Annotated in this window: 53 protein-coding genes, 1 pseudogene and 1 riboswitch (1 of these 55 running past the window's edge); of the genes and pseudogenes, 41 read left to right on the forward strand and 13 right to left on the reverse strand. The window is 71.3% G+C overall.

The window, feature by feature from the left end; translation table 11 throughout:
* Window positions 1-134 precede the first annotated feature (134 nt).
* The 21 genes and pseudogenes from ACGFRB_RS10270 to ACGFRB_RS10370 all read left to right on the forward strand — a co-directional run bounded on the left by ACGFRB_RS10270 (window position 135) and on the right by ACGFRB_RS10370 (window position 21,718).
* Window positions 135-1,604: a hypothetical protein gene (locus ACGFRB_RS10270; protein ID WP_363000897.1), complete on the forward strand. Its 1,470-nt coding sequence runs from the start codon at window positions 135-137 to the stop codon at window positions 1,602-1,604.
* Between the two features lie 382 nt (window positions 1,605-1,986).
* Window positions 1,987-3,483, forward strand: coding sequence for an ammonium transporter (locus tag ACGFRB_RS10275; protein WP_393241389.1), 1,497 nt, complete (start codon window positions 1,987-1,989; stop codon window positions 3,481-3,483).
* 144 nt (window positions 3,484-3,627) lie between these two features.
* Window positions 3,628-5,178: a signal recognition particle protein gene (ffh, locus tag ACGFRB_RS10280; protein ID WP_361224699.1), complete on the forward strand. Its 1,551-nt coding sequence runs from the start codon at window positions 3,628-3,630 to the stop codon at window positions 5,176-5,178.
* 394 nt (window positions 5,179-5,572) lie between these two features.
* Window positions 5,573-7,501: an ATP-dependent zinc metalloprotease FtsH gene (gene ftsH / locus ACGFRB_RS10285; RefSeq protein WP_393241392.1), complete on the forward strand. Its 1,929-nt coding sequence runs from the start codon at window positions 5,573-5,575 to the stop codon at window positions 7,499-7,501.
* Between the two features lie 377 nt (window positions 7,502-7,878).
* The gene (locus ACGFRB_RS10290) at window positions 7,879-8,472 is read left to right on the forward strand and encodes a hypothetical protein (protein ID WP_363000890.1); all 594 of its coding nucleotides are present in this window, start codon (window positions 7,879-7,881) and stop codon (window positions 8,470-8,472) included.
* A gap of 157 nt (window positions 8,473-8,629) precedes the next feature.
* The gene (gene rpsP, locus ACGFRB_RS10295; RefSeq protein ID WP_363000888.1) at window positions 8,630-9,076 is read left to right on the forward strand and encodes a 30S ribosomal protein S16; all 447 of its coding nucleotides are present in this window, start codon (window positions 8,630-8,632) and stop codon (window positions 9,074-9,076) included.
* Window positions 9,077-9,078: 2 nt separating this feature from the next.
* The gene (locus tag ACGFRB_RS10300; protein ID WP_361224686.1) at window positions 9,079-9,318 is read left to right on the forward strand and encodes an RNA-binding protein; all 240 of its coding nucleotides are present in this window, start codon (window positions 9,079-9,081) and stop codon (window positions 9,316-9,318) included.
* Window positions 9,319-9,395: 77 nt separating this feature from the next.
* Entirely contained in the window at window positions 9,396-10,046 is a 651-nt protein-coding gene (rimM, locus tag ACGFRB_RS10305; RefSeq protein WP_393241396.1) for a ribosome maturation factor RimM, read from the forward strand.
* The gene (trmD, locus tag ACGFRB_RS10310; protein ID WP_393241399.1) at window positions 10,046-10,867 is read left to right on the forward strand and encodes a tRNA (guanosine(37)-N1)-methyltransferase TrmD; all 822 of its coding nucleotides are present in this window, start codon (window positions 10,046-10,048) and stop codon (window positions 10,865-10,867) included. The genes rimM and trmD overlap by 1 nt, the downstream gene beginning before the upstream one ends.
* A gap of 127 nt (window positions 10,868-10,994) precedes the next feature.
* Window positions 10,995-11,345: a 50S ribosomal protein L19 gene (gene rplS, locus ACGFRB_RS10315; protein ID WP_361224677.1), complete on the forward strand. Its 351-nt coding sequence runs from the start codon at window positions 10,995-10,997 to the stop codon at window positions 11,343-11,345.
* A 39-nt stretch (window positions 11,346-11,384) separates the two neighbouring features.
* Complete coding sequence (gene lepB, locus ACGFRB_RS10320; RefSeq protein WP_393241403.1) at window positions 11,385-12,446, forward strand: signal peptidase I; 1,062 nt, start codon at window positions 11,385-11,387, stop codon at window positions 12,444-12,446.
* A pseudogene (lepB, locus tag ACGFRB_RS10325) lies at window positions 12,439-13,495 on the forward strand (signal peptidase I); the annotation flags it as partial. The gene lepB (ACGFRB_RS10320) and the pseudogene lepB (ACGFRB_RS10325), both read left to right, overlap by 8 nt.
* Entirely contained in the window at window positions 13,425-14,375 is a 951-nt protein-coding gene (gene lepB, locus ACGFRB_RS10330) for a signal peptidase I (RefSeq protein ID WP_393241577.1), read from the forward strand. The pseudogene lepB (ACGFRB_RS10325) and the gene lepB (ACGFRB_RS10330), both read left to right, overlap by 71 nt.
* A 72-nt stretch (window positions 14,376-14,447) precedes the next feature.
* Window positions 14,448-15,329 (forward strand): signal peptidase I, encoded by an 882-nt coding sequence (gene lepB, locus ACGFRB_RS10335; protein ID WP_393241406.1) that lies wholly within the window; start codon window positions 14,448-14,450, stop codon window positions 15,327-15,329.
* 128 nt (window positions 15,330-15,457) lie between these two features.
* Complete coding sequence (locus tag ACGFRB_RS10340; RefSeq protein WP_393241580.1) at window positions 15,458-15,970, forward strand: NUDIX hydrolase; 513 nt, start codon at window positions 15,458-15,460, stop codon at window positions 15,968-15,970.
* Window positions 15,971-16,025: 55 nt separating this feature from the next.
* Window positions 16,026-16,334, forward strand: coding sequence for a DUF2469 domain-containing protein (locus ACGFRB_RS10345; protein ID WP_359880697.1), 309 nt, complete (start codon window positions 16,026-16,028; stop codon window positions 16,332-16,334).
* A gap of 269 nt (window positions 16,335-16,603) precedes the next feature.
* Window positions 16,604-17,098, forward strand: a complete 495-nt coding sequence (locus ACGFRB_RS10350) for a YraN family protein (RefSeq protein ID WP_393241410.1) — start codon at window positions 16,604-16,606, stop codon at window positions 17,096-17,098.
* Window positions 17,098-18,705 carry a YifB family Mg chelatase-like AAA ATPase gene (locus tag ACGFRB_RS10355; protein WP_393241413.1) on the forward strand — a complete coding sequence of 536 codons (1,608 nt, stop codon included), beginning with the start codon at window positions 17,098-17,100 and terminating at the stop codon, window positions 18,703-18,705. The genes ACGFRB_RS10350 and ACGFRB_RS10355 overlap by 1 nt, the downstream gene beginning before the upstream one ends.
* Window positions 18,702-20,015 (forward strand): DNA-processing protein DprA, encoded by a 1,314-nt coding sequence (dprA, locus tag ACGFRB_RS10360; protein ID WP_393241416.1) that lies wholly within the window; start codon window positions 18,702-18,704, stop codon window positions 20,013-20,015. The genes ACGFRB_RS10355 and dprA overlap by 4 nt, the downstream gene beginning before the upstream one ends.
* A gap of 248 nt (window positions 20,016-20,263) precedes the next feature.
* The gene (gene whiG, locus ACGFRB_RS10365; protein ID WP_363000874.1) at window positions 20,264-21,100 is read left to right on the forward strand and encodes an RNA polymerase sigma factor WhiG; all 837 of its coding nucleotides are present in this window, start codon (window positions 20,264-20,266) and stop codon (window positions 21,098-21,100) included.
* A gap of 57 nt (window positions 21,101-21,157) precedes the next feature.
* Window positions 21,158-21,718 (forward strand): helix-turn-helix domain-containing protein, encoded by a 561-nt coding sequence (locus ACGFRB_RS10370; RefSeq protein WP_361225074.1) that lies wholly within the window; start codon window positions 21,158-21,160, stop codon window positions 21,716-21,718.
* A gap of 436 nt (window positions 21,719-22,154) precedes the next feature.
* Here ACGFRB_RS10370 and ACGFRB_RS10375 read toward each other — a convergent pair whose 3' ends face one another.
* Complete coding sequence (locus tag ACGFRB_RS10375) at window positions 22,155-22,547, reverse strand: M23 family metallopeptidase (protein ID WP_393241420.1); 393 nt, start codon at window positions 22,545-22,547, stop codon at window positions 22,155-22,157.
* 444 nt (window positions 22,548-22,991) lie between these two features.
* Between ACGFRB_RS10375 and rpsB the strand changes: the two genes are divergently transcribed.
* The 9 genes from rpsB to ACGFRB_RS10420 all read left to right on the forward strand — a co-directional run bounded on the left by rpsB (window position 22,992) and on the right by ACGFRB_RS10420 (window position 33,627).
* On the forward strand, window positions 22,992-23,900 hold the full coding sequence (gene rpsB / locus ACGFRB_RS10380) for a 30S ribosomal protein S2 (protein ID WP_393241423.1): 909 nt from the start codon (window positions 22,992-22,994) through the stop codon (window positions 23,898-23,900).
* Between the two features lie 113 nt (window positions 23,901-24,013).
* Window positions 24,014-24,850, forward strand: a complete 837-nt coding sequence (gene tsf / locus ACGFRB_RS10385; RefSeq protein ID WP_361224653.1) for a translation elongation factor Ts — start codon at window positions 24,014-24,016, stop codon at window positions 24,848-24,850.
* A 160-nt stretch (window positions 24,851-25,010) separates the two neighbouring features.
* On the forward strand, window positions 25,011-25,775 hold the full coding sequence (pyrH, locus tag ACGFRB_RS10390; protein WP_363000871.1) for a UMP kinase: 765 nt from the start codon (window positions 25,011-25,013) through the stop codon (window positions 25,773-25,775).
* A 133-nt stretch (window positions 25,776-25,908) separates the two neighbouring features.
* A complete protein-coding gene (gene frr, locus ACGFRB_RS10395; protein ID WP_393241427.1) occupies window positions 25,909-26,466 on the forward strand; it encodes a ribosome recycling factor in 558 nt (185 codons plus the stop codon).
* Between the two features lie 388 nt (window positions 26,467-26,854).
* Complete coding sequence (locus tag ACGFRB_RS10400; protein WP_393241430.1) at window positions 26,855-28,027, forward strand: phosphatidate cytidylyltransferase; 1,173 nt, start codon at window positions 26,855-26,857, stop codon at window positions 28,025-28,027.
* A 109-nt stretch (window positions 28,028-28,136) separates the two neighbouring features.
* Window positions 28,137-29,249, forward strand: coding sequence for a 23S rRNA (adenine(2503)-C(2))-methyltransferase RlmN (rlmN, locus tag ACGFRB_RS10405; protein ID WP_361224641.1), 1,113 nt, complete (start codon window positions 28,137-28,139; stop codon window positions 29,247-29,249).
* A 320-nt stretch (window positions 29,250-29,569) separates the two neighbouring features.
* A riboswitch (TPP riboswitch) is annotated at window positions 29,570-29,691 on the forward strand.
* A 92-nt stretch (window positions 29,692-29,783) separates the two neighbouring features.
* Window positions 29,784-30,881, forward strand: coding sequence for a thiamine ABC transporter substrate binding subunit (locus ACGFRB_RS10410; protein WP_393241584.1), 1,098 nt, complete (start codon window positions 29,784-29,786; stop codon window positions 30,879-30,881).
* Window positions 30,882-30,991: 110 nt separating this feature from the next.
* Window positions 30,992-32,608, forward strand: a complete 1,617-nt coding sequence (locus ACGFRB_RS10415) for an ABC transporter permease (RefSeq protein ID WP_393241434.1) — start codon at window positions 30,992-30,994, stop codon at window positions 32,606-32,608.
* Window positions 32,608-33,627: an ABC transporter ATP-binding protein gene (locus tag ACGFRB_RS10420; RefSeq protein ID WP_393241437.1), complete on the forward strand. Its 1,020-nt coding sequence runs from the start codon at window positions 32,608-32,610 to the stop codon at window positions 33,625-33,627. The genes ACGFRB_RS10415 and ACGFRB_RS10420 overlap by 1 nt, the downstream gene beginning before the upstream one ends.
* Window positions 33,628-33,644: 17 nt before the next feature.
* On the opposite strand, the gene ACGFRB_RS10425 is transcribed toward ACGFRB_RS10420, so the two are convergent.
* The 5 genes from ACGFRB_RS10425 to ACGFRB_RS10445 form a co-directional block, all read right to left on the reverse strand.
* Window positions 33,645-34,658, reverse strand: coding sequence for a hypothetical protein (locus ACGFRB_RS10425; protein ID WP_393241440.1), 1,014 nt, complete (start codon window positions 34,656-34,658; stop codon window positions 33,645-33,647).
* 45 nt (window positions 34,659-34,703) lie between these two features.
* Entirely contained in the window at window positions 34,704-35,795 is a 1,092-nt protein-coding gene (locus ACGFRB_RS10430; protein ID WP_393241443.1) for a hypothetical protein, read from the reverse strand.
* Entirely contained in the window at window positions 35,777-36,517 is a 741-nt protein-coding gene (locus ACGFRB_RS10435; RefSeq protein WP_393241446.1) for an ABC transporter ATP-binding protein, read from the reverse strand. The genes ACGFRB_RS10430 and ACGFRB_RS10435 overlap by 19 nt, the downstream gene beginning before the upstream one ends.
* 311 nt (window positions 36,518-36,828) lie before the next feature.
* Window positions 36,829-38,217, reverse strand: a complete 1,389-nt coding sequence (locus ACGFRB_RS10440; protein WP_363000858.1) for an aspartate aminotransferase family protein — start codon at window positions 38,215-38,217, stop codon at window positions 36,829-36,831.
* A complete protein-coding gene (locus ACGFRB_RS10445; RefSeq protein WP_361225065.1) occupies window positions 38,202-38,708 on the reverse strand; it encodes an Lrp/AsnC family transcriptional regulator in 507 nt (168 codons plus the stop codon). The genes ACGFRB_RS10440 and ACGFRB_RS10445 overlap by 16 nt, the downstream gene beginning before the upstream one ends.
* A gap of 192 nt (window positions 38,709-38,900) precedes the next feature.
* Between ACGFRB_RS10445 and ACGFRB_RS10450 the strand changes: the two genes are divergently transcribed.
* The 4 genes from ACGFRB_RS10450 (at window position 38,901) to ACGFRB_RS10465 (ending at window position 42,717) form a co-directional block, all read left to right on the forward strand.
* Window positions 38,901-40,337, forward strand: a complete 1,437-nt coding sequence (locus ACGFRB_RS10450) for a gamma-aminobutyraldehyde dehydrogenase (RefSeq protein WP_393241450.1) — start codon at window positions 38,901-38,903, stop codon at window positions 40,335-40,337.
* Between the two features lie 166 nt (window positions 40,338-40,503).
* Window positions 40,504-41,667, forward strand: a complete 1,164-nt coding sequence (locus tag ACGFRB_RS10455) for a spermidine/putrescine ABC transporter substrate-binding protein (RefSeq protein WP_393241587.1) — start codon at window positions 40,504-40,506, stop codon at window positions 41,665-41,667.
* Window positions 41,664-42,056, forward strand: a complete 393-nt coding sequence (locus ACGFRB_RS10460) for a hypothetical protein (protein WP_393241453.1) — start codon at window positions 41,664-41,666, stop codon at window positions 42,054-42,056. Before ACGFRB_RS10455 ends, ACGFRB_RS10460 begins: the two co-directional genes overlap by 4 nt.
* A gap of 109 nt (window positions 42,057-42,165) precedes the next feature.
* On the forward strand, window positions 42,166-42,717 hold the full coding sequence (locus ACGFRB_RS10465) for a hypothetical protein (RefSeq protein ID WP_393241456.1): 552 nt from the start codon (window positions 42,166-42,168) through the stop codon (window positions 42,715-42,717).
* Here the strand turns inward: ACGFRB_RS10465 and ACGFRB_RS10470 are convergent.
* The 6 genes from ACGFRB_RS10470 to ACGFRB_RS10495 all read right to left on the reverse strand — a co-directional run bounded on the left by ACGFRB_RS10470 (window position 42,683) and on the right by ACGFRB_RS10495 (window position 48,567).
* Window positions 42,683-43,873 (reverse strand): serine hydrolase domain-containing protein, encoded by a 1,191-nt coding sequence (locus ACGFRB_RS10470; RefSeq protein ID WP_393241459.1) that lies wholly within the window; start codon window positions 43,871-43,873, stop codon window positions 42,683-42,685. The two genes, ACGFRB_RS10465 and ACGFRB_RS10470, sit on opposite strands and share 35 nt — an antisense overlap.
* Before the next feature lie 99 nt (window positions 43,874-43,972).
* Entirely contained in the window at window positions 43,973-44,692 is a 720-nt protein-coding gene (locus ACGFRB_RS10475) for a response regulator (protein WP_393241462.1), read from the reverse strand.
* Window positions 44,689-45,828 carry a sensor histidine kinase gene (locus tag ACGFRB_RS10480; protein ID WP_393241464.1) on the reverse strand — a complete coding sequence of 380 codons (1,140 nt, stop codon included), beginning with the start codon at window positions 45,826-45,828 and terminating at the stop codon, window positions 44,689-44,691. Before ACGFRB_RS10480 ends, ACGFRB_RS10475 begins: the two co-directional genes overlap by 4 nt.
* A 143-nt stretch (window positions 45,829-45,971) precedes the next feature.
* The gene (locus ACGFRB_RS10485; RefSeq protein WP_393241467.1) at window positions 45,972-46,751 is read right to left on the reverse strand and encodes an SAM-dependent methyltransferase; all 780 of its coding nucleotides are present in this window, start codon (window positions 46,749-46,751) and stop codon (window positions 45,972-45,974) included.
* The gene (locus ACGFRB_RS10490; RefSeq protein ID WP_393241470.1) at window positions 46,748-47,437 is read right to left on the reverse strand and encodes a glycerophosphodiester phosphodiesterase; all 690 of its coding nucleotides are present in this window, start codon (window positions 47,435-47,437) and stop codon (window positions 46,748-46,750) included. Before ACGFRB_RS10490 ends, ACGFRB_RS10485 begins: the two co-directional genes overlap by 4 nt.
* 101 nt (window positions 47,438-47,538) lie before the next feature.
* The gene (locus ACGFRB_RS10495; RefSeq protein WP_393241473.1) at window positions 47,539-48,567 is read right to left on the reverse strand and encodes an adenosine deaminase; all 1,029 of its coding nucleotides are present in this window, start codon (window positions 48,565-48,567) and stop codon (window positions 47,539-47,541) included.
* Between the two features lie 334 nt (window positions 48,568-48,901).
* Here ACGFRB_RS10495 and ACGFRB_RS10500 point away from each other — a divergent pair, with 334 nt between their 5' ends.
* Complete coding sequence (locus ACGFRB_RS10500; protein WP_393241476.1) at window positions 48,902-49,609, forward strand: DUF4190 domain-containing protein; 708 nt, start codon at window positions 48,902-48,904, stop codon at window positions 49,607-49,609.
* Between the two features lie 142 nt (window positions 49,610-49,751).
* Here ACGFRB_RS10500 and ACGFRB_RS10505 read toward each other — a convergent pair whose 3' ends face one another.
* The gene (locus tag ACGFRB_RS10505) at window positions 49,752-50,306 is read right to left on the reverse strand and encodes an NADAR family protein (RefSeq protein WP_393241479.1); all 555 of its coding nucleotides are present in this window, start codon (window positions 50,304-50,306) and stop codon (window positions 49,752-49,754) included.
* A gap of 176 nt (window positions 50,307-50,482) precedes the next feature.
* Between ACGFRB_RS10505 and ACGFRB_RS10510 the strand changes: the two genes are divergently transcribed.
* The 6 genes from ACGFRB_RS10510 to ACGFRB_RS10535 form a co-directional block, all read left to right on the forward strand.
* Complete coding sequence (locus ACGFRB_RS10510; protein WP_393241482.1) at window positions 50,483-51,997, forward strand: gamma-aminobutyraldehyde dehydrogenase; 1,515 nt, start codon at window positions 50,483-50,485, stop codon at window positions 51,995-51,997.
* Between the two features lie 47 nt (window positions 51,998-52,044).
* Complete coding sequence (locus ACGFRB_RS10515) at window positions 52,045-53,292, forward strand: PotD/PotF family extracellular solute-binding protein (protein WP_393241485.1); 1,248 nt, start codon at window positions 52,045-52,047, stop codon at window positions 53,290-53,292.
* Between the two features lie 49 nt (window positions 53,293-53,341).
* A complete protein-coding gene (locus tag ACGFRB_RS10520; protein WP_393241488.1) occupies window positions 53,342-54,490 on the forward strand; it encodes an ABC transporter ATP-binding protein in 1,149 nt (382 codons plus the stop codon).
* Window positions 54,487-55,422 (forward strand): ABC transporter permease, encoded by a 936-nt coding sequence (locus ACGFRB_RS10525; protein WP_393241491.1) that lies wholly within the window; start codon window positions 54,487-54,489, stop codon window positions 55,420-55,422. The genes ACGFRB_RS10520 and ACGFRB_RS10525 overlap by 4 nt, the downstream gene beginning before the upstream one ends.
* Window positions 55,422-56,225, forward strand: coding sequence for an ABC transporter permease (locus tag ACGFRB_RS10530; RefSeq protein WP_363000825.1), 804 nt, complete (start codon window positions 55,422-55,424; stop codon window positions 56,223-56,225). The genes ACGFRB_RS10525 and ACGFRB_RS10530 overlap by 1 nt, the downstream gene beginning before the upstream one ends.
* Before the next feature lie 81 nt (window positions 56,226-56,306).
* Window positions 56,307-56,825 carry the 5' portion of an NAD(P)/FAD-dependent oxidoreductase gene (locus tag ACGFRB_RS10535; protein ID WP_393241495.1) on the forward strand. 933 nt of this gene lie beyond the right edge of the window, so the window shows 519 of its 1,452 coding nt (coding positions 1-519); its start codon is at window positions 56,307-56,309; the stop codon falls past the right edge of the window.

Here is a 56,825-nt window from a genome sequence, read left to right on the forward strand (position 1 = left end):
CCACGAGCGACCGCCCGCCCGCGCTAATCCTGCTTCTGTTCGAAGGAGGGCAAACGTCGGACGGGGCCCGGAAGACAAGGCATCCTGGCAGGGGATCCGAGCGTGACGGCAGGCGGGCAGATGGGGGCGTTCCAGTGAACGGCAACGGCGCGGACGGTACGGCTGCCGGCAAGCGCCCGAACGAGAGACTCGGCTCCTGGTTCGTGCGCAGCGGCTGGTCCAAGGGCGAGCTGGCACGCCAGGTGAACCGCCGGGCGCGTCAGATGGGCGCCCACCACATCTCCACCGACACCTCCCGCGTGCGCCGCTGGCTCGACGGCGAGCAGCCCCGCGAGCCCATCCCGCGGATCCTGTCCGAACTGCTCTCCGAACGCTTCGGCTCCGTCGTCGCCGTCGAGGACCTCGGCCTGCGCACCGCCCACCAGACCCCGTCCGTCTCCGGCGTCGACCTGCCCTGGGCCGGCCCCCAGACCGTCTCTCTGCTCAGCGAGTTCTCCCGCAGCGATCTCATGCTCGCCCGCCGCGGCTTCCTCGGCTCCTCGCTCCAGATCGCCGCCGGGCCCTTGCTCGTCGAACCCATGCAGCGCTGGCTGGTCCCCACCCCGCCCGGCGAGAGCCCGGCCGCCCCCACCGAGGAGCGGCGCGGCCACCGCCTGTCCGCGTCCGAAATCGACCTGCTGGAATCCACCACGGCGATGTTCCGCCAGTGGGACGCCCAGTGCGGCGGCGGACTGCGCCGCAAGGCCGTCGTCGGCCAGCTCCACGAGGTCACCGACCTCCTCCAGGAACCCCAGCGGCCCGAGCTCACCGAACGCCTCTTCCGCTGCGCCGCCGAACTCGCCGAACTCGCCGGCTGGATGAGCTACGACATCGGACTCCAGCCCACCGCCCAGAAGTACTTCGTGCTCGCCCTGCACGCCGCCAAGGAAGCCGGTGACAAGCCCCTCGGCTCGTACATCCTCTCCTCGATGAGCCGGCAGATGATCCACCTCGGCCGCCCCGACGACGCCCTCGAACTCATCCACCTCGCCCAGTACGGCAGCCGCGACTGCGCCACCCCGCGCACTCAGTCCATGCTGTACGCGATGGAGGCCCGCGCCTACGCCAACATGGGCCAGCCCGCCAAGTGCCGCCGCGCCGTGCGGATGGCCGAGGACACCTTCGCCGACGCCGGACTCGACGGCGAGCCCGACCCCGACTGGATCCGCTTCTTCTCCGAGGCCGAACTCAACGGCGAGAACTCCCACTCCTACCGCGACCTCGCCTATGTCGCCGGACGCTCCCCGACGTACGCCTCGCTCGCCGAACCCGTCATGGAACGGGCGGTCGAACTCTTCGGGAAGGACCCCGAGCGCCAGCGGTCCTACGCCCTCAACCTCGTCGGCATGGCGACCGTCCACCTCCTCAAGCGCGAGCCCGAACAGTCCGCCGTCTTCGCCGAACAGGCCCTCGGCATCGCCCGCAAGGTCCGCTCCGAGCGGCTCAACAACCGGCTGCGCAAGACCGTCGACACCGCGGCCCGCGACTTCGGGCACGTCGCCGAGGTCGTCCGGCTCACCGACCGGCTCACCTCCCTCCTCCCCGAGGCGGCGGAAGCCGTCTGAGGCCGCGGCGCCCCGCGCCGCCCTCCCCGAGAACACCGGCCGCGCCGGCCGTCCCGTAAGCCCGACTCGGCTCCCCCGCCGCACAGGACACACGGACGACCGGCGCGGCCGGCCCATGGCGGGGTGGTGGGAGGCCGCGCGGAGCACCCGATCCGGGCATATGACAGGCCACCCGCCCCCGATCCGGGCATATGCCCGGTCGTTCACGGTCGCGTAACACACTCGCCACCCCCGTCACCGCCGCGAAACACCGCACGGCACCGCCGGAAACCGGCCCGCGTCACGCTCGGGCGCAGTACCGCCACCGCCCTTGGCGCCGCCGCCCCGCCCGTACGTCCCGTACGCGCCCGGCCGTCATCGGCGACGAGACGAGGAGACGCCGATGACCGCAGCCCTCACACCCCTGGCCGCCGCCGACCCACCCGCGCTGTCCGCCGCCAACACCGGCTTCATGCTCCTGTGCACCGCCCTGGTCATGCTGATGACCCCGGGGCTCGCCTTCTTCTACGGCGGCATGGTCCGCGTGAAGTCGGTCGTCAACATGCTGATGATGAGCTTCGTCAGCCTCGGGATCGTCACCGTCCTGTGGGTGCTCTACGGCTTCAGCGTCGCCTTCGGCACCGACACCGCCTCCCTCGTCGGCTGGTCCTTCGACTACGTGGGCCTCGGCGGCATCGGTCTCACCGAGCTGTGGCACGGCTCCACCATCCCCGTGTACGTCTTCGCCGTCTTCCAGCTGATGTTCGCCGTCCTCACCCCCGCCCTGATCAGCGGCGCCCTCGCCGACCGGGTCAAGATCACCGCCTGGGCCCTCTTCGTCGCGCTGTGGGTCACCGCCGTCTACTTCCCCGTCGCCCACTGGGTCTGGAGCAGCGGCGGCTGGCTGTACGAACTCGGCGTCATCGACTTCGCCGGCGGCACCGCCGTCCACATCAACGCGGGCGCCGCCGCCCTCGGCGTGATCCTCGTCATCGGCAAACGGACCGGCTTCCCCCACAAGACGGCTCGCCCCCACAACCTCCCCCTCGTCATGCTCGGCGCCGGACTCCTCTGGTTCGGCTGGTTCGGCTTCAACGCCGGATCCTGGCTCGGCAACGACGACGGCGTCGGCGCCGTCATGTTCGTCAACACCCAGGTCGCCACCGCCGCCGCCATGCTCGCCTGGCTCGGCTACGAGAAGCTCCGCCACGGCGCCTTCACCAGCCTCGGCGCCGCCTCGGGCGCCGTCGCCGGCCTCGTCGCCATCACCCCCTCCGGCGGCTCCTGCTCCCCGCTCGGCGCCCTCGCGATCGGCGCGATCGCCGGAGTGCTGTGCGCCATGGCCGTCGGGCTCAAACACCGCTTCGGCTACGACGACTCCCTCGACGTCGTCGGCGTCCACCTCGTCGGCGGCATCGCCGGATCGCTCCTCGTCGGCCTCTTCGCCACCGGCGGCGTCCAGTCCGACGCCCGCGGCCTCCTCTACGGCGGCGGCCCCGGACTGCTCGGCGTCCAGGCCCTCGGCGTGTGCACCGTCCTCGCCTACTCGCTCCTCGTCTCCGCGCTGCTCGCCCTCGTCCTCCACCAGACGATCGGGATGCGGGTCCCCGAGGCGGACGAGATCAGCGGCATCGACCGGGCCGAGCACGCCGAGAGCGCGTACGTCCTCGACGAGACGGACCCGGCGGACCAAGCCGGTGCGGTCGGCGCGGTCGGCGGGACGGACGCGGTCGGTGGGATGGGTGGGGCGGATGGGGGCGCTGGGGGCCGTACCGTACGTCCCGCTCCGGCGCCCGCCGCCGGCGCCGCCCCTGCCTTCCCCGTGACCCCCGCGGCCCCGGGCGGGACGGCCCCGGACGGGGAAACGGCGAGGGAGAAAAGGGAGAAAGTCGACGCTTGAGACTCGCGCCCGCCGCCCCGGAGGGCGTTCCCGACCGGCCGGGGCGCACCGGATCCGGCGGGCGCGGACACGGACATCGAGCGGCCGGATACCCTGGAGGACAGTCCGTACGCCCGCCCACGACACCGAGGATCCGCGACCGCCGTGTTCGATACCCTCTCCGACCGCCTTGCAGCGACCTTCAAGAACCTCCGCGGCAAGGGTCGCCTGTCCGAGGCGGACATCGACGCCACCGCGCGTGAGATCCGTATCGCCCTGCTCGAAGCCGACGTGGCGCTGCCGGTCGTCCGGGCCTTCATCAAGAGCGTCAAGGAGCGCGCGCTCGGCGCCGAGGTCTCCAAGGCGCTCAACCCGGCCCAGCAGATCATCAAGATCGTCAACGAGGAACTGGTCTCCATCCTCGGTGGCGAGACCCGCCGGCTGCGGTTCGCCAAGAACCCGCCGACCGTGATCATGCTCGCCGGTCTCCAGGGTGCCGGTAAGACCACCCTCGCCGGAAAGCTCGGCGTCTGGCTCAAGAGCCAGGGCCACACCCCGCTGCTCGTCGCCTGCGACCTCCAGCGCCCCAACGCCGTCAACCAGCTCTCGGTCGTCGCCGACCGCGCGAACGTCGGCTTCTACGGCCCGCAGCCGGGCAACGGCGTCGGCGACCCGGTCCAGGTCGCCAAGGACTCCATCGAGTACGCCCGCTCGAAGATGCACGACGTCGTCATCGTCGACACCGCCGGCCGCCTGGGCATCGACCAGGAGCTGATGCGGCAGGCCGCGGACATCCGCGACGCCGTGTCGCCCGACGAGGTCCTCTTCGTCGTCGACGCCATGATCGGTCAGGACGCGGTCAACACCGCCGAGGCCTTCCGCGACGGCGTCGGCTTCGACGGCGTGGTGCTGTCCAAGCTCGACGGCGACGCCCGCGGTGGTGCCGCGCTGTCCATCGCGCACGTCACCGGCAAGCAGATCATGTTCGCCTCCAACGGCGAGAAGCTGGACGACTTCGACGCGTTCCACCCGGACCGCATGGCGTCCCGCATCCTCGGCATGGGCGACATCATGTCGCTCATCGAGAAGGCCGAGCAGACCTTCAGCCAGGAGGAGGCCGCCAAGGTCGCCGAGAAGCTGGCCTCCAAGAAGGGCCAGGACTTCACCCTCGACGACTTCCTGGCCCAGATGGAGCAGGTCCGCAAGATGGGCTCCATCTCCAAGCTCCTCGGCATGCTGCCCGGCATGGCCCAGATGAAGGAGCAGATCAACAACATCGACGAGCGCGAGGTCGACCGCGTCGGCGCCATCATCAAGTCGATGACCCCGGCCGAGCGCCAGGACCCGACGATCATCAACGGCTCGCGCCGTGCCCGTATCGCCAAGGGTTCCGGTGTCGAGGTCAGCGCCGTCAAGGGCCTGGTCGAGCGGTTCTTCGAGGCCCGCAAGATGATGTCCCGCATGGCGCAGGGCGGCGGCATGCCGGGGATGCCCGGGATGCCGGGCATGGGCGGCGGCGCCGGCCGGCAGAAGAAGCAGATCAAGCAGGCCAAGGGCAAGCGCAAGAGCGGCAACCCGATGAAGCGGAAGGCCGAGGAGCAGGCCGCCCAGGTCAAGCGCGAGCAGGCGCAGTCCGGCGGTGCCTTCGGGCTGCCGGCCGGCCAGGACGCCGGGGACTTCGAGCTGCCGGACGAGTTCAAGAAGTTCATGGGCTGACGCGCCCGGCGCCCGCGACGGGCGCGCGCGTCACCCGGCTCTCTTCGCGAAGGGGCCCGGAGCGGTACGAGACCGGACACGTCCGGTACGGCACCGCGCCGGGCCCCTTCGGCGTATCCGGGAGCTTCGCCCCCCCCGTGTCCCGGCAGCCCACCCGCCCGCTCGCACGGACGACCCGCACGGACGGCTCGGACCGTGTGGACCGCCCGAGCGCCGCCCGCCCGGCCGGCCCTTGTCGCCCGCGGCCCGTCCGCGCCGCCCGTCATGCCGGAAACGCCCGGTTCGCCGATACTGGGGCCACTGCCGGACCCCGGGCCCGTCCTCCGTACGAGGCGGGGCCCCGCGAGCCCGGTGCGACCCGAAGAGACCGGACCCAGGCCCCGAGGAGACACCCGTGGCCAACCCCGTACCCCCGCGCGACCGGACCGATCAGCCCTGGCGCTCGGAAGGGGCACCGCCGCCCCCGCCACCCCGGCGGAAGATGCCCGGCGGCTGGGGCGCCGTCATCCTCGTCGCCCTCATCGTCTACCTCGTCACCAACCTGGTCCTGTCCTTCTTCAACCACGGCGACGAGGCGACCATCTCGTACACCGAGTTCAGCAAACAGGTCGCCGCCGGCAACGTCTCCATGATCTATTCCAAGGGCGACGCCATCCAGGGCGAGCTGAAGAAGGCCCAGCCCGTCCCCGACGACGGCAAGGGCGACTACACCAAGTTCCAGACCCAGCGCCCGGCCTTCGCCGACGACAAGCTGTGGGACGAACTCACCCGGCAGCACGTCACCGTCACCGCCAAACCGGTCGTCGAGGAACGCAGCTTCCTCGCCAACCTGCTCCTCTCGCTCGCGCCGATGCTGCTCCTGGTTCTGCTGTGGGTGTTCATCGCCCGCCGGATGAGCACCGGATTCGGCGGCGCGGGTGGCGGCATGCTCGGCCGCAAGGCCCCGCCCAAACCCGTCGAGCTCGAAGGCGGCAAACGCACCACCTTCGACGACGTCGCCGGCATCGACGAGGTCGAAGGGGAACTCAACGACGTCGTCGACTTCCTGAAGAACCCCGCCGCCTACCGCGCGATGGGCGCCAAGATGCCCCGCGGCGTCCTGCTCGCCGGACCGCCCGGAACCGGCAAGACCCTCCTCGCCCGCGCCGTCGCGGGGGAGGCCGGCGTGCCGTTCTTCTCCGCCTCCGCCTCCGAGTTCATCGAGATGATCGTCGGCGTCGGCGCCTCCCGCGTCCGCGAGCTCTTCGCCGAGGCCCGCAAGGTCGCCCCCGCGATCGTCTTCATCGACGAGATCGACACCATCGGCCGCGCCCGCGGCGGCGGCGCCGGCATGGGCGGCCACGACGAACGCGAGCAGACCCTCAATCAGATCCTCACCGAGATGGACGGCTTCACCGGCTCCGAAGGCGTCATCGTGCTCGCCGCCACCAACCGCTCCGACGTCCTCGACCCGGCCCTCACCCGCCCCGGCCGCTTCGACCGGGTCGTCCACGTCAACCCGCCCGACCGGGGCGGCCGCGAGGCGATCCTGCGGATCCACACCCGCGAGATCCCCCTGGCGCGCGACGTCGACCTGGCCCATGTCGCCAAGACCACCCCCGGCATGACCGGCGCCGAGCTCGCCAACCTCGCCAACGAGGCCGCCCTGCTCGCCGTCAAGCGCCGCCAGCAGGTCGTCACCCAGTCCGATCTCTCCGACGCCCTGGAGAAAGTCCAGCTCGGGGCCGAACGCCCGCTCGTCATGCCCGACGAGGAACGCCGCCGCACCGCGTACCACGAGAGCGGCCACGCCCTGCTCGGCATGCTCCAGCCCGGCGCCGACCCCGTCCGCAAGATCACCATCGTGCCCCGCGGCCGCGCCCTCGGCGTCACCCTGTCCACCCCCGAGGGCGACAAGTACGCCTACACCGAGGAGTACCTGCGCGGCCGGATCATCGGCGCGCTGGGCGGCATGGCCGCCGAACAGGTCGTTTTCGGTGTCGTCACGACGGGCGCCGAGAGCGACCTGGAGCAGGTCACGAGCATCGCCCGGGGCATGGCCGGCCGCTGGGGCATGAGCGAGCGCGTCGGCCGCCTCACCGCCATCCCCGCCGATGCCCAGCAGGCGTACGGGCTCTCCGCCGCGCCCGCCACCCTCGACCGGGTCGACGCCGAGATGCGCCGCATCGTCGACGAGTGCTACGAGAGCGCCGTACGCCAGTTGCGCGAGCACCGCGACAAGCTCGACGCCCTCGCCGCGGCCCTGCTGGAGAACGAGACCCTGGAGGAGGCCGCGGCCTACCGGGCGGCCGGTATCCCCCGGCTCGCCAAGGACACTTCCTGAGGAGGCTCGTTCGTCGTCGGCCTTCTTCGGCGGCCGACCACGTTTCGTGGCCCCCGATCACGATTCCCGGGCGCGACTCCCGGTCGCCGGCCCCTGATCACGGTCGGCAGCGTCCGGAAATCGGACGTCCCAGGACGGTATCCGGCCAGCTTCGCGCGGAGACGCGGGGCCGGTGCCCGAAGTCGGGCAGGGAAGCGGTACTGTCCCTTCCACGTCTGCCCGGCGCGCGTGACATGCCCGCGCGCCAGGGTGTATGCGCCTGCCTATGCGTCGAACGCACCGGCCCCCACACATCCGTACCGACTGACGGGTACGTGCAAAATATTTGAGTTGCCCCGGAATGGAACCCGGAAGGCGTCCGGCTCGTTGTATCCGACGTGAGCACGACACCACCTGTTCTCGCCGCAGAGCTGGCACAGGCGTGGTCCGACATTCAACGGAACCACCCCGAGCTGCCGGACCTTGCCGCGCCCGAGTCCCTGATCGGAGAGTCGTCGTCCGCCTGTGGCGCCGAACTCTCCTTCGAACGACTGCTTCACGAGGCAGTCCACGGCATCGCCGCCGCCAGAGGTGTCCGCGACACCTCCCGCGCCGGCCGCTACCACAACCGCAGATTCCTCGCGATCGCCGAGGAGCTGGGCCTCGACCATCCCGAGGAGCCGCACGCCAGTAGCGGCTTCTCCCTGGTCACGCTCAACGCCGAGGCGCGCCGCCGCTACCGGCCCACCATCGAGCGGCTCCAGCGCGCGCTCAAGGCGCACACGGTCGCGACCGCCGCCGATACCAAGCGCTCCTTCCGCGGACCGGCCGCCCGGCACGGTTCCTCGGGCGGCGGCGTACGGGTCAAGGCCGTCTGCGACTGCGGGCGCAACGTACGCGTGGTGCCCTCGGTGCTCGCCCAGGCGCCGATCGTCTGCGGCGGCTGCGGCAAGCCCTTCCGAATTCCGGAGACCGTGGGCGCCGCGAGCTGACCCCGCCGCGTGTGGCACAATGGACAGCTGTACTCGACAGTCGCACAGGACCCCTCTCTCCTCCGGCTGACGCGTCCATCGGGCACTCGGGTACCACAACCCCACGTGGCATCCCGTCCGGTGCCCTACCACGTCAAGTTCAGGAGACACCACTCCAGTGGCAGTCAAGATCAAGCTCAAGCGCCTCGGCAAGATCCGCCAGCCGCACTACCGCATCGTCGTCGCCGACTCCCGCACCCGTCGTGACGGTCGCGCGATCGAGGAGATCGGCCTCTACCACCCGACGTACAACCCGTCGCGTATCGAGGTCGACTCCGAGCGTGCGCAGTACTGGCTGTCCGTCGGCGCCCAGCCGACCGAGCCGGTTCTCGCCATCCTGAAGCTCACCGGCGACTGGCAGAAGGCCAAGGGCCTCCCCGCCCCGGAGAAGCCGCTGCTCGCCCCGGCGACCAAGGAAGCCAAGCGCGCCACCTTCGACGAGTTCGCGAAGGCTCTCGAGGGCGACGAGGCCAAGGGTGAGGCCATCACCCCGAAGGCCAAGAAGGCCGACAAGAAGGCGGACGAGGCCTCCGAGGCCGAGTCCACCGAGTCGACCGAGGCCTGATCATGCTCGAGGAGGCTCTCGAGCACCTCGTCAAAGGCATCGTCGAAAACCCCGACGACGTGCAGGTAGCCTCGCGCAACCTGCGTCGCGGCCGCGTTCTCGAGGTCCGGGTTCACCCCGAAGACCTCGGCAAGGTGATCGGCCGCAACGGCCGCACCGCGCGTGCGCTGCGCACCGTCGTGGGTGCCATCGGCGGTCGTGGTATCCGAGTCGACCTCGTCGACGTGGACCAGGCCCGCTGAAGTTTTGACACCGGCACGGGCCGGGGAGGGCATGCCGCCCTCCCCGGCCCGTTGCCGTACGACAGGAGAGTTCACCAGTGCAGTTGGTAGTCGCTCGGATCGGCCGTGCCCACGGCATCAAGGGCGAGGTCACCGTCGAGGTGCGGACCGACGAGCCCGAGCTGCGGCTCGGACCCGGCGCCGTCCTGCACACGGACCCGGCCTCCGCCGGGCCGCTCACCATCGAGACCGGCCGGGTGCACAGCGGCCGGCTGCTGCTCCGTTTCGCGGGTGTGACCGACCGCAACGGGGCCGAGGCCCTGCGCAACATCCTTCTCATCGCCGACGTCGACCCCGACGAGCTGCCCGAGGAGGAGGACGAGTACTACGACCACCAGCTGGTCGACCTCGACGTCGTCCTCGCCGACGGCACCGAGATCGGTGTGATCACGGAGATCTCCCACCTGCCGTCCCAGGACCTCTTCATCGTCGAGCGGCCCGACGGCACCGAGGTGATGATCCCCTTCGTCTCGGAGATCGTCACCGAGATCGACCTGGAGAACCAGCGCGCCGTCATCGCCCCGCCGCCCGGACTCATCGACGAGCGTGAGGCCGTCGTCGCCTCGCAGCGCGACGCCGAGGCGGAGGCAAAGACCGCTTCCGAGGGTGACGCGGAGGCCGAAGCCGAAGCCGAGACCGGCAATGGAGACGGTGCCGAGGGGCGTACGTCCGGTGAGGACGCGTCCTGATGCGCCTCGACGTCGTCACGATCTTCCCCGAGTACCTCGAACCGCTGAACGTCTCGCTCGTCGGCAAGGCCCGCGCCCGCGGCCAGCTCGACGTCCATGTCCACAACCTGCGCGACTGGACGTACGACCGGCACAACACGGTCGACGACACCCCGTACGGCGGCGGCCCCGGTATGGTCATGAAGACCGGCCCCTGGGGCGACGCCCTCGACCAGACCCTCGCCGACGGCTACGAGTCCGGCGCCCGCGGTCCGGCCATCGTCGTCCCCACGCCCAGCGGCCGGCCCTTCACCCAGGAACTCGCCGTCGAGCTCTCCGAGCGGCCCTGGCTGATCTTCACGCCCGCCCGCTACGAGGGCATCGACCGCCGGGTCATCGACGAGTACGCCACCCGGATGCCGGTCTACGAGGTCTCCATCGGCGACTACGTCCTGGCCGGCGGCGAGGCCGCCGTCCTCGTCGTCACCGAGGCCGTCGCCCGGCTGCTGCCCGGTGTCCTCGGCAACGCCGAGTCGCACCAGGACGACTCCTTCGCCCCCGGCGCCATGGCGAACCTGCTCGAAGGCCCCGTCTACACCAAGCCGCCGGAGTGGCGCGGGCGCGAGATCCCGGACGTCCTGCTCAGCGGGCACCACGGGAAGATCGCCCGCTGGCGCCGCGACGAGGCGTTCCGCCGTACCGCCGCCAACCGTCCGGACCTCATCGAGCGCTGCGACCCCGCCGCCTTCGACAAGAAGGACCGCGAGACCCTCTCCATCCTCGGCTGGGCCCCCGAGCCCGGCGGCCGATTTTGGCGCAGGCCCGGGGCCGTGGAAGAATAGGGCGCTGTCGTACGTCCGGCGCGCGCCCCTGCCACAGGGGGAACGACGCCCGCCAGGGCCGCGGCATCTCCAAACCATTCGTACGTACCGCTGATGACCTGTGGCATCGGCGAGGAAAGAGACCTCCATGGCCTCCCTGCTCGACCAGATCAACGCCGGTTCCCTGCGTTCCGACGTCCCGGCCTTCCGTCCGGGTGACACCGTGAACGTCCACGTTCGCGTCATCGAGGGCAGCCGCTCCCGTATCCAGCAGTTCAAGGGTGTCGTCATCCGCCGTCAGGGCTCGGGCGTCTCCGAGACCTTCACGGTCCGCAAGGTCTCCTTCTCCGTCGGCGTCGAGCGCACCTTCCCGGTGAACAGCCCGATCTTCGAGAAGATCGAGCTCGTCTCCCGCGGTGACGTCCGTCGCGCCAAGCTCTACTACCTCCGTGAGCTGCGCGGCAAGGCCGCCAAGATCAAGGAGAAGCGCGACAACTGAGCCGGGATCCACAGGGTGGCGGGATAAGCTCTGCCCCCGATGGACACCGCAGCACAGCACACGGAGCGCGATCGCTCCTCCGACGAGGAGGAGCGATCGCGCTCCGCGCGCGTTCCGGGCCCGGAAGGGGCCGGTCGCGACGGTAAGGGAGTACCCGTCGGCAGCGAGAGGCACGACGCTTCGGGGGAGCGTGACGATACGGGCGAACACGACGGCGCGGCGGAGCGCGACGGTACGCCGGAGCGCGACGGTACGGACCCGGAGGAGCCCGACGAAGGCGGCGCCGGGACATCCGGGCCGCTGACCTGGCGGCGCACCGGACTCATCGGCATCGCCTACATGGTCCTCCTGCTGCTGTTCAGCCACTTCGTCCTCCAGCCCTTCCTGGTGCCCAGCGGCTCGATGGAGCCCACGTTCCAGGTCGGCGACCGGATCCTGGTCAACAAGCTGGCGTACCGTTTCGGCGACGAGCCGCGCCGAGGTGACGTCGTCGTCTTCGACGGCACCGGATCCTTCCTCCAGGAACAGCCCGCCGGAAACCCGGTCACGGGCGCCCTGCACGCCGCCGCGGCGGCCCTCGGCCTCGCCGGGCCGGACGAGACCGACTTCGTGAAGCGGGTCGTCGGCACCGGTGGAGACCGGGTGGTCTGCTGCGACAAGGACGGCCGGATCAGCGTCAACGGCGTACCCGTGCGCGAGACCGGATACGTGATGTTCGGCGACCAGCCGTCCCACGTGCCCTTCGACATCGTGGTCCCCGAGGGCACCCTGTGGGTGATGGGCGACCACCGCAGCCAGTCCAGCGACTCCCGTGACCACCTGGGTCAGCCGGGCGGCGGAATGGTCCCGGTCGACATGGTCGTGGGGCGCGCCGACTGGATCGGCTGGCCCTTCGGCCGCTGGTCCACCGTGCCCCGTACGGACGCGTTCGACGCCGTGCCCGCGTGGACGGCGAGCCGGCAGGGGCACGCGGGAAGCACGGACGTAAACGGGGACGTAAACGGCGACGTCAGCGGGAACGGGGACGCAAGCGGGAACGGGACCGCTGGATCCGGGAACACCGGGGCCGAGAGCGCCGGTGCCGGGGGTGGTCATGGGTAGCCGGGGCCGGCCCACGACCGGCCGGGGCCGGGGACACGACGGCGGAGCAGACGGTACGGACAGCGCCGAGGACGAGACCCGTACGCCACCGGGCCGCGCCGAGCGCCGGCGTGTCGCCCGCAAGGTCCAGCGGCGCCGGCAGCGCTCCACCGTCCGGGAGATCCCGGTCCTCGTCGGGGTCGCCGTCCTCATCGCCCTCGTCCTGAAGACTTTCCTGGTGCAGGCGTTCGTGATCCCCTCCGGCTCCATGGAGCAGACGATCCGGATCGGCGATCGGGTCCTGGTCGACAAACTGACCCCGTGGTTCGGCTCCACGCCGCAGCGCGGCGACGTCGTCGTCTTCCAGGACCCCGGCGACTGGCTCGGCCACGAGACCGCCCCGTCCGCCGATCCGGTCGGCGTCAAGCAGCTCAAGCAGGCCCTGACCTTCATCGGACTCATGCCGTCGGCCGACGAGCGCGACCTGATCAAAAGGGTCGTCGCGGTGGGCGGCGACACCGTGAAGTGCTGCGGCGACGACGGGCGGATCACCGTCAACGGCGTCCCGCTGGACGAGCCGTATCTGCACCCGGGCAACGCGCCCTCGAAGATTCCCTTCGAGGTCACGGTCCCGAAGGGCCGGATCTTCGTGATGGGCGACCACCGTGCCGACTCCGCCGACTCCCGCTACCACCTCGACGAGCCGGAACACGGCACCGTCTCCGAGGAACAGGTCGTCGGCCGGGCCGTCGTCATCGCCTGGCCGATCGGCCACTGGCGGCGACTGGAACGGCCCGTGGCCTTCGACTCCGTACCGCGGGCGGCGACCGCGCCGTCACCAGGGGTGTCGCATACTGTGTCCCCGGTGTCCCCGCGACATGTCAACGGAATACCCGGGCTCCCGACCCCGGCGGAACTTCTGCTCGTTATGGGAGTGGTGGGCCTGTCCCTGTCCTGGGGCAGGCGATCGCATGGACTGAGGAGTGGAATGTGGGGGATGTGGCCGTCGGCGCACGACCCGGACACGGCGAGCCCGAGGACAGGCCGGAGCGGCCCGACCCGGCGGTGGCGGCCATGACCTCCGACCCCGCGGGGCAGCCCGGCTCCGGAGCCGAGGGCGAGGACGGTGGGAGCGAGAAGGGCCAGGAGAACCGGGAGAACGAGGAGAGTGGCGGCGACCGGGACCGGAACCAGCCGCGCTCGTTCTGGAAGGAACTCCCGCTGCTCATCGGCATCGCGCTCGTTCTCGCGCTGCTGATCAAGACCTTCCTTGTGCAGGCGTTCTCCATCCCCTCCGACTCGATGATGAACACCCTCCAGCGCGGCGACCGGGTCCTCGTCGACAAGCTCACGCCATGGTTCGGCTCCAAGCCCGAACGCGGCGAGGTCGTCGTCTTCCACGACCCGGGAGGCTGGCTGGAGGGTGCCGACACCCCCGAGCCCAACGCCGTGCAGAAGGTCCTCAGCTTCATCGGACTCATGCCGTCCGCCGAGGAGAAGGACCTCATCAAGCGGGTCATCGCGGTCGGCGGCGACACCGTCTCCTGCAAGGAGGGCGGCAAGGTCGTCCTCAACGGCAAGGAGCTCGACGAGAGTTCCTACCTCCGCCCCGGCACCGTGCCCTGCGACCCCGCCTTCGGCCCGGTGCACGTCCCCAAGGACCGCATCTGGGTCATGGGCGACAACCGGCAGAACTCCCTCGACTCGCGCTTCCACACGGAACTCCCCGGTGGCGGCACCGTCTCCAACGACGAGGTCGTCGGCCGTGCCGTGGTCGTCGCCTGGCCGGTCAACCGCTGGTCCACGCTGCCCATCCCGGCCACCTACGACCAGCCCGGCCTCGACAAGGCACTGGCCGCCGCCACTCCGGGCGCCCTGGGCCTCGCCGGAGCGCTGCCGCTGGTGCTGTGGCGGCGCAAGAAGCGCGCCGCCGGCCATACCGCCGAGTAGTGACCCGCGGGTAGGGTGCCGTCCCGGACCGTCGCACGGACGGTCCGGCGGACCATCCGAGGTGCCATGCCCATGAGCGACACACCGCCCACGAGCGCCGGCGAGGGGCGCGCGAGTGCCCCTTCGCGTACGAGTGCCCCTCCGCGCGCCGACCGTACGAGCCCTGCGAACCGCACGAGCCCTGCGAACCGCACGAGCTCCGCGAACCGTGCGGGCAACGGCCACGGCCGTCTCGGCAGCGTGCTGTCCGGACTGGCCGTGGCCCTCGGCTGCGTGCTCTTCCTCGGCGGATTCGCCGTCGCGGCCTTCCTCTACCGGCCGTACTCCGTCCCCACGGACTCGATGGCCCCGACCCTCGACGTCGGCTCCAAGGTCCTGGCCCAGCGCGTCGACGGCACCGACATCCGACGCGGCGACGTCGTCGTCTTCGACGACCCGCTGTGGGCGAACGTCCCCATGGTGAAGCGGGTCGTCGCGGTCGGCGGCGACACCGTAGCCTGCTGCGGCAAGGCCGGCCGCCTCACCGTCAACGGCACCCCTGTCGACGAGCCGTACCTGGCTCCCGACACCCTGCCCTCGACCGGGCAGCCGTTCTCCGTGACCGTCCCCGCCGGGAAACTCTTCCTCCTCGGCGACGACCGGCGCACCTCCCTCGACTCCCGCGCGCACCTTGAGGAGGCGGGTCAGGGCACCGTGGCCGTCTCCGCCGTTACCGCGCGCGTGGACGCCGTCGTATGGCCCGCCAAGGGAGTCCTGGCCCCGCCCACCGGCTTCGAGGCCCTGCCCGGCGGCATCTCCCGGCCGGGACCCATCGCCTCGCTCTTCTACGCGGTCGTCGCAGGGTGTGTACTGATTCTGGCAGGGGCGGCGTACGGGCCGCTGGCCAAGCTCTTCGGCCCGAAGCAGAGGGCGACGGGGGAGGGGCGTCCCGGCGAGGGGGTGGTGAGGACATGACGGAGTCACCGGCGGACGACGTGCCTCCGGACGGTTCCGGTCCAGGCGCCGGAGGCGGCGCCGCGAGTGCCGCGAGTGCCCGAGTCTCGGGGACGGGCGCCGGTGCCGGCACCGGCCCGGGGGCGGCCGTGGGCGCGGACCCGGACACGGGTGGCGCCTCGGGCGCCCGCAGGGTCTCCCGGGTCATCCTCCTCGACCCCGCCGACCGCATCCTGCTCCTGCACGGCCACGAACCCGCCGACCCCACTGTGACCTGGTGGTTCACCCCCGGTGGCGGCCTGGAGGGCGACGAGAACCATGAGCAGGCCGCGCTGCGCGAACTCGCCGAGGAGACCGGGGTCACCGATGTCCGGCTCGGCCCCGTGCTCTGGCGCCGCCGCTGCTCCTTCCCCTTCGACGGCCGCCGCTGGGACCAGGACGAGTGGTACTACCTGGCCCGCACCACGCAGACCGCCACCGCCCTCGCCGCCCTCACCGAACTGGAGGTCCGCAGCGTCGACGGCCTGCGCTGGTGGACCTCCGCCGAACTGTCGGCGGCCCATGAGACGGTGTACCCCGACAGACTCGCCGAGCTGCTGCAGCGGCTGCTCGACGAAGGACCCCCGCGTACGCCGATCGTCCTCGCCCCGGAAATCGTTTAGGGACAGGGGAGACTGGCGCACAATAGGGGGACGCACGGCTGAAGGGGAACATGCCATGAGCGCCGAGGACCTCGAGAAGTACGAGACCGAGATGGAGCTGAAGCTCTACCGGGAGTACCGCGACGTCGTCGGCCTGTTCACCTACGTGATCGAGACCGAGCGCCGCTTCTACCTCACCAACGACTACGAGATGCAGGTGCACTCCGTCCAGGGAGAGGTGTTCTTCGAGGTCTCCATGGCCGACGCCTGGGTCTGGGACATGTACCGGCCGGCCCGCTTCGTGAAACAGGTCCGCGTCCTGACCTTCAAGGACGTGAACATCGAGGAACTCAACAAGAGCGACCTCGAACTCCCCGGCAGCTGAGCCCCGGTGGGGCCGCGCGAGCGGTGACCCGCCCGACCAGGCGACCTGGTGACCGGGTGAGCTGGTGGCCCGGGCGGCCCGGCGCCCCCGGGATGGACCCGGGCCGGAACCGGGCCGTCCGGCCTGTCCGTACGCCGTTCTCGCCGTCGCCGAGCACCGCCCCGGTCCACCCGTGTGAGTGACCAGGTTTTCCACAACCGGCCCCCTGTCCACAGCCGCGCACACGCATCGTCACGATGCGTCACAGTCGGTGCCGGAGGTGGTACCGCATGAACGCGACCCAAGCACTCGGGCGTTACGGAGAAGAACTCGCCGCCCGCACCCTCACCACGGCAGGCCTGCACGTCCTCGCCAGGAACTGGCGCTGCGGCCGGACCGGGGAGATCGACATCGTCGCCCGCGACGGGGACACCCTCGTCGTCTGCGAGGTCAAGACCCGCCGCGAAGGCCCATTCGAACACCCCATGGCGGCCGTCACGCCGCGCAAGGCCGAACGGCTGCGCCACCTGGCCGCCTGCTGGCTCCACCGGTACGGCGCGCCACCGGGCACACCGCCCGCACCCGGCACCACGCCTGGAACTCCCGCCGAAAATCCGGCCGGTGGGCTTTCGACCGGTGCCCGTGCCCGTGTGGGTGCCGGTGCCGGTGCCGGTGCCGGTGCGGGTGTGGGTGTGGGTGTGGGTTCCGTCCGTATCGACCTGGTCGGTGTCGTCTTGCCCCGCCGCGGCGCACCCGTCGTCACCCACGCCCGGGGGATCGCCTGATGGGATTCGCCCGCACCTGCTCCGTCGCCCTCGTCGGCGTCGAAGGCGTCGTCGTCGAGGTCCAGGCCGACCTCGAACCCGGTGTCGCCGCCTTCACCCTCGTCGGACTCCCCGACAAGAGCCTCAGCGAGAGCCGCGACCGCGTCCGCGCCGCCATCGTCAACTCCGAGGCCGAATGGCCGCAGAAGAAGATCACCGTAGGGCTCAGCCCCGCCTCCGTGCCCAAGGCGGGTTCCGGCTTCGACCTCGCCGTGGCCACGGCCCTGCTCGCGGCCGCCGAACGCATCGACCCCGATGCCATCGCCGACCTCGTCCTCATCGGCGAACTCGGCCTCGACGGCCGGGTCCGCCCGGTCCGAGGCATCCTGCCCGCCGTCCTCGCCGCCGCCGAGGCCGGCTACCGCCAGGTCGTCGTCCCCGAACAGACCGCCGGCGAAGCCGCCCTGGTCCCCGGTGTCTCCGTCCTCGGCATCCGCAGCCTGCGCCAGCTCATCGCCGTCCTCACCGGCGAGCCCGTCCCCGACGAACCACCCCGCGAGGAAGGCCGCCCCGACCCCATGCTCGCCGGACTCCTCCTCCCCGGCGCCGGGGCGGGCACCGGCCTCGCCGCCGACACCCGGCCCGACCTCGCCGACGTCGCCGGACAGCACACCGCCCGCCGCGCCCTCGAAATCGCCGCCGCCGGCGGACACCACCTCTACCTCAGCGGCCCACCCGGCGCCGGAAAGACCATGCTCGCCGAACGGCTCCCCGGCATCCTGCCGCCCCTCACCCGCCAGGAATCCCTCGAAGCCACCGCCGTCCACTCCGTCGCCGGCATCCTGCCGCCCGGCGAACCCCTCGTCCGCCACCCGCCCTACTGCGCACCCCACCACTCCGCGACCACGCAGTCCCTTGTCGGCGGAGGCAACGGACTGCCCCGTCCCGGCGCCGTCTCCCTCGCCCACAACGGCGTACTTTTTCTGGACGAGTGCCCGGAGTTCAGCGTCAAAGCACTCGACGCCCTCCGCCAGCCCCTCGAATCCGGCCATGTCATCGTCGCCCGCGCCGCCGGCGTCGTCCGCCTCCCCGCCCGCTTCCTCCTCGTCCTCGCCGCCAACCCCTGCCCCTGCGGACGCCACACCCGCTACGGCACCGGCTGCGAATGCCCGTCCGCCGTCATCCGCCGCTACCAGGCCCGTCTCTCCGGCCCGCTCCTCGACCGGGTCGACCTCCGGGTCGAAGCCGAACCCGTCACCCGCTCGGACCTCCTCGCCCACGGCCCCCGCGGTGAACCCAGCAGCACCGTCGCCGCCCGCGTCCGCGAAGCCCGCGACCGGGCCGCCGTCCGCCTCGCCGACACCCCGTGGACCGTCAACAGCGCCATCCCCGGCCATGCGCTGCGCACCCGCTTCCACTCCACCCCGGGCGCCCTCGCCGCAGTCGAACACGACCTCGAACGCGGTCTGCTCACCGCCCGCGGACTCGACCGGGTCCTCCGGGTCGCCTGGACCGTCGCCGACCTCGCCGGACACGACCGCCCCACCGCCGACGACCTCGCGCTCGCCCTCGAACTCCGCACCGGCATCGCCCGAGGCGTACCCGCTGCCACAGGGGGGCGGTCATGACCGACAGCGACAGGGGAGTGGACACGACCACCAACCGGAACTCCCACGAGGCGCAACGCCTCGCCCGCGCCGCCCTCACCCACATCGTCGAACCCGGTGACGAACACGCCGGCCGCGCCCTGCGCCACCACGGACCCGTCGACCTCCTGCGCCTTCTCACCGAGCCGTCGGACCAGCCGCAACTCCCCGGCACAGGCACAGGCACAGGCACGGACCCGGACACAGGCCCAGGCAGAGGTGCAGGCGCAGGACCAGGCCCAGGCCCAGGGCCGGCGTACGAACCAGGCGCCGAGCGCGAGTTCCCCGGCATCAGCCCCCGGCGCGTCGCCGGCTGGCGCCGCCGCGCCCGTACCGCCGCCCCCGCACGCGACCTCGACCACATCGCCCGCGCCGGCGGACGTTTCCTCATCCCCGGCGACCCCGAATGGCCCCGTCAACTCGACGATCTCGGCGACACCCGCCCCCTCGGCCTCTGGGTCCGCGGCCCCGCCGACCTTCGTACCTGGGCCCTGCGTTCCGTCGCCGTCGTCGGCGCCCGCGCCTGCACCCCGTACGGAGCCCACGTCGCCGCCACCCTCGCCGCCGGACTCGCCGAACGCGGCTGGGTCGTCGTCTCCGGAGCCGCCTACGGGGTCGACGCGGCCGCCCACCGAGGCGCCCTCGGCTCCGGCGGCGCCACCGTCGCCGTACTCGCCTGCGGAGTCGACGTCCCCTACCCCAGAGGCCACGCCCAGCTCCTCGCCCGCGTCGCCGAACAGGGCCTCGTCGTCGGCGAACTCCCACCCGGCGGCCACCCCACCCGCAGCCGCTTCGTCCTGCGCAACCGGGTCATCGCCGCCCTCACCCGAGGCACCGTCGTCGTCGAAGCCCCCTACCGCAGCGGCTCCCTCGTCACCGCCCGCGCCGCGGCGAGCCTCGGCCGCCACACCATGGGCGTCCCCGGACCCGTCACCAGCGGACTGTCCGCGGGCGTCCACGAACTCCTGCGCGGCGAAGCCACCCTCGTCACCGACGCCGCCGACGTCATCGAACTCGTCGGCGACATCGGCGAGCTCGCCCCACCCCGCCGGGGCCCCGTCCTGCCCCGCGACCTCCTCGCCCCCGACACCGCCCGCGTCCTCGAAGCCCTCCCCGGCCACCACGCCGCGCCCCTCGCCGACATCGCCACCCGCGCCGGCACCCACCCCGACCACACCCTCGCCAAACTGTACGAACTCCACTCCCTCGGGTTCGTCGAACGACAGCAGGACGAATGGCGGTTGACGAACAGGCGAACCGAACCCTCGAACGCCCGGCATGGCGGTACTTGACCCGGAGCATTCGGGTGAAAAGGTGACGTCGATGAGCAAGCGAGTTCTCCCGGCCGCACCCGAGGGGCCGACCCGCGCCACGGCCCCCCGTCGAAGACCTGGACGACGACGGCAACCCGGACCGGCGCCATCCACCGCTGTGCGCACACCGCGACCGCGCACTCACGCTACGCTCACGAAGTTCCCCCGCCGCCCGACCCCCGAACCGCCCTCTCCGCACCCGACAGCAGAACGGCTCAAGGCAACGCATGCCCCAGCACACCTCCGGGTCTGACCGCGCTGCGGTGCCCCCAGCAGCCCGGGGCACCGTGCGACCGCCCGCGCCCACCACACTCGACGAGCTGTGGCGCTCGTACAAGGACACCGGCGACGAACGGCTGCGGGAACAGCTGATCCTGCACTACTCACCCCTCGTCAAATACGTCGCCGGACGCGTCAGCGTCGGCCTCCCGTCCAACGTCGAGCAGGCCGACTTCGTCTCCTCCGGAGTCTTCGGACTCATCGACGCCATCGAGAAGTTCGACGTCGAGCGCTCCATCAAGTTCGAGACCTACGCCATCACCCGCATCCGCGGCGCCATGATCGACGAACTCCGCGCCCTCGACTGGATCCCCCGCTCCGTCCGCCAGAAGGCCCGCAACGTCGAACGCGCCTACGCCACCCTCGAAGCACAGCTCCGGCGCACCCCCTCCGAAGCCGAAGTCGCCGACGAGATGGGCATCCCGCTCGAAGAACTCCACGCCGTCTTCAGCCAGTTGTCCCTGGCCAACGTGGTCGCCCTCGAGGAACTCCTGCACGTCGGCGGCGAGGGCGGCGACCGGCTCTCCCTCATGGACACCCTTGAGGACACCGCCGCCGACAACCCGGTCGAGGTCGCCGAGGACCGCGAACTGCGCCGGCTCCTGGCCCGCGCCATCAACACCCTTCCCGAGCGCGAGAAGACCGTGGTCACCCTCTACTACTACGAGGGTCTGACCCTCGCCGAGATCGGCCATGTCCTCGGCGTCACCGAGAGCCGGGTCAGCCAGATCCACACCAAGTCCGTCCTCCAGCTCCGCGCCAAACTGGCCGACGTGGGCCGCTGACCCTTCGCGTCCGTCCGGTCGTACAGTGGATCCGTGCCCAGGATTCGAGCGGCCTCCGTGGCCGAGCACCGGACCATGCAGCGCGGCGCCCTCCTGGACGCCGCGCGCTCCCTGCTGTCCGAAGGCGGGACGGAGGCGCTGACCTTCCCCGCCCTCGCCGAGCGCACGGGCCTGGCCCGCTCCTCGGTCTACGAGTACTTCCGGTCCCGGGGGGCCGTCGTCGAGGAGCTGTGTGCCGTCGACTTCCCCGTCTGGGCCGCCGAGGTCGAAGTCGCCATGGCCGGCGCCGACACCGCCGAGGGCAAGGTCGAGGCGTACGTCCGCAAGCAGCTGGAACTGGTGGGGGACCGGCGCCACCGCGCGGTCGTCGCGATCTCCGCGAGCGAACTCGACGACGGCGCCCGGGAGAAGATCCGCGCCGCCCACGGCGGCCTCGTCACCATGATCGTCGACGCGCTCACGGCTCTGGGCCGCCCCCGGCCGCGCCTGGAGGCCATGCTGCTCCAGGGCGTCGTGGACGCCGCCGTCCGCCGCCTCGAACTCGGTGCCGCAGAGGACCCCGCCGCCATCACGGACGCGGCGGTCTCCATGGCCCTGGGCGGTATCCGCGGCGTCTGAGCCGCCCCGCCACGCCCTGAGGGGTGGCATGTCCCGGCCCCACCCCATCCTGGCCGAGGGCCGGCGTGCCTGCCCCGCCCTGGCTCGCCATTCTCGTCCGGCCCTGCCCGAGGACCGGCGCGCCTTGCCCCGTCCCGGCTCGTCTCCCTCGTCCGGCCGTGCCGCTCGGGCCGTAGGCCGGCGCGTGCCCGCGCCGGTTTCCGTGGGGCACCCGCAGAATGCCCGACGCGGGCGCTCACCTCGGCATCCGGAGCCTGGGCCGGCATTGGTTCCGGGACCGCAGCGGTTCCTTGAGCTGTTCTCGTGCGGGCTCCCCAGCGGGGCTCCCGCACCGGGCTCGCGTATCCGGATTGCCACAGGGAGGGGCCCCCACCCCCTCCCCCCACCCCCTCCCCTCCCACCGTTTTTCGTTGTGGTCGTGCGTGCGCGGGTCCGGTCAGTCCGGGGCGCGGCTCCAGAGCGGCAGCAGGCGGGACGGGCCCGTGCCCAGGAGGCGCAGCGGGTTCAGGTAGGTGTCGCCGCGCAGCAGGCCCCAGTGGAGGCAGGTCCGCGGACAGTGGGCGCCCTCGGTGACGTACGCGAGGACGTCGCCCGCGCGCACCGCGGCGCCGGCCGGGAGCAGCGGGTCCACGGGGCCGTAGGTGGTGTGCAGCGGCGGGAGGCCCGTCCCGGCGAGGGTCAGGGTGAGGACGCCGTGCCCGCCGACCTGTCCCGCGAACGCGACCGTGCCGGCGGCCGGGGCGTGGACCGGGGTGCCCGGTGGTGCGGCCAGGTCGACACCGCGATGGCCCGCCGCGTACGGGCCCGGTGGCGGTTCCCAGCCGCGCACGATCTCGGGGCGTGGTGGTCCCAGCGGCCAGGTGGCACGCCGTGGCGCCACAGGGGCGGGAGCGGGCGGGGGTGCGGTCAGGGGCAACAGGTGCGGTGGCGGAGGATGGGGTGGCGAGGGGAAAGGGCGGGTCAGGGGCAGAGCCCAGGGCAGGATCACGGACAGTGCCGTCGCGGTGACGATGTGCATGGTTCGAGAGTGCCCGAGCGGACGGGGCCGTGACCGGCGGCAGTGGAATCTGTGGATAACCACCGGCTTGTGGACAGCTCCGTCACCCGCTGCTCTCCCGGTCCCGTACACTTTCCATGGCGACCCGGGTCACCGGGTCGACTTCGCACGCCCCGCCACCGGTCCTCGTGACGGGTGGCAGCGCCTTTCGGTCCTTTGTGGCATGGCGCGTCGGGGCGTCAGGAAAACAACCGAGAAACCCAAGGAGATACGGCCATGGCCGTCGTCACGATGCGGGAGCTGCTGGAGAGCGGCGTCCACTTCGGTCACCAGACCCGTCGCTGGAACCCGAAGATGAAGCGCTTCATCTTCACCGAGCGCAACGGCATCTACATCATCGACCTGCTCCAGTCGCTGTCGTACATCGACCGCGCCTACGAGTTCGTCAAGGAGACCGTCGCGCACGGCGGCTCCATCATGTTCGTCGGTACGAAGAAGCAGGCCCAGGAGGCCATCGCCGAGCAGGCGACCCGCGTCGGCATGCCGTACGTGAACCAGCGCTGGCTGGGCGGCATGCTCACCAACTTCTCGACCGTCTACAAGCGTCTGCAGCGCCTCAAGGAGCTCGAGCAGATCGACTTCGAGGACGTGGCCGCCTCCGGCCTCACCAAGAAGGAGCTCCTGGTCCTCTCCCGCGAGAAGGCCAAGCTGGAGAAGACCCTTGGTGGTATCCGCGAGATGCAGAAGGTGCCGAGCGCCGTCTGGATCGTCGACACCAAGAAGGAGCACATCGCCGTCGGTGAGGCGCGCAAGCTCCACATCCCGGTCGTCGCGATCCTCGACACCAACTGTGACCCCGACGAGGTCGACTACAAGATCCCGGGCAACGACGACGCGATCCGCTCCGTCACCCTGCTCACCCGCGTGATCGCCGACGCCGTCGCCGAGGGCCTCATCGCCCGTTCCGGCGCCGCGACCGGCGACTCGAAGCCGGGCGAGAAGGCCGCCGGCGAGCCGCTCGCCGAGTGGGAGCGCGACCTGCTCGAGGGCGAGAAGAAGGCCGACGAGGCCGAGAAGCCGGCCGAGGCCGCTGCCGAGGCGCCCGCCGCCGAGGCCGAGGCTGTCGAGGCCCCCGCTGCCGAGGCCGAGGCCGAGGCTCCGGCCGCGGACGCCGAGCAGGCCTGATCCTCTTCAGGACCCTGAGGACCATCGGGTGACGACGGCGGGGGCTCACGAGGCCCCCGCCGTCCCCCGCTGGACCCGCCCGATCTTTCAGACTTCGAGAGAGAAACAGACTCATGGCGAACTACACCGCCGCTGACGTCAAGAAGCTCCGCGAGCTCACCGGCGCCGGCATGATGGACTGCAAGAAGGCCCTGGACGAGGCCGCCGGCGACGTCGACAAGGCCGTCGAGGCGCTGCGCATCAAGGGCCAGAAGGGTGTCGCCAAGCGCGAGGGCCGCTCCGCCGAGAACGGCGCCGTGGTCTCCCTCATCGCCGACGACAACACCTCCGGTGTCCTGGTCGAGCTGAAGTGCGAGACGGACTTCGTCGCCAAGGGTGAGAAGTTCCTCGCCGTCGCCGACGCGCTGGCCGCCCACGTCGCCGCCACCAAGCCGGCCGACCTCGCCGCCCTGCTCGCCTCCGAGATCGAGGCCGGCAAGACCGTCCAGGCGTTCGTCGACGAGGCCAACGCCAACCTCGGCGAGAAGATCGTCCTCGACCGCTTCGCGCAGTACGCCGACGGCTTCGTCTCCGCGTACATGCACCGCACGATGCCCGACCTGCCGCCGCAGATCGGTGTCCTCGTCGAGCTCGACAAGGAAGACGCCGCGGTCGCCAAGGGTGTCGCGCAGCACATCGCCGCGTTCGCCCCGAAGTACCTCTCCAAGGACGACGTCCCGGCCGAGGTCGTCGAGACCGAGCGTCGCGTCGCCGAGGAGACCACCCGCGCCGAGGGCAAGCCCGAGGCCGCGCTGCCGAAGATCGTCGAGGGTCGCCTCAACGGCTTCTTCAAGGACGCCACGCTGCTCGGTCAGCCGTACGCCCTTGACAACAAGAAGACCGTCCAGCAGATCCTGGACGAGGCCGGTGTCACCCTGAAGCGCTTCAGCCGCATCAAGGTCGGCATCTGAGTCCGTCCGTACGCGACGGACAACGGACCCGGTAGGGTCTGAGGCAGCCGCACCCGCTCGCGCGGGACGGCCGCAGATCTGACGAGGAGGCCATTGCCGTACGGGAAGCCGCAAGGACCCCAGGCAATGGCCTTCTTCGTATGTGCACGAGGAGATCTCCATGAATCAGGGCGCCGCCCAGGGCGACGACAAGAACGGTAAGAAGGCCGGCCGCTTCATGCTGAAGCTGTCCGGAGAGGCATTCTCCGGAGGCACCGGCCTCGGAGTCGACCCGGATGTGGTGCACGCGATCGCGCGCGAGATCGCCGCGGTCGTGCGCGACGGCGCGGAGATCGCGATCGTCATCGGCGGCGGCAACTTCTTCCGTGGTGCCGAGCTCCAGCAGCGCGGCATGGACCGGGCACGCTCCGACTACATGGGCATGCTCGGAACCGTGATGAACTGCCTCGCCCTCCAGGACTTCCTGGAGAAGGAGGGCATCGACTCCCGCGTCCAGACCGCCATCACGATGGGCCAGGTCGCCGAGCCTTACATCCCGCTGCGCGCCGTGCGCCACCTGGAGAAGGGCCGCGTGGTCATCTTCGGTGCGGGCATGGGCATGCCGTACTTCTCCACCGACACCACGGCCGCCCAGCGTGCCCTGGAGATCGACGCCGAAGCCCTGCTCATGGGCAAGAACGGCGTGGACGGTGTCTACGACTCCGACCCGAAGAAGAACCCGGACGCGGTCAAGTTCGACGCGCTGGAGTACGGGGAGGTGCTGTCCCGCGATCTGAAGGTCGCCGACGCCACCGCCATCACCCTGTGCCGGGACAACAACCTTCCGATCCTCGTCTTCGAGCTGCTCGCCGAAGGCAATATCGCCCGCGCGGTGAAGGGTGAGAAGATCGGCACGCTCGTGAGCGACCAGGGCACCCGGGCCTGACCCGAACCGGGAACCACCCCGCGAGGGGACGCACCCCCCCCATGAGGGGGACGGTCCCCGCGAGGGGGATGGACAGAGCCCTGCCGGTCGTACACCGTGCAGGACACAACGCGACGACACGCAGGAGCAACTGGTGATCGAAGAGACCCTCCTCGAGGCCGAGGAAAAGATGGAGAAGGCCGTCGTGGTCGCCAAGGAGGACTTCGCCGCGATCCGCACCGGCCGTGCGCACCCGGCGATGTTCAACAAGATCGTGGCCGACTACTACGGTGTCACCACCCCGATCAATCAGCTGGCGTCGTTCTCGGTGCCGGAGCCGCGCATGGCCGTGGTGACCCCGTTCGACAAGAGCGCGCTGCGCAACATCGAGCAGGCCATCCGCGACTCGGACCTCGGCGTCAACCCGAGCAACGACGGCAGCATCATCCGGGTGGTCTTCCCGGAGCTGACGCAGGAGCGCCGCAAGGAGTTCATCAAGGTCGCCAAGGGCAAGGCCGAGGACTCCAAGATCTCCATCCGCTCCGTGCGCCGCAAGGCCAAGGAGACGATCGACAAGCTCGTCAAGGACGGCGAGGTCGGCGAGGACGACGGCCGCCGCGCGGAGAAGGAGCTCGACGACACCACCGCGAAGTACGTCGCGCAGGTCGACGAGCTGCTCAAGCACAAGGAAGCCGAGCTCCTCGAGGTCTGATGTGAACGACTCATCCTGGAGGGCCCCGGCCGGATACGGCCGACCGGGGCCCGGCCAGGGGCCTGCCCCGGCGGGTCCCGCCCACGCCCACGAGGCGCACCCGACGACACGTACGCGGCCGCTGTCCGTCGTGTCCGGGGCGCCCGCCGGCGACGACCAGGACGTTCACGGCCGGGGGATCGCTCACCCGAGCGGTCCCCCGGCGGCCGATCACCCGTACGCGGCCCCCGCCGCCCCGCACGGCCACGGTGTCCCGCAGGGAGCCGGATTCCCCGGGAATCCGGTGTTCCCCGAGGAGCCAGGGGCCGTCCGGGGAACGGGACCGGGACCGGCGTACGGACCCGCCCAGGGAACGGGCCGGGCACCGGAACAGCGCCATGGCCATGGCATGGCCCACGGCTACGGCCATGACCAGAGCCACGGCTTGGACCACGACTACGGTCACGGCCACGGCCGGAGCCACGGCGAGGAGCCGTGGTACGTCCCCGGACCGGGTTACGGCCCCGGCACCGGATACGGACCCGGGCCCGGCCACGCGCCGGGACACCGGTACGATCCGGCGCAGCCGGCACCGGCCTACGCGCACGCGTCGCCGCCCGAGCCGGATCCCGGCGAGCCGGGGTTTCACCAGCCCGCGTTCCACGACCAGACGCCGCCGGCGCACGAGCACCCGCAGGAGCCCATGTCCAGCCCCTCCCAGCCGCCGGCGGCCACGCCCCCGCCCCGGCGGCAGCCGCGGCAGAAGAAGAGCGCGGGCCGTGACCTGGGCGCGGCGATCGGAGTCGGCGTCGGCCTCGGCGCCGTCATCATCGCCTCCCTCTTCATCTGGAAGCCGGTCTTCGTCGGCGTCGTCGCCCTGGCGGTCGTCGTCGGCCTGTGGGAACTGACCTCCCGGCTGAAGGAACGCAAGGAGATCAAGGCCCCGCTGATCCCGCTCGCTGTCGGCGGCGCCGCCATGGTGGTCGCCGGATACGTGCGGGGTGCCGAAGGCGCTTGGGTGGCGACCGCCCTCACGGCACTCGCCGTCCTCGTCTGGCGGATGACCGAACCGCCCGAGGGCTATCTGAAGGACGTCACGGCGGGCGTCTTCGCCCTGTTCTACGTGCCCTTCCTGGCCACGTTCGTGACGATGCTGCTCACTCCGGACGACGGGCCGTGGCGGGTGCTGACCTTCCTGCTGCTCACCGTGGTCAGCGACACCGGCGCGTATGCGGTCGGCTGGCGCTTCGGCAAGAACAAGCTCGCCCCGCGCATCAGCCCCGGCAAGACCCGCGAGGGCCTGGCCGGCGCCATCGGCTTCACGATGGCGGCGGGCGCGCTGTGCATGGAATTCCTCATCGACGGCGGCGTCTGGTGGCAGGGCCTGCTGCTCGGCCTCGCGGTCGCGGCCAGCGCCACGCTCGGCGACCTCGGCGAGTCGATGATCAAGCGGGATCTCGGCATCAAGGACATGGGCACCCTGCTCCCCGGGCACGGCGGCATCATGGACCGGCTGGACTCGCTCCTGCCGTCGGCGCCGGTGGTGTGGCTGCTGCTCGCGCTCTTCGTGGGCACCGGCTGACGGACGACAGCGGTACGCTGGAAGGGCCTGTGGCGTGTCGCCGCGGGCCCTTCGTACTCCCCGCCACCGTGGGGACGTCGGACCTCGTCGTCTTGAGGAGACGCCCGCCGTGGCCCGTCCACTTCCCGGAGAACTGACCTTCACCGCCCCCCGCGGGGCCAAGCAGCCCCCGCGGCATCTCGCCGACCTGTCGCCCGCCGAGCGCAAGGAAGCGGTCGCCGCGATCGGCGAGAAGCCGTTCCGCGCCAAGCAGCTGTCCACCCACTACTTCGCCCGGTACGCGCACGACCCGGCCGAGTGGACCGACATCCCCGCCGCCTCCCGCGAGAAGCTGGCCGGGGAGCTGCTGCCCGACCTGATGTCGGTGGTCCGGCACGTCTCCTGCGACGACGACACCACCCGCAAGACCCTGTGGCGGCTGCACGACGGCACCCTCGTCGAGTCGGTCCTGATGCGCTACCCGGACCGGGTCACCATGTGCATCTCCTCGCAGGCCGGCTGCGGCATGAACTGCCCGTTCTGCGCCACCGGCCAGGCCGGACTCGACCGCAACCTGTCGACCGCGGAGATCGTCCACCAGATCGTCGACGGCATGCGCGCCCTGCGCGACGGCGAGGTCCCCGGCGGACCGGCCCGGCTGTCCAACATCGTCTTCATGGGCATGGGCGAGCCGCTCGCCAACTACAAGCGGGTCGTCGGCGCCATCCGCCGGCTCACCGATCCCGAGCCCGACGGCCTCGGCCTGTCGCAGCGCGGCATCACCGTCTCCACCGTCGGTCTCGTCCCGGCGATGCACCGCTTCGCCGACGAGGGCTTCAAGTGCCGCCTCGCGGTGTCGCTGCACGCGCCCGACGACGAGCTGCGCGACACCCTGGTCCCCGTCAACACCCGCTGGAAGGTCCGCGAGGTCCTCGACGCGGCCTGGGAGTACGCGGAGAAGTCCGGCCGCCGGATCTCCATCGAGTACGCGCTGATCCGCGACATCAACGACCAGGCGTGGCGCGGCGACCTGCTGGGCCGGCTGCTCAAGGGCAAGCGGGTGCACGTCAACCTCATCCCGCTGAACCCGACGCCCGGCTCGAAGTGGACCGCGTCCCGCCCCGAGGACGAGAGGGCCTTCGTCGAGGCCATCGCCGCCCACGGCGTGCCGGTCACCGTCCGCGACACCCGCGGCCAGGAGATCGACGGCGCCTGCGGACAGCTCGCCGCCTCCGAGCGCTGAGCCCGGGCCCCGGCCGCCAGGGTCCCGGCCGGTCCCGGCTGGGTCCCGGCCCGGATTCCGGCTCGGGTTCGGGCCCGGGTTCGGGCCCGGGTTCCCGCCCCGGCGGGGACCGCGCCTAGGGCGTGTGTCGAAAGTAGCTCCGTCCGCCCGGAGGGCGGGGTCTGCGGCGTCTGGTGCGTGCGATCGCAAGGCGGAGGATCATCCTCGTACTGGGCGTACTTGGATGACTCCGACAACGCAGCGAGCGTGCGTGCCAGGCGTCGTGGGCCAGGAGGGACTTTCGAAACACGCCCTAGTACGCTGGGTTCGAACACATCTGCATATTCCGACAGGGGAGCGCCACAGCGCTGAGAGTGCGGTGACCGGCCGTCGGCCGGGGGACCGCAGACCCTCTGAACCTCGCCCAGGTCATTCTGGGTAGGAAGTTCGGACGAGACTCGAGCTGTTGCGCCCTGCCCGCGCCCGGATCCCCGGAGCGGGCAGGGCCGCGTCTCTTCCTGGTCACACCCAGGAGGAAAACCAGTGCACACCAAGATGAGCAGCGGGAAGCTGGCCGCCGTCGCGCTCGTGAGCGCGCTCGGGGTCACCACCCTCGCCGCGTGCGGCGGGAACACCGCCGCGGACGGGTCCGGTACGGGCGGGAAGACGGCCGGCAAGACCGTCACGCTCGTCAGTCACGACTCCTTCAGCGCCTCCAAGGAGGTGCTCGCCGCGTTCACGAAGCAGACCGGCTACACGGTCAAGGTCCTCAAGAGCGGCGACGCCGGCGCGGCCGTCAACAAGGAGATCCTCACCAAGGGCTCCCCGCAGGGCGACGTCTTCTTCGGCGTCGACAACACCCTGCTGTCCCGCGCCCTCGACAACGGCATCTTCACCCCGTACGAGGCCAAGGGCCTGGACCGGATCCCCGGCGCGCTCCAGCTCGACAAGGCGGAGCACCGGGTCACCCCGATCGACACCGGCGACGTCTGCGTCAACTACGACAAGGCGTACTTCGAGGGCCGAAAGCTCGCGCCGCCGAAGACCTTCGACGACCTGGCGAAGCCCGCGTACAAGGACCTGCTCGTCATCGAGAACCCCGAGCGGTCCTCCCCGGGCCTCGGCTTCTTGCTCGGCACCGCCGCCCGCTACGGCGACGACGGCTGGGCCGACTACTGGAAGAAGCTCAAGGCCAACGGCGTGAAGACGGTCGACAGCTGGGAGCTCGCCTACAACCAGGAGTTCTCCGGCTCCGCCGGCGGCAAGAAGGCCAAGGGCGACCGACCGCTCGTCGTCTCCTACGCCTCCTCCCCGCCGGTCGAGGTGCTGTACGCCGACCCGCGGCCGAAGACCGCGCCGACCGGGGTGTCCACCGGCACCTGCTTCCGGCAGACCGAGTTCGCGGGGCTGCTCCAGGGGGCGCGCAACCCTGAGGGCGGCAAGGCGCTCCTGGACTTCCTGATCTCGAAGAAGTTCCAGGACGACATGCCGCTCCAGATGTTCGTCAACCCCGTCGCCAAGGACGCGACGCTGCCCGCCCTGTTCACCGAGCACGGCGCGGTCGTCGACAAGCCGGAGACGATGGACCCGAAGAAGATCGCCGACCATCGCGACCCGTGGATTCAGCAGTGGACCTCGCTCGTCCTGAAGTAACCCCGAAGAGCCCAAAGGGCCCGGAGACATCCGGGGCGTCCGAGGCTCCCCTCACCCCCACCGCCCCGGCGCCCCCGGGGCGCGGGGGCAACGCGGCGCGGCTCGGGCTGATGCTGCTGCCCGTCGCGTTCTTCGCGCTGTTCTTCGCCTGGCCCGTCGCCTCCATCGTGGGGCGCGGGCTCCGGCCGGACGGCGCGTGGGCGTTCGGCGGGTTCGGCGAGACGCTGACCCGGCCCGAGATCCTCGACGTGCTGTGGTTCACGCTGTGGCAGGCCGTCGCCTCGACAGCGCTCACCCTGCTCGTCGCGCTGCCCGGCGCGTATGTGTTCGCACGGCTCGAATTCCCCGGCAAGCGGCTTTTGCGCGCCGTCGTCACCGTGCCGTTCGTGCTGCCGACCGTGATGGTGGGGACGGCGTTCCTCGCCCTGGCCGGCCGGCGCGGACTGCTCGACGAACTGTGGGGTCTGCGGCTCGACAACGGGGTGTGGGCGATCCTCCTCGCCCATGTCTTCTTCAACTACGCGGTCGTCGTCCGCACCGTCGGCGGCCTGTGGGCGCAGCTCGACCCGCGCCAGGAGGAGGCCGCGCGGGTCCTCGGCGCGTCCCGGTTCGGGGCCTGGCGGAGGGTGACCCTGCCCGCGCTCGGACCGGCCGTCGCCTCCGCCGCGCTCATGGTGTTCCTGTTCACGGCGAGTTCCTTCGGCATCGTGCAGATCCTCGGCGGCCCCGCGTACTCGACGCTGGAGACCGAGATCTACCGGCAGACGGCCGACCGGCTCCAGCTGTCCACGGCCGCCGTTCTCACCCTCGTGCAGTTCGCGGCCGTCGGCACGATCCTCGCCGTGCACGCCCGGATGGTGCGGCGCCGGGAGACCGCGCTGCGGCTGGTCCCGGCGGAGCGGACCGCGCGCCGGCCGCGCGGCGCCGGACAGCGTGCGCTGCTCGGCGGCGTCCTGCTGTCGGTGGCGCTGCTGATCCTCGCCCCGCTCGCCGTCCTCGTCGAGCGTTCCTTCGCCACCCCGGACGGGTACGGGCTCGACTACTACCGGGCGCTCCAGTCCGTCGACGACAGCGGCACCTTCCTCGTGCCGATGACCGACACTCTCGTCAACTCCCTCCAGTACGCGCTCGCCGCGACCGCGATTGCCGTCGTCATCGGCGGTCTCGCCGCCGCCGCGCTCACCCGGCGCGGCTCCGGGCGGCTGGTGCGCGGCTTCGACGCGCTGCTGATGCTGCCGCTCGGGGTGTCCGCCGTGACCGTCGGCTTCGGATTCCTCATCACCCTGGATGAGCCGCCGCTGGATCTGCGGGCCAGCTGGATCCTCGTGCCGCTCGCGCAGGCCCTGGTGGGGGTGCCGTTCGTCGTACGGATCATGCTGCCGGTGCTGCGGGCCGTGGACGACCGGCTGCGGGAGGCCGCCGCCGTGCTCGGGGCGTCGCCGTGGCGGGCGTGGCGCGAGGTCGATCTGCCGCTGGTGCGGCGGGCGCTGCTGATCGCCGCCGGGTTCGCGTTCGCCGTGTCGCTCGGCGAGTTCGGCGCGACGGTGTTCATCGCCCGCCCCGACAATCCGACCCTGCCGGTCGCCGTGGCCCGGCTGCTCGGCCGGCCCGGCGACCTCAACTACGGCCAGGCCATGGCCCTTTCGACGATCCTGATGGTGGTGTGCGCGGTGTCCCTGCTGCTGCTCGAACGGCTGCGCTCCGACCGGACGACGGGGGAGTTCTGATGCTGACGCTCGCCGGTGCGACGGTACGGTTCGGCGGCCGGGCCGTCCTCGACGCGGTCGACCTGGAGGTTGCCGAGCACGAGATCGTGTGTGTGCTCGGGCCCAGCGGCAGCGGCAAGTCGACCCTGCTGCGGGCCGTCGCGGGACTCCAGCCGCTGGACGGCGGGCGGGTCCTGCTCGGCGGCGCCGACCAGACGGCGGTGCCCACGCACCGGCGCGGTGTGGGCCTGATGTTCCAGGACCACCAGCTGTTCCCGCAGCGCGACGTCGCCGGCAATGTCGCCTTCGGGCTGCGGATGCGCGGTGTGGCGAAGGGAGAACAGGCCGCCCGGGTCGAGGAGTTGCTCGACCTCGTCGGCCTGCCCGGCGCCGGCCGGCGCGCCGTGTCCGCGCTCTCCGGCGGCGAACAGCAGCGTGTGGCCCTCGCCCGTGCCCTCGCCCCCCGCCCGCGGCTGCTCATGCTCGACGAGCCGCTCGGCCAGCTCGACCGAGGTCTGCGCGAACGGCTGGTGGTCGAACTGCGCGCGCTCTTCGGTACGTTGGGGACGACCGTGCTCGCCGTCACCCATGACCAGGGCGAGGCGTTCGCGCTCGCCGACCGGATCGTCGTCATGCGCGACGGACGGATCGCCCAGTCCGGCACCCCGCTCGACGTCTGGCGGGCCCCGGCGGACGAGTTCGTCGCCCGCTTCCTCGGCTTCGACAACATCGTCCCCGCCACGGTCACCGGCGCCGCCGCCGACACGGTCTGGGGCAAGATCCCCGTCCCCGACGGCTCCCCACAGGGCGAACGGCACCTCCTCGTCCGCCCCGCCGGCGTCCGCCTCGCCCCGCCCGGCGACGGCCTCGCCTGCCGGGTCACCGCCCGCACCTTCCGGGGCACCCGGGTCGCCGTCACCCTCCGGCCGGCCGAAGGCCCGCCGCTGGAGGCCGAGTTCGGCCTGCGGGACGCGCCGGACCAAGGTGCGGAGGCGGGCGTGGTGTTCGAGGCGGAGGACGTGGTGGTTCTCGGCGGGTGACGGACGGGCGCCGGGTGCTACCGCCAGGAGCGCGTCGACCGAAGCGCGTCGTACAGCGCGCGCAGCCAAGGCTGTCGGACCTCCGGCAGCCGGGACAGCGTGCGAAAGAACACGCCGTAGTCGATGGCGAAGAGCCACCCGGGGCGGTCGGGCACCGGGTAGTCGTCACGCAGCACCCCGCCCGGCAGGACGCCCGTCGCGGGCAGCGGCGAGGTTTCCCCCGGCAGCGCGAGGCAGGCCCAGACGCCGTCGGGCAGCGGTACGGGCAGTGCGCCGCCGGCGGCGTCGGGCGCGCCGGCCGGGACGAGCGCGATGTCCAGGTTCCCGTCGGCCGGCACTCCCGGGCCGGCCACCCCCACCCGGCGCACGGGCCCGTCCGCCGGGAGCAGCGCCTCGACCGCTCGCGCGAACATCAGCTCGGCGTACCCGCCCGGAAGTTCCACCCGGTCGCCCCCGGACGCGACCAGCAGGTGGGCCAGTGCCGCTCCCGCCGCCGCCGACCAGCGGTCGCTCCACCCGCCACCGGGGTCCTCCGGCAGGAGAGGGGTGAAGACGGGGGCCGGGGCGGGGCGTCCGGTCGGCACCCGGCGTACCGCGTCCGGTTCCATCCAGACCGCCTGCCACATTCCGCAGTCGTCCTCCCGGGACGCCACCAGGGATCCGCACGCGGCGCACGCCATGTTCGGCTTCTCCCCGGCGCACATCCCCAGGCACGAGTCGCCGGAGTGCTCGGGTATCAGCACGGTGCCGCGGGTGTCGCCCGGTGCGATCACGATCCGGCCCGCCGGGCCGAACGACAGCGAGAAGACCGGCGCGAAGACCCCCTGGGCCGCGGCGTCCGCCTCCTCGATGTCCGCCCAGAGACGGTAAGGAGGGCCCGACGGCAGGGGATCCACGGCGTACGTTCCCGGCTCCATCAGCGGCGGCATGGCATCGTGCCCGTAACTGCCATGGGCCTCCGGCGGAAGCGGGACCCGTGCGACCGGCGCTGTCAGCTCGGCCCCGCACTTCGTACACACGAACACATCCATCGCCGTGGATTCTGCCCCGCGCGGGATTTTCCGCTGACGCGGGCCCTACCTCCGCAGCGGCGCCGCCGCCAGCGTCCCCACCAGCCACGTCAGCGGGACGAAGACCGCGAGCAGCACACCCGCCCGCAGCAGCGCCGTCGTCCGCAGCATCGAGGGCGGGGCGCCGAGGCGGAGCAGGGCGGCGGTGGTGCGGGCGCGGGAGCGGCGGGATTCGAGAGCCGCGGTCACCAGGGTCGCCGTGGTGCAGCCGACGACCACCACCGCGCCCAGCCAGGTGAGCGGGCCGAAGGCCGCCCCGCCGTAGTACGCGGCCGCCGCCACCCCGGCCGAGCCGACCGCGCTCAGGATCCCGAGCGGGCGGCCGACGCGGAGGGCCTCGGTCATCAGGACGCGTCCGGCGAGCAGCCGTACCGCGCCCGGGCGGAGCGTCTGGAGCAGCCGGCCGCACCCGTGGACGAGTGCGGGGCCCGTCATGGCCAGGCCGATCGCCGTGAGGAACCAGCCGATGAACACGCCGCCGTCGTCGCCGCGCGCCGCGTACGTCTCCACGGCGAGCCCGCCGGTGAGCAGCGCCACACCCCAGGGCAGTTGGGCGGTGGCGGAGCGGCCGGTAGCGGGGGGCACGGGCCGGTTCGGGCGGAGCGCGAGGCCGGCCGCGGTGGCGGCGGTCAGGGGGACGAGGGCGAGCAGGGTGAGCGCGGCGGCCAGTGGCATCGGTTTGCCCGCGGCGAGCAGTCCGGACGCGGCGCCGTCGAAGGGGAGGCCGGTGATGTCGCCGCGCAGATGCAGGAACAGAAGGAGGGCCAGCAGGGAGCCGAGGGTGCAGGAGACGGCCGTGGAGGTGGCGGCGACCGCGGTGAGCCGGGCGGGGCCGAGACCGATCGCGGACAGGCCGGGCCGGGGCCGGGTGCTCGGGTCGGTACGGGCCACGGCCACCGCCAGCTGCGTGGTGGCGACGAGCGGAGGCAGGCACCACAGCAGCCGCAGCGCGGCGTCCGAGGAGCGGGCGGGGTGGCCGACCGCGTACCCGAGGGCGCACAGCAGCAGGAAACCGACGCCCGCGGCGGCGGTGGCGACCAGCAGACGGCGCAACTGGACGAGCGGGTGGGCCCCGCGGACTAGACGGAGAGCGAGCACGCGGTGACGCCCTCCGCCCCGTTGGCCGGTGCCGGGGAGCCGACCCGCCGTCCGTCGCGGAGCGCGAGCGTACGGTCGGCGAGGGCGGCGACGCCGAGGTCGTGGGTCGCCAGGAGCACGGTGATGCCGTGCGTGCGGGCCGCGGCGGTGAGGGTACGCAGCACCTGCGCGGCGTCGCCGCTGTACAGGGTGGCGGTCGGCTCGTCCGCGAACAGTACGTCGGGGGTGGTGATCAGGGCCCGGGCGGTGGCGATCCGCTGGCACTGAGCGGGGGTGAGGGCGTGCGGGCGGCTGCGGGCCGAGGCGCCGATGTCGAGGCGCTCCAGCCATTCGGCCGCGGCGGTCTTGGCGGCGCGGCGGGGGACACCGCGCAGCATCAGCGGCAGGGCGGTGTTCTCCCAGGCGGTGAGTTCGGGCACGAGGCCGGGTTCGGTGCCGATCCAGCCGAAGCGGTCCCGGTGGAGCCGGTCGCGCTGGACCCGGTTCATGGTGTGCACGGGCACGCTGTTGAACCAGATCTCGCCCTCCTGGGTGACCTGCTGCCCGGACAGGCAGCGCAGCAGGGTGGTCTTGCCGCTGCCGCGCGGTCCGACGACGGCGAGGATCTCGCCCTCGCGCACGTTGACGCTGACGCCGGTGAGCACATCTGTCGCGCCCTGGCGTCCGCCCAGGGTGCAGCGCAGGGAACGCGCCCAGAGCACGTCGTTGTCCGGTGGGGCCATCGTGTACACCTCGATGTCGGAGCCAGTCGGTGCCGGTCTGCGCCGGCCGGTGCCGTGGGTGGGCACCCCCCCGGTACGGGGAACGACCGGGCGGGCCGGTGGGTCACCGGGGTGGGGAGCACCCCGGGTCCGGGCCCCGGGCCAGGGCACCGCTTCGCACCGTAGGGACTGGGATCGGGTGGTACGGACAGCACGCGGCCCGGACCCGCCGTCATCCACTCGGATGGCGGCAGGTCCGGGCCGGGGTGTCACGCCGTGAGGGCGGCGTGGCGCGCGTGGGGACCGAGGCGAGCCCGGTCCGGGACCGTCGCTTACAGCTTGGTCCAGGCCTCCGTCAGCGTGGCGCGGAGGATCTGCTCGATCTCGTCGAACGTCGACTGGTCCGAGATGAGCGGCGGGGCCAGCTGGATGACCGGGTCGCCGCGGTCGTCGGCACGGCAGTACAGACCGTTCTCGAAGAGCGCCTTGGAGAGGAAGCCGTACAGGACGCGCTCGGTCTCCTCCGCGTTGAAGGACTCCTTGGTGTTCTTGTCCTTCACCAGCTCGATGCCGTAGAAGAAGCCGTTGCCGCGGACGTCGCCGACGATCGGCAGGTCGTGCAGCTTCTGCAGCGTGGAGAGGAAGTTGCCCTCGTTGTCGAGGACGTGCTGGTTCAGCTTCTCCCGCTCGAACAGGTCGAGGTTGGCGAGGCCGACCGCGGCGGAGACCGGGTGGCCGCCGAAGGTGTAGCCGTGCAGGAAGGTGTTGTCGCCCTTGTAGAACGGCTCGGCGAGCCGGTCGGAGACGATGCACGCGCCGATCGGGGAGTAGCCCGAGGTCATGCCCTTCGCGCAGGTGATCATGTCCGGCACGTAGCCGAACTTGTCGCAGGCGAAGGTGGTGCCGAGGCGGCCGAAGGCGCAGATGACCTCGTCGGAGACGAGCAGCACATCGTACTTGTCGCAGATCTCGCGGACCCGCTGGAAGTACCCGGGCGGCGGCGGGAAGCAGCCGCCGGCGTTCTGCACCGGCTCCAGGAAGACGGCGGCGACGGTGTCGGGGCCCTCGAACAGGATCTCCTGCTCGATCTGGTCGGCGGCCCAGCGGCCGAAGGCCTCCGGGTCGTCGCCGAACAGCGGCGCGCGGTAGATGTTGGTGTTCGGCACCTTGTGCGCGCCGGGGACCAGCGGCTCGAAGGGGGCCTTCAGACCGGGCAGACCGGTGATGGACAGGGCGCCCTGCGGGGTGCCGTGGTAGGCGACCGCACGCGAGATGACCTTGTACTTGGTGGGCTTGCCCACCAGCTTGAAGTACTGCTTGGCGAGCTTCCACGCGGTCTCGACGGCCTCGCCGCCACCGGTGGTGAAGAAGACCTTGTTGAGGTCGCCCGGGGCCTCGTGGGCGAGGCGCTCGGCCAGCTCGACGGCCTTGGGGTGGGCGTACGACCACACCGGGAAGAACGCGAGCTCCTCGGCCTGCTTGCGCGCGACCTCGGCCAGCTCCTTGCGGCCGTGGCCGGCCTGCACCACGAACAGGCCGGCGAGGCCGTCGAGGTACTTCTTGCCCTTGTCGTCGAAGATGTAGGTGCCCTCACCGCGGACGATGGTGGGGACGGGGTTGTTCTCGTACGACGACATGCGGGTGAAGTGCATCCACAGGTGGTCGTAGGCGGACTTGGAGAGATCGCTGCGGGAGTTGCTCACGGCTATCGGGTTCCCCACATATAGGTCTGCTTCTTGAGCTTCAGGTAGACGAAGCTCTCGGTGGAGCGCACCCCGGGGAGGGTGCGGATGCGTCTGTTGATCACATCCAGGAGGTGGTCGTCGTCCTCGCAGACGATCTCCACCATCAGGTCGAACGAGCCCGCGGTCATCACCACGTACTGGCATTCGGCCATGGCCGTCAGCGCCTCGGCAACCGGATCCAGGTCACCCTCGACGTGAACGCCGACCATCGCCTGCCGCCGGAATCCCACGGTGAGCGGGTCGGTGACGGCGACGATCTGCATGACGTTCTGGTCGAGCAGCTTCTGAACGCGCTGCCGTACGGCGGCCTCGGACAGGCCCACGGCCTTGCCTATGGCGGCGTACGGACGGCGGCCGTCCTCCTGGAGCTGTTCGATGATCGCCAGGGAGACGGCATCGATCGTCGGGGACGAACCGGTTCCGGTTCTCGAGTCTGCGCTACGACTGGCCACGTCCTCACTGTGCACCGAACCGTGCGGTCTGGCAACCCCAAACTGATGTAATCCGTTGTCTTGAGGGTCATCAGACACTGAATCCGTAGGTGCTGGGCGTTAGGCCTGTTGAAAGCGACAGTGGACCGACTAGGCTTCGTCCATCTCGCCCAACGGGACACCGCACGAAGGCGTGCGGGGTACGGAACGTGACAGGAGGGGTGGCCAGTGACCACCGAGCTGCGCCGGCTGCGTAACTACATCAACGGGGAGTTCCGGGACGCGGCGGACGGCCGCACCATCGAGGTGACCAACCCCGCCACCGGCGAGGTGTACGCCACCTCCCCGCTGTCCGGCCAGGCCGACGTCGACGCCGCCATGGAGGCCGCCGCGGCCGCCTTCCCCGCCTGGCGCGACACCACGCCCGCCGAGCGCCAGAAGGTCCTGCTGAAGATCGCGGACGCCTTCGAGGAGCGCGCCAACGAACTCGTCGCCGCCGAGGTCGAGAACACCGGCAAGCCGGTCGCCCTCACCGCGAGCGACGAAGTACCGCCGATGGTGGACCAGATCCGCTTCTTCGCGGGTGCCGCCCGGATGCTGGAGGGCCGCTCCGCCGGCGAGTACATGGAGGGCATGACCTCCATCATCCGCCGCGAGCCGGTCGGTGTCTGCGCGCAGGTCGCGCCGTGGAACTACCCGATGATGATGGCCGTGTGGAAGTTCGCCCCGGCGCTCGCCGCGGGCAACACCGTCGTCCTCAAGCCCTCGGACACCACCCCCGCCTCGACGGTCCTCATCGCCGAGATCATCGGGAAGATCGTGCCCAAGGGCGTCTTCAACGTCATCTGCGGCGACCGCGAGACCGGCCGCGCCATGGTCGAGCACCCGACCCCGGCGATGGCCTCCATCACCGGCTCGGTCCGGGCCGGCATGCAGGTCGCCGAGTCGGCGGCCAAGGACGTCAAGCGCGTCCACCTGGAGCTGGGCGGCAAGGCCCCGGTCGTGGTCTTCGAGGACACCGACATCGCCAAGGCCGTCGAGGACATCTCCGTCGCCGGCTTCTTCAACGCCGGCCAGGACTGCACCGCCGCCACCCGCGTGCTCGTCCACGAGTCCATCCACGACGAGTTCGTCGCCGCCCTCGCCAAGGCCGCCGCCGAGACGAAGACCGGGCAGCCGGACGACGAGGACGTGCTCTACGGCCCGCTGAACAACGCGAACCAGCTGAAGCAGGTCACCGGCTTCATCGAGCGCCTCCCCGCCCACGCCAAGGTCGAGGCGGGCGGCCACCGGGTCGGCGACAAGGGCTACTTCTTCGCCCCGACCGTCGTCTCCGGCCTCAGGCAGGACGATGAGATCGTCCAGAACGAGGTCTTCGGCCCGGTCATCACGGTCCAGTCCTTCACTGACGAGGCCCAGGCCCTGGAGTTCGCCAACGGCGTCGAGTACGCCCTGGCCTCCTCCGTGTGGACCAAGGACCACGCGCGCGCCATGCGCATGTCCAAGGCCCTCGACTTCGGCTGTGTGTGGATCAACACCCACATCCCGCTCGTCGCCGAGATGCCGCACGGCGGATTCAAGAAGTCCGGTTACGGTAAGGACCTGTCGGCCTACGGCTTCGACGACTACACGCGCATCAAGCACGTCATGACGTCGCTCGGCTGAGCCGACCCCCCTCCCCAGGCCCCGCCTGGGATCTCTGCCCCCGCGGCCCCGACACCTTGATCGACAGGGTGTCGGGGCCGCGCCCTTCGAGTCGACGGAGCGTCCATTGCCCCGCCTCGGCACCCGCCGTGAAGCTGTCCGCGTGACAGCGACCCTCAGGAAGACCATGCCCCGCCGCGCCCTGCTGCGGGGGATCGGCGGTACCGGTGCCGCGGCGCTCCTCGCCGGCTGCGGAGTGCCCCCGGCGTACGTCGCACCGGCCGACCGGGCCGGACGCGACCTGTCCGCCCGGGACCGGGTGCTGACCTTCGCCAACTGGCCCCTCTACATCGACACCGACGACAAGAACACGTCGAAGCGGCCCACCCTGGACGCCTTCACCAAGCGCACCGGGATCTCCGTCCAGTACAAGGAGGAGATCAACGACAACGACGAGTTCTTCGGCAAGATCAGCCCCGCGCTGATGAACCACCAGGAGACCGGTCGCGACATCGTCGTCATCAGCGACTGGATGGCCGCCCGCTTCGTCCGCCTCGGCTGGGTCCAGGAGATGGACCGGGCGAAGCAGCCCAACGTCGCGAAGTACCTGGACCCGCTGTTGCGGGGGCCCGCCTTCGACCGGGGCCGTGCCCACTCGGTGCCCTGGCAGTCCGGGATCACCGGCATCGCGTACAACCGCAAGAAGCTCGGCCGGGAGATACGTTCCACCCAGGACCTGTGGGCGGCCGACCTGCGCGGCAAGGTCACCCTGCTGTCCGGGCTCGACGAGTCCTTCGCGTTGCTCATGCTGGGCGACGGCGCCGATGTCACCCGCTGGACCGGCGACGACTTCGACCGGCTGTGCGACCGGATCGAGAAGCTCGTCCACACGAAGCACATCCGGCGCTTCACCGGCAACGACTACATCAAGGACCTGTCGACCGGCGACGTGCTCGCCTGCCAGGCCTACTCCGGCGACATCATCCAGCTCCAGGCCGACAACCCCGACATCGAGTTCGTCGTGCCCGAGGAGGGCGCCGAACTGTGGGCGGAGTCGATGATGATCCCCAACCTGGCGCAGCACAAGGCCAGCGCCGAGGCGCTGATCGACTACTACTACGAGCCCGAGGTCGCCGCCGAACTGGCCGCCTGGGTCAACTATGTGTGCCCCGTGCCCGCCGCCCGGGACGTCCTCGCCGACTCCGGCGACGAGGAACTGGCCGCGCTCGCCGAGGATCCGCTGATCTTCCCCGACGACACCATGCGCAAGCGGCTGGCGATCGCCCGGGACATCACGGCCGAGGAGCGGGCCGTGTTCGCCAAGCGGTGGAACTCGATCGTCGGGCTGTGAGCTTCGAGGTCTTCGTGACGCGCCTCGCGGACGGGGCGGCCGCGCCGCTCGACCGGGCCGTCGTGTGCGAGGTGCTCGACCCGTTCACGGTGGCCCGGGACGGGGAGTCGCTCGTCGTGCGGACACCGGACGGCGGGGAGGCCGACGTGCGGGTGCGCGCCGACTGCGTCACCTTCCACCGGTTCGGCGGCGCCGGCGTCATGGACCTGCTCTCCGTACTCCTTGACCGCCTGGGCGCCGTCCTGATCGTGCCCGGCGGTCCGTTCCTCGTCCACCGGGAGGGTGACGCCGCCCAAGTCGCCACGGACATGCGGGAGTCGAGTGGATGGCCGGTCGTGGTCGCGCCCGGTGGGGCGGCCCTGGAGCGGGGGATGCGCGGGGCGCCGTGAGCGGAGGCGCGGGGTGATCGCCCGGTGTGCGACCGCCGTCCCGCACGACGCGGTACGAAAGATCGCCACCTGCTTTTGAACACGTTCATGAAAGGCGTACGCTGCCTTCATGAGCGACACGAACGGGCCTCGGGCCCTTCTCACGCGCATCCGCGTCTGGCTGGTCGTCTTCATCGTCTGTCTGGTGCTCAGCGGGGCCACCGCGTTCCCGCTGGTCACCGAACTCCGCCTGGTCGACGAGGCGTTGACCTCGTGGGCCGCCCCGCTCGGCGACGCCTTCCCCGGTCTCGCCGAGTGGATCGCCCGCGTCCGTACGGGCATCGAGGGAACCGACACCGAAGCCCCCTACATGCTGTACGGCACCGACTGGCTGGCCTTCGCCCACCTCGTCATCGCCGTCGCCTTCTACGGCCCCTACCGCGACCCCGTCCGCAATATCTGGATCATCGAGTTCGGCATGATCGCCTGCGTCGGCGTCATCCCGCTCGCCCTGATCTGCGGACCGGTCCGCGGCATCCCCTTCTGGTGGTCGGTCATCGACATGTCGTTCGGCGTGTTCGGCATCCTGCCGCTGCTCGTCGTACGCCGTCAGATCAAGCGCCTCGAAGCGCTGACCGGCCCCGCCGTCACGACGACGGCGCACCGAACGTCGCCAGCATGAGACCCATCGCCACCCGGTTCACGTCCTGGCCCTTCGCGTCCGTGGAGTTGACGCTGTAGACCAGGGTCCGCTCGCCGTGGCGGGTCGAGGCGATGGCCGTGTTGTAGCCCCAGCGGCCACCGGTCTTGCCCCACACCTCGCGCCCGCCCAGGACCTTCATCGACAGGCCGGCGGAGAACGCCGCCGGCTCGCCGGACGTGTGGTCCGCCACCTTCGGCAGGGTGAACATCTCCTCCAGGAGCGGCCCGCGCACCACCCGGCCCGCGAACAGGGCCCGGGTGAAACGCTCCAGATCGGCCGTCGTCGAGATCAGATCCCCGGCCGCCCAGCCGTCCGTCGGGCTCCACACCGTCACGTCCCGCAGTCCCTCGGTCCCGTCCTCCAGCCGCATCGTCTGGTAGCCGTGGTTGTGCGGCCCCTTGATCAGCGGGCTGGTGCCCGGGGAGTAGGTGTTCCGCAGTCCGAGTGGGTGCAGGACGCGGGCCGCCAGCTGGTGCTCGTACGAGTCGCCCGTCACCCGCTCCACGATCAGGGCGGCGATCGTGTAGCCGATGTTCAGATAGTGCTGCTCCGTGCCGGGCGCGAACTCGCGCGGCTGCGCGGTCGCCGACCGCACCATGGCACGCGGGTCGCGGATCTCCAGCCGGTTCGCGTACCACTCCTCGACGGTGTCGCCGGGCGTCCGGGCCGCCGGGATGCCATGGGTGTGGTTGAGGAGCTGGCGTACCGTCACCGTCCCGTAGCTCGCGGGGATCAGGTCCGGGAGGTACGCGCGGGCCGGGCGGTCCAGGTCGATCCGGCCCTCGGACGCCAGCTGGAGGACCACCGCCGCCGTGAACACCTTCGTCACCGAACCGGCCCGGAAGCGGGCGTCCGGGTCGGCCGCGCGGCCCGACTCCAGGTCGTGGACCCCCGCCGAGCCCCGCCAGACACCCTCGGTGCCGCCGACCCGGACCAGCGCGGCCGTCGCGTCCTTCGACGGCAGTCCGGCGATCACCTTCGCGAGCACCGGCCCGGCGGGGTCCGACACCTGGGCGCCGAGGGCGGTGGCGGCGGGAGCGGGACCGGCGGCCGAGGCGGGGAAGGCCACTGGGCCGGCGGCGATGCCCACGGCCACGGCCGCGGCGAGCAGGGTGCGGATTCGGATGCCACGCATGAAGGTCAACTCCTGAAGGGAAAGCCGTCGTTGTCGATGGCTCCATCCTGTCGACCGGCCGCGTCGAGCGGATCGCCCGCACCGGCGGTCCTCACCGCCCTACCGGCTCGCCCGCCCGGGGGAGGAACCCGCGCCCCCGCCTCCCCCCGCCGGGGGAGCACCCGCCGTGACCAGGCCCGTCTCGTACGCGCAGATCACCGCCTGGATCCGGTCCCGCAGCCCCAACTTGGCCAGCACCTGGCCCACATGCGTCTTCACCGTGTGGCCGCTGACCGTCAGCTCCGCCGCGATCTCCGCGTTCGACAGCCCCCGCGCGAGCAGCACCAGCGTCTCCCGCTCCCGCGCGGTCAGCACCGACAGGCGCTCGTCCTCCCGTCCCGGCCCGCCCCGTCGGGGAGCCGCCGCCGTGTACTGCTCCACCAGCCGCCGGGCCACCGACGGCGCGAGCAGCGACTCGCCCGCCGCGACCACCCGGACCGCGTGCACCAGATCGTCCCGCCGCACGTCCTTCAGCAGGAACCCGCTGGCCCCCGCGTGCAGCGCCTCGTACACATACGCGTCGGTGTCGAAGGTCGTCAGCATCACCGTCCGGCAGTCCGTCTCCGAGCTGATCGCCCGGCAGGCCTCGATGCCGTCCATCCGGGGCATCCGGATGTCGAGCAGCGCCACGTCCGGGCGCAGCCGCCGCACCGCCGCCAGCGCCTCCCCTCCGTCCCCGACCTCCGCGACGACCTCGATGTCCTCCTGCGTGCCGAGGATGAGCGCGAACCCGCTGCGCACCAGCTCCTGGTCGTCCGCCACCACCACCCGGACCGTCATCCCGCCTCCAAAGGAAGAACCACCCGCACCTCGAACCCCCGCCCGTCCGGCCCCGGACCGGCCGCCGCCCAGCCGCCGTGCGCCGCCGCCCGCTCGCGCACCCCGGTCAGGCCGTGCCCGCCGGACGCCTCGCCGCCGCGCGGCCCGCGCCCGTCGTCCGTCACCCGCACCGCGAGGTCCTTCGGCCCGTAAACGAGCCGCACCTGAACCGACCGGGCCCGGGCGTGCTTGACCACATTGGTCAGCGCCTCCTGGACGATCCGGAACACGGTCGCCTCCAGCGCCGCCGGCAGCGGCCGCTCGGCGCCCTTTGCCGCGTACCGCACGTCGAGACCGCCGCCCCGTACCCGCGCGAGCAGCTCCGGCAGTTCGCCCAGCCCCGGCTGCGGCGCACGCGGCGGCACGGCGGGCGAGGCGGCTCCGTCCCGCGGCTCCTCGCGCAACACGCCCAGCATGCTCCGCAGTTGGACCATCGCGTCCCGGCCCGCCGACGAGATCGCCTCGAACGCCGCCTCCGCGCGCTCGGGCGCCACCCGTACCGCCACCGGGCCCGCCTCCGCCTGCACGATCATCAGGCTCACCGCGTGCGACAGGATGTCGTGCATCTCCCGTGCGATCCGGGCCCGTTCACGGGCGGTCGCCCGCTCCGCCGCCGCCCGCTGCTCCCGCTGCCGCGCGTCCGCGAGACGGCCGAACGCGTAGGCCGCCCCGAACACGAAGAGGGAGAAGGTCAGTTCACGCAGCTCCTGGGTGTTGAGCCACACCGACACCGGCACCGCGAGCGTGACGATCAGCGCCGCCGCGTACCGCACGCGGGGCGGCGACAGCATGGCGATCGTGTACAGGCAGACCAGGACCGTGTACGGCAGCGGCTGCCCCGGCCCGTCCAGCGCGAGCCGGTAGAGCCCGCTCGCCGCCAGGACCGCGACGAGCACCGTGAACGGCGCCCGCCGCCGCCAGATCAGCGGCACGGCAGTCAGCGCGGTCAGCCCGTACGCCGGCCAGGTCGCCGGCGGCAGTTCGGGCGGGCGCGGCACCACGAACGGCATCGTCAGCGCCGCCTGTACGAGCAGCGCGATCCCGGCGTCCAGCGCCCACGGATGCGCCGCGCCCCACGCGGCGAGCCTCCGCCGCATCCCGGACGGGCCCCCCGGGCCCCACAGTCCGGAAAGGCACCGCGGGGCCCGTATCGCCCACCCGGCCCGGCCCCGTTCCTCCCGCCCGCTCTGTCCCCGCTGTTCCCGCCCGCCCCGGCCCTGCTCCGTCCCCCCGTCGCGCATTACGGCTTGCGGCCCACCGCGCCGTACTGCGCCACGTCCGCCGCCTTCGGCGCGCCCCAGCGCGCGCACGACACCAGGCCCGGCTCCAGCAGGTCGAGACCCTCGAAGAAGGAGGCGACGTCAGCCCGGCCGCGGGCCTTGATCGGCGGGGTCGCGTTGGCGTTCCAGAACGCCATCGCCGCCGCGTTCGCCTCGCCGCCCACCTCGGGGTCCTCCGTCGGATGCGTCAGCGCGAGATAGCTGCCCGAGGGCACCGCCGCCATCACCGTCCGCACGATCGAGCGCGCCTCGTCCGTGTCCGGGACGAAGTTGAGGATGCCCAGCATCAGCACCGCGACCGGCCGGGAGAAGTCCAGCGTCCCGCTCGCCGCCTCGATGATCCCTTGCGGGGCGCGGGCGTCGGCGTCCACGTACTCCGTGGCTCCCTCGGCCGACCCGGTCAGCAGCGCCCGCGCGTGCGTCAGCACGATCGGGTCGTTGTCGACGTAGACGATCCGGGAGTCCGGAGCCACCCGCTGGGCCACCTCGTGGGTGTTGTCGGCGGTCGGCAGTCCCGTGCCGATGTCGAGGAACTGGCGCACCCCGGCCTCGGCGGCGAGATGGGTCACCACCCGCCCCAGGAACGCCCGGTCCGCACGCGCCACCGCGCCGATGCTCGGGTGCAGCGAGGTCACCTGGTCGCCGACCGCCCGGTCCACCGGATAGTTGTCCTTGCCGCCCAGCCAGTAGTTCCATACGCGGGCGTTGTGCGCGATGTCGGTGCGGATCCCGTCGTTCATGTGCGGCCCTTTCGCAGTACGGCGGCGAGCGCGTCGACCCGATTGGTGGTGATCGAATCGACCCCGTTCATGATCAGCTTACGCATGCTCCGTTTCGTGTCCGGAGTCCACACCGAGACCAGCAACCCGTCCCGGTGCACCCGGGCGACCAGGTCCGGACCGGCCAGCCCGAAACGGTAGTTGAGCCATTTCGGACGCAGCGCGTCGAGCAGCACCGGGCGCGGCGGGGCGAGCGAATTCCAGGTCAGCGCGATCTCGGCGCCCCGCTCCACCGCCCGCACCCGCAGCATCGCCGCGCCGCCCGCGCAGTACGCCACCCGCTCGCGCGCCCCGCACTCGGCGACCGTGCCGGCGACCGCGCGGACCGTCCGCTCGTCGCCGCCCGGCAGATCGAGCAGCAGCCGCCGCTCCCCGGCGGCGGCCAGCGCCGCGCGCAGCGTCGGCACCCCGCCGCCGGTCAGCTCCGCCAGCTCGTCCGCCGTGACCGAGTCCAGCGGCCGGTCGTGCCCCCACAGCCGCTTCAAGGTCGTGTCGTGCAGCAGCACCGGGACACCGTCCCGGGTCAGCCGGACATCGACCTCCACGGTGTCCGCGCCGCGGGCGAAGGCGGAACGGACCGAGGCGAGGGTGTTCTCACGGGCGCGGTACGGATCACCGCGATGACCTACGACAGTGACGGGCTGCATACCCCTCATTGTGCGGGTCCGCCCCGGCAGCGCGACGGGCCCGCCCGGAGATCCGGACGGGCCCGCGCTTCCCGCGTGTTCCTCGGTATCGCCTTGTACGGCTACCGGCCCGCGAGCCACGTCTCCGTGTACGTGTCGATCTCCCCGGCCAGCCGCGCCTTGCCGGCCTCGTCCAGGAACGACGCCTCCACCGCGTTCTTCGCCAGCGCGCCGACCCCCCGCTCGTCCAGCTCCAGAAGCCGGGCGGCGACCGCGTACTCGTTGTTCAGGTCCGTACCGAACATCGGCGGGTCGTCGCTGTTGATGGTGACGAGCACCCCGGCGTCCACCATCCGCCGCAGCGGATGGTTCTCCATCCGGTCCACGGCGCGCGTCGCGATGTTCGACGTCGGGCACACCTCCAGCGCGATCCGCTGGTCCGCCAGATACGCGAGCAGCTCCGGGTCCCGGGCCGCGCTCGTACCGTGACCGATCCGCTCCGCGCCCAGCAGCCGCACCGCGTCCCAGACCGTCTCCGGCCCGGTCGTCTCGCCCGCGTGCGGCACCGACCGCAGCCCCTCCGCCCGCGCGCGGTCGAAGAACGGCTTGAACTGCGGGCGCGGCACACCGATCTCCGGGCCGCCGAGCCCGAAGGACACCAGGCCCTCCGGCCGCCGGTCCAGCGCGAGCCGCGCCGTCTCCTCCGCCGACGCCAGGCCCGCCTCGCCCGGGATGTCGAAGCACCAGCGCAGCAGGACACCCAGCTCGGTCTCGGCCGCCTTGCGGGCGTCCTCGATCGCCTCCATGAACGCGAACTCGTCGATCCCGCGCCGCACCGAGCTGTACGGGGTGATGGTCAGCTCCGCGTAGCGGATGTTCTGCCGCGCCATGTCCCGGGCCACCTCGAACGTCAGCAGCCGGACGTCCTCCGGAGTGCGGACCAGGTCCACCACCGACAGGTACACGTCGATGAAGTGCGCGAAGTCCGTGAACGTGAAGTACTCGCGCAGCGCCTCCGGATCCGCCGGGACCCGCGAGTCCGCGTGGCGGGCCGCCAGCTCGGCCACGATCCGGGGGGACGCGGAGCCCACGTGGTGCACGTGCAGCTCGGCCTTCGGGAGCCCGGCGATGAAGGAAGAGAGGTCGGTCATCGGATCATCCTAGGCCGTGCCTTCAAACTGCCTCCCCCAGAGCTTCGCCTGGGAGGTACCCCCACCGTGCGACGCCTGGCACGCACGCTCGCTGCGTTGTCGAATTCATCCAAGTACACCCAGTACGAGGATGATCCTCCGCCTTGCGATGCTGCTCGGCATCCGAAGGGCGAATCAAAGTGCCGAGACGGAGCGAGCGAAGCGAGCGCAGTGCACCAGACGCCGCACGGCCCGGCCTCCGCCCGAACGACGGCAGTTTGAAGGCACGGCCTGGGCCGGACAGGGGACTCGGCGCCGGACACGTAGCATGACGGGACCACGATGGGGGAGGCCCATGTCCGAGAACAACGACACTCCGGTGGACCCGTGGGCTCCGCCGAACCGCGACGGTGTCGAACTGAACAAGCCCGCCGGCCCGCCCGCGCAGGACATATCCGGCCAGCCGGCGCCGGGTACGTCCGGCCCGCCGGCGGTGCACGACCAGCAGACCATGGCCTCGGGGGTGGAGCTTCCGCCGCCGCCCGTGGCACCGGGCGGGAGCTACGGCTACCCGGCCGCCGCCACCACGCCGCCGCCGGCCGGGACGACCCCGCCCGGAGGAACGACTCCGCCGGGCGCGCCCACCGGATACGGCTACCCGGCGCCGCCGCCCGCGTACCCGGGCGCCGGCTACGGGACGACGCCCGGCTACCCGGCGTACGGCAACCAGCCCGGCTGGGGGCCCGCACCCTCCAACGGCCAGGGCACGGCCTCGATGGTGCTCGGCATCATCGCGGTCGCCGGCTTCTGCTTCTGGGGCCTCGGCCTCGTGCTCGGCGTCCTGGCCCTGATCTTCGGCATCCTCGGCCTCAAGAAGGCCAAGCGCGGTGAGGCGACGAACCGCGGCATGGCGATCGCGGGCATCGTGCTCGGTTCGATCGGCGCCCTGCTCAGCGCCCTGTTCCTCGCCGCGATGATCTTCTCGCTCACGACCTACGACTTCTCGGAGGTCGACTCGGAGCAGGGGGAGCCGACGGAGGTCGTGCTCCAGGTCGAGCGCTGAGCACCGGCGTACCCCGGTACGCGACGACGCGCTGACCGACTGACTGACCGCTGACTGGCAGACGGACGCGCGGGGCGGCCTTCCCACCCCGCGCGTCCGTCGTCGCGTCAGTCCGTCGTCGTCCGTCGTCGCATCCGGGGTCTCACTCCAGCCGCTCCCGCGCCTCCATCAGCGCGAAGCCCAGCAGATTCAGCCCCCGCCACCGCTCCGGGTCCCTCGCCCGCGGATCGTCGGCGGCCAGGCCGATGCCCCAGATCCGGTCCAGGGGGCTGGCCTCCACCAGGACCCGCTTCCCGGTGCCCACCAGGAACGCGCGCAGCGCCGGGTCCGAGCCGAACTTGTGCGTGCTGCCCGCCACCACGATGCCGAAGCGCTCCCGCTCCCAGACGGTGCCCTCGAAGCCGCGCACCAGCCGGCCCGCCTTCTTCGCCTCGGCGGGGGTACGGGCGGCCAGCGCCGCCTCCTCCGCTTCACGATCCCCGAAAAGCCTCGCCTTTTCGGCCATCATCCAATGCTCGGCCGTGGCATAGCGCACGCCGTCGACCACGAACGGTGACGGCCACCATTGACTGAGGCAACTCGGCCCCAACTCGCCGTCGGGGCGCGGGCGATGGCCCCAGAAATGCAGCCATTTGACCCGGTCGCCGCCCGCTTCCATGGCGCTGACCTGCTCCTTCAGTTCCTCAAGGGCTTTCATGCACGTCACTCTCGCAGGCGCCACTGACACTCCGTCCGGCAATTGCCTGCCGTTCTCGACACTTTGGTCGACAGATTCCGTCGAGTAACCAAAAGGCAACAACGGAATCCCTTGTTGGGCCTGAGGCGCTCTGCCAGGATCGGCATTCAATTCGAGCGGGAACAACGGAGAGCGCCATGGGCAACCGCTTCCAGATGTCGGACCACTTCACGGACGGCGCGCAGTACATCGGAGGGCGGCTTCGTCCCGGCACCTCCGGCGAGGATCACAGCGTCGTCGATCCGGCGACCGGCGAGAGCGTGTACACGTACCGCCTCGCCTCGACGGACGACGTGGACGACGCCGTCGCCAGTGCCCGCGAGGCCCTGCCCGGCTGGGCCGGTGCCACGCCCGGCGAACGGTCCGACGCGCTGCACCGGCTCGCCGGCGTACTGGCGAGCCGGGCCGAGGACTTCGCCCGCGCCGAGTCGCTCCAGTGCGGCAAACCGATCAGGCTGACCACCGAGTTCGACGTCCCCGGCACCGTGGACAACACGGCCTTCTTCGCGGGCGCCGCACGGCACCTCCAGGGCCAGTCCGCCGGCGAGTACTCCGGCGACCACACCTCCTACGTGCGGCGCGAGCCGATCGGCGTGGTCGGCTCGATCGCGCCCTGGAACTACCCGCTGCAGATGGCCGCGTGGAAGATCCTCCCGGCCATCGCGGCCGGCAACACCATCGTCCTGAAGCCGGCCGAACTGACCCCGCTGACCTCGCTGATGTTCGCCCGGGCGGTGACCGACGCCGGGATCCCGGACGGTGTCGTCAACATCGTGACCGGCGCCGGGCGGGTCGCGGGCGAGCATCTGGTCGGCCACCCGGACGTCGCCATGACCTCGTTCACCGGCTCCACCGCCGTCGGCAAGCGGGTCGCCGAGATCGGCACCCGTACCGTCAAGCGGCTCCACCTCGAACTCGGCGGCAAGGCCCCGTTCGTGGTCTTCGACGACGCCGACCTGGAGGCCGCCGCGCACGGCGCCGTCGCCGCCTCGCTCATCAACAGCGGACAGGACTGCACCGCCGCCACCCGCGCCTACGTCCAGCGGCCGCTGTTCGACGCCTTCGTGGAGCGGGTCGCGGAACTGATGGAGACGGTCCGCCTCGGCGACCCCGCCGACCCCGCCACCGATCTCGGCCCGCTGATCAGCCATGCCCAGCGTGACCGGGTCGCCGGCTTCGTGGACCGCGCCCGCGGCTACGCGACCGTGGTCACCGGTGGAACAACCCCTGGTGGAGAGCTCGAGAAGGGCGCATACTACCGCCCTACCCTGATCACCGGCGCCCCGCAGGACAGCGAGGTCGTGCAGTCGGAGATCTTCGGACCGGTCCTGGTGGCCCTGCCCTTCGACGGCGACGACGAGGGCATCCGGCTCGCCAACGACACCCCGTACGGCCTCGCCGCCTCCGCCTGGAGCCGCGACGTCTACCGGGCGAACAGGGCCACCCGCGAGATCAAGGCCGGCTGCGTCTGGGTCAACGACCACATCCCGATCATCAGTGAGATGCCCCATGGCGGCTCCAAGTCCTCGGGCTTCGGAAAGGACATGTCGGCGTACTCCTTCGAGGAGTACACGCAGGTCAAGCACGTGATGTTCGACAACACCGCGGTGGCGGCCAAGGGCTGGCACCGCACGATCTTCGGGGACCGATAGCAGATCGCCGCCGCCTGGCGGCGACCCATCCCGAAAGGGCACAGCGCATGGAGCAGTACCAGTCCGACAGTCTGTCGGCCGCACAGCTCGCGGCGATACGGCGCACGCTGACCAGCGGTCGCGGCGCCCTCAGCCGTCGCTCGATGCTGCGCGCCGGCGGCGTCGGCGCGCTCACCGTCGGTGGTTTCGCGGCCCTGACCGGCTGCGGCATCCCGCCCGCCAAGCGCGAGGGCCAGGGGCCGGCCAGCACGGACTTCTCGGCCCAGGAGAAGACGGTGAACTTCTCCAACTGGACCGAGTACATGGACACCGGCGAGGACGGCCACTCCCGCCCGTCGCTCGCCGCGTTCGCCAAACGGACCGGCATCAAGGTCAGATACACCGAGGACATCAACGACAACGTCGAGTTCTTCGGCAAGATCAAGCCGCAGCTCGCGGCCGGCCAGGACACCGGCCGCGACATGATCTGTGTCACCGACTGGCTGGCCGCCCGCGTCATCCGCCTCGGCTGGGCGCAGAAGCTCGACGCGTCCAACCTGCCCAACGCGTTCGCGAACCTCTCGGCCCAGTTCCGCACCCCCGACTGGGACCCGGGCCGGTCCTACTCCTACCCCTGGACCGGTATCTCCACCGTCATCGCCTACAACTCCAAGGCGACCGGCGGCCGGAAGGTCGACTCCGTCACCCAGCTGCTCGACGACCCCGCGCTCAAGGGCCGCGTCGGCTTCCTGACCGAGATGCGCGACACCGTCGGCATGACCCTGCTCGACATGGGCAAGGACCCGGCGAACTTCACCGACGCCGACTACGACGCCGCGCTCGGCCGGCTCCAGAAGGCCGTCGACAAGAAGCAGATCCGCCGCTTCACCGGCAACGACTACACCTCCGACCTGGACAAGGGCGACATCGCCGCCTGCGTCGCCTGGGCCGGTGACGTCATCCAGCTCCAGGCCGACAACCCGGACATCAAGTACACGGTCCCGTCGGCGGGCTACATCACCTCCAGCGACAACCTGCTCATCCCCACGCAGGCCCGGCACAAGACCAACGCCGAGAAGCTCATGGACTACTACTACGAGCCGGCCGTCGCCGCGCGGCTGGCCGCGTACATCAACTTCGTGTGCCCCGTCGACGGCGTGAAGGACGAGCTGGCGAAGATCGACCCCGTCCTCGCCAATAATGTCCTGATCGTCCCCGACAAGGAGATGGCCCGGAAGTCCCACTCGTTCCGTTCGCTCAGCACGGCCGAGGAAACGGCGTACGAGGAGAAGTTCGCCAAGCTCATCGGTGCCTGACCGGCGTCCGCCCTCCCCTGTCCTTACGCACACCCCCGGGACCCACCCCATGACTGACAAGAACTCCGGCGGCGATGTCCGTCTCACCGGCATCAGCAAGACCTACGGCTCCTTCACCGCCGTCCACCCGCTCGACCTGACCGTCCCGCAGGGCTCGTTCTTCGCCCTGCTCGGCGCGTCCGGCTGCGGCAAGACGACCACGCTGCGCATGATCGCCGGCCTGGAGGACCCGACCACGGGCACCATCTCGCTCGGCGACCGCGACGTCACCGACCTCCCCCCGTACAAGCGGCCGGTGAACACCGTCTTCCAGTCCTACGCGCTCTTCCCGCACATGGACATCCAGGAGAACATCGCGTTCGGCCTGCGCCGCCGCGGTGTCAAGTCGGTGAAGAAACAGGTCGACGAGATGCTGGAACTCGTCCAGCTCGGCGACAAGGCCCGGCACAAGCCGCACCAGCTCTCCGGTGGCCAGCAGCAGCGCGTCGCCGTCGCCCGCGCGCTCATCAACCACCCCCAGGTGCTGCTCCTCGACGAGCCGCTCGGCGCGCTCGACCTCAAGCTGCGCCGCCAGATGCAGCTGGAGCTCAAGCGCATCCAGACCGAGGTCGGCATCACCTTCGTGCACGTCACCCACGACCAGGAGGAGGCCATGACCATGGCCGACCAGGTCGCGGTCATGAACGGCGGCCGAGTCGAGCAGCTCGGCGCCCCCGCCGACCTGTACGAGAACCCGAGGACCACCTTCGTCGCCAACTTCCTCGGCACCTCCAACCTCATCGAGGCCGAGGTCGCCGAGACCGGCTCCGCCATCGTCGTCACCGCCGGCGGCGGCAAGCTGAAGGTCCCCGGCGACCGCTGTACCACCGCCGTCCGCGCCGGCGGGAAACTGCTGGTGGGCGTACGGCCCGAGAAGATATCCCTGGCGCACGCCGACGACGCGGGCACCATCGCCGACGGCCGCAACCGGGTCACCGGACGGATCGTGGACTCCTCCTTCATCGGTGTCTCCACCCAGTACGTGGTGGACTCCCCGGCCGGCGCGGGCCTGCAGGTGTACGAGCAGAACATCGAGCGCGACAGCCGTCTCGTGCCCGGCGCCGAGGTCGTCCTGCACTGGAACCCGGCGCACACCTTCGGTCTCGACGCCGATCAGGACATCGACGCGGGCGTGGAGACGGTGGAGGACGCCTCGTGAGTTCTTCCACCCTCGTCCAAGAGGAGCGGACGGCACCGGAGCAGGCTCCGGTGCTTCGCAAGCCCTCCACCCGCAAGCGGCTCGTCCCGTACTGGCTGCTGCTGCCCGGCATCATCTGGCTGGTCGTCTTCTTCGCGCTGCCGATGGTCTACCAGGCCTCGACCTCGGTCCAGACCGGCTCCCTGGAGAAGGGCTTCGAGGTCACCTGGCACTTCCAGACCTACTGGGAGGCCTTTCGGGAGTACTGGCCGCAGTTCCTGAGCTCGCTGCTGTACGCGGGCACCGCGACCCTGCTGTGCCTGCTGCTCGGCTACCCGCTGGCGTACATGATCGCCTTCAAGGCCGGCCGCTGGCGCAACCTCGTCCTCGTCCTCGTCATCGCCCCGTTCTTCACCAGCTTCCTCATCCGGACGCTGGCCTGGAAGACGATCCTCGCCGACAGCGGCGCGGTCGTCGGCGTCCTCGACGCGCTGCACGTCCTCGACGTCACCAGCTGGCTCGGCTGGACCGAGGGGCACCGGGTGCTCGCCACCCCGATGGCCGTGGTCTGCGGTCTCACGTACAACTTCCTGCCGTTCATGATCCTGCCGCTCTACACCTCCCTTGAGCGCATCGACGGCCGGCTCCACGAAGCCGCCCAGGACCTGTACGCCTCGCCCGTGACCACCTTCCGCACGGTGACGTTCCCGCTGTCCATGCCGGGCGTCGTCTCCGGCACGCTGCTCACCTTCATCCCGGCGAGCGGCGACTACGTCAACGCCGAACTCCTCGGCTCCACCGACACCAAGATGGTCGGCAACGTGATCCAGTCGCAGTTCCTGCGTGTCCTGGACTACCCGACGGCCGCCGCCCTGTCGTTCATCCTCATGGCGATCGTGCTGCTCATGGTCACCGTCTACATCCGCCGAGCGGGAACGGAGGACCTGGTCTGATGCCGACGATGCGTTGGATTCGACGGAACCTTGTCGTCATCGCGGGCCTGCTCACGCTCGCGTACATGATCCTGCCGAACATCGTGGTCATGGTGTTCTCGTTCAACAAGCCGAACGGGCGCTTCAACTACGCGTGGCAGAAGTTCTCCCTGGACGCCTGGAAGGACCCCTGTGGCGTCGCCGACATGTGCGGCTCGCTGTCGCTGTCCCTCCAGATCGCCGCCTGGGCCACCCTCGGCGCGACCATCCTCGGCACGATGATCTCGTTCGCGCTGGTCCGCTACCGCTTCCGGGCGCGTGGCGCGATCAACTCGCTGATCTTCCTGCCGATGGCGATGCCCGAGGTCGTCATGGCCGCCTCGCTGCTCACCCTGTTCCTCAACATGGGTGCCCAGCTCGGCTTCTGGACGATTCTCATCGCCCACATCATGTTCTGTCTGTCGTTCGTCGTGACGGCGGTCAAGGCGCGGGTGATGTCCATGGACCCGCGTCTGGAAGAGGCCGCGGGCGATCTCTACGCGGGACCGGTGCAGACCTTCCTGCGGGTCACGCTGCCGATCGCGGCCCCCGGCATCGCGGCCGGCGCGCTGCTCGCCTTCGCCCTGTCGTTCGACGACTTCATCATCACCAACTTCAACGCGGGCTCCACCGTGACCTTCCCCATGTTCGTCTGGGGCTCGGCACAGCGCGGAACCCCCGTTCAGATCAACGTCATCGGTACGGCGATGTTCGTCATCGCGGTGCTGGTGGTCGTGGCCGGTCAGATCATCACGAACCGGCGCAAGAAAACAGCAACCGCCTGACCGGTCGGCCGCCGCCGACCGTCCGAACCGGGCGGCGGGCGGCGGCCGGCAGCCGGTCAGGCCACGAAGGAGTTGGAAACCATGGCCCCCGTCGCCATGCGTCTCGCTGCACAATCTCTCTCCGACGCCCAGCCCGTCCCCTTCTGGCTGGAAGACCCCGGCAAGCCCGCGGCCCTGCCCGCCCTCACCGGCACCGAGCGCTGTGATCTGCTCGTCGTCGGCGGCGGCTACAGCGGCCTGTGGACCGCGCTGCGCGCCAAGGAGCGCGACCCTTCCCGGGATGTCGTACTCATCGAAGGGCGCGAGGTGGGCTGGGCCGCCTCGGGCCGCAACGGCGGCTTCTGCGCCGCCTCCCTCACCCACGGCCTGGGCAACGGCCTGGCCCGCTGGCCGCACGAGCTCGCGGAACTGGAGCGGCTCGGCACCGAGAACCTCGACGCGATCGAGGCGACCGTCGCCCGCTACGGCATGGACTGCGACTTCGAGCGCACCGGCGAGATCGACATCGCCACCGAGCCCTACCAGCTCGACGAGCTGCACGAGATGCACGAGGAGGCCGAGCGGCTCGGTCTCGCCGACGGCCTGGAGCTGATGGACCGC

This window comes from Streptomyces sp. NPDC048718, assembly GCF_043198875.1.
In the GTDB taxonomy this organism is placed as follows: Bacteria; Actinomycetota; Actinomycetes; order Streptomycetales; family Streptomycetaceae; genus Streptomyces.

Bases quoted from the DNA above. Each gene is read 5' to 3' on its own strand.
- ACGFRB_RS10275 (WP_393241389.1), top strand. From the start codon at position 1,987: ATGACCGCAGCCCTCACACCCCTGGCCGCCGCCGACCCACCCGCGCTG.
- ACGFRB_RS10300 (WP_361224686.1), top strand. From the start codon at position 9,079: ATGCTCGAGGAGGCTCTCGAGCACCTCGTCAAAGGCATCGTCGAAAAC.
- trmD (WP_393241399.1), top strand. From the start codon at position 10,046: ATGCGCCTCGACGTCGTCACGATCTTCCCCGAGTACCTCGAACCGCTG.
- rplS (WP_361224677.1), top strand. From the start codon at position 10,995: ATGGCCTCCCTGCTCGACCAGATCAACGCCGGTTCCCTGCGTTCCGAC.
- lepB (WP_393241403.1), top strand. From the start codon at position 11,385: ATGGACACCGCAGCACAGCACACGGAGCGCGATCGCTCCTCCGACGAG.
- lepB (WP_393241406.1), top strand. From the start codon at position 14,448: ATGAGCGACACACCGCCCACGAGCGCCGGCGAGGGGCGCGCGAGTGCC.
- ACGFRB_RS10345 (WP_359880697.1), top strand. From the start codon at position 16,026: ATGAGCGCCGAGGACCTCGAGAAGTACGAGACCGAGATGGAGCTGAAG.
- ACGFRB_RS10350 (WP_393241410.1), top strand. From the start codon at position 16,604: ATGAACGCGACCCAAGCACTCGGGCGTTACGGAGAAGAACTCGCCGCC.
- ACGFRB_RS10355 (WP_393241413.1), top strand. From the start codon at position 17,098: ATGGGATTCGCCCGCACCTGCTCCGTCGCCCTCGTCGGCGTCGAAGGC.
- dprA (WP_393241416.1), top strand. From the start codon at position 18,702: ATGACCGACAGCGACAGGGGAGTGGACACGACCACCAACCGGAACTCC.
- whiG (WP_363000874.1), top strand. From the start codon at position 20,264: ATGCCCCAGCACACCTCCGGGTCTGACCGCGCTGCGGTGCCCCCAGCA.
- rpsB (WP_393241423.1), top strand. From the start codon at position 22,992: ATGGCCGTCGTCACGATGCGGGAGCTGCTGGAGAGCGGCGTCCACTTC.
- tsf (WP_361224653.1), top strand. From the start codon at position 24,014: ATGGCGAACTACACCGCCGCTGACGTCAAGAAGCTCCGCGAGCTCACC.
- pyrH (WP_363000871.1), top strand. From the start codon at position 25,011: ATGAATCAGGGCGCCGCCCAGGGCGACGACAAGAACGGTAAGAAGGCC.
- ACGFRB_RS10400 (WP_393241430.1), top strand. From the start codon at position 26,855: ATGGCCCACGGCTACGGCCATGACCAGAGCCACGGCTTGGACCACGAC.
- ACGFRB_RS10410 (WP_393241584.1), top strand. From the start codon at position 29,784: ATGAGCAGCGGGAAGCTGGCCGCCGTCGCGCTCGTGAGCGCGCTCGGG.
- ACGFRB_RS10415 (WP_393241434.1), top strand. From the start codon at position 30,992: ATGCTGCTGCCCGTCGCGTTCTTCGCGCTGTTCTTCGCCTGGCCCGTC.
- ACGFRB_RS10420 (WP_393241437.1), top strand. From the start codon at position 32,608: ATGCTGACGCTCGCCGGTGCGACGGTACGGTTCGGCGGCCGGGCCGTC.
- ACGFRB_RS10425 (WP_393241440.1), bottom strand. From the start codon at position 34,658: ATGGATGTGTTCGTGTGTACGAAGTGCGGGGCCGAGCTGACAGCGCCG.
- ACGFRB_RS10435 (WP_393241446.1), bottom strand. From the start codon at position 36,517: ATGGCCCCACCGGACAACGACGTGCTCTGGGCGCGTTCCCTGCGCTGC.
- ACGFRB_RS10455 (WP_393241587.1), top strand. From the start codon at position 40,504: ATGCCCCGCCGCGCCCTGCTGCGGGGGATCGGCGGTACCGGTGCCGCG.
- ACGFRB_RS10465 (WP_393241456.1), top strand. From the start codon at position 42,166: ATGAGCGACACGAACGGGCCTCGGGCCCTTCTCACGCGCATCCGCGTC.
- ACGFRB_RS10470 (WP_393241459.1), bottom strand. From the start codon at position 43,873: ATGCGTGGCATCCGAATCCGCACCCTGCTCGCCGCGGCCGTGGCCGTG.
- ACGFRB_RS10475 (WP_393241462.1), bottom strand. From the start codon at position 44,692: ATGACGGTCCGGGTGGTGGTGGCGGACGACCAGGAGCTGGTGCGCAGC.
- ACGFRB_RS10480 (WP_393241464.1), bottom strand. From the start codon at position 45,828: ATGCGGCGGAGGCTCGCCGCGTGGGGCGCGGCGCATCCGTGGGCGCTG.
- ACGFRB_RS10485 (WP_393241467.1), bottom strand. From the start codon at position 46,751: ATGAACGACGGGATCCGCACCGACATCGCGCACAACGCCCGCGTATGG.
- ACGFRB_RS10490 (WP_393241470.1), bottom strand. From the start codon at position 47,437: ATGCAGCCCGTCACTGTCGTAGGTCATCGCGGTGATCCGTACCGCGCC.
- ACGFRB_RS10495 (WP_393241473.1), bottom strand. From the start codon at position 48,567: ATGACCGACCTCTCTTCCTTCATCGCCGGGCTCCCGAAGGCCGAGCTG.
- ACGFRB_RS10500 (WP_393241476.1), top strand. From the start codon at position 48,902: ATGTCCGAGAACAACGACACTCCGGTGGACCCGTGGGCTCCGCCGAAC.
- ACGFRB_RS10505 (WP_393241479.1), bottom strand. From the start codon at position 50,306: ATGAAAGCCCTTGAGGAACTGAAGGAGCAGGTCAGCGCCATGGAAGCG.
- ACGFRB_RS10510 (WP_393241482.1), top strand. From the start codon at position 50,483: ATGGGCAACCGCTTCCAGATGTCGGACCACTTCACGGACGGCGCGCAG.
- ACGFRB_RS10515 (WP_393241485.1), top strand. From the start codon at position 52,045: ATGGAGCAGTACCAGTCCGACAGTCTGTCGGCCGCACAGCTCGCGGCG.
- ACGFRB_RS10520 (WP_393241488.1), top strand. From the start codon at position 53,342: ATGACTGACAAGAACTCCGGCGGCGATGTCCGTCTCACCGGCATCAGC.
- ACGFRB_RS10530 (WP_363000825.1), top strand. From the start codon at position 55,422: ATGCCGACGATGCGTTGGATTCGACGGAACCTTGTCGTCATCGCGGGC.